The following is a 57,671-nucleotide window of genomic DNA, read 5'->3' on the forward strand; positions in this document are numbered from 1 at the left end:
TCTGTTCGCTCGACTTGCATGTATTAGGCACGCCGCCAGCGTTCGTCCTGAGCCAGGATCAAACTCTCCATAAAAAGAAATTTGATTAGCTCAAATTGTTTTGCTGGCATCATGTTTGATGTCCAAATTTTTGTTTCGTTCACTAACTCAAGGTTAGTTACTAAAAACTTTATTGATTACGTTTTGCTTGTTCAGTTTTCAAGGTTCATATCGTTGTTACTTTCTTAGCAGCAACTCTTATATAATATCACGTCGCAAAATCAATGTCAACAACTAATTTATTTAACTTAATTGTTTTTCAGTAGATGTCTTAGCGACTTGTATAATAATATACTCTTAATCTAAGATGGTCAACACTTTTTCTGAAAAAAATTGATAATTTTTTATTTCATCGAGAAACTTCCTATATAAATGATTAAGAAAACAATTTAATATCAGACCCACAATCTGAAGTTAGTTTAATGTTTTATTGTAATCTAAAACATAATTTTATCATAATCCCTATAAAAATATTAATTGTTTTTCACTAAAACAAAAAACTCGGTATAGAAACCGAGTTTATCAATTATGCCTCGGCATAATTCCGTCCCGAATCGGCTTTGCGCTTGCACAAAGCACTCCTTTCCGATTCCGTGACATCCGCCGGAGGCTTTAGGCCAACAAATGTTTTTTGCGCGAAAGCGAAGCGACAGCAACACAGCACGATGTTAGTCACTCAGTCGTTGCCACAGGACGTGGCGTTCTTAGACTGAGTTCCTCTATTTCAGCGGATGTTTGGACACCCGCTGAAAATAGTTAAAACGGGAAGAAAAATGGAATTACCAGCATCATGACGATAAACATAATAATCTGTAACGGGATTCCGATTTTCACAAAGTCCATAAATTTATAACCGCCAGCTGTCATCACAAGCGCATTTGTCGGGGAAGCAATTGGTGTGACAAACGCCATACTTGCTGCTACAGCAACAGCAATCATAAATGTCGTTGGACTCGCTTCCATTGCAATCGCAGCATTCATAGCAATTGGTGCGAACAAGACAGCAGTCGCCGTATTACTAATAAATTGTCCAAAAATAACTGTTAAAATATATACACCAACTAATACTCCATACGGTCCATAATCTCCAAGCGCATGAATAATACCATCAGATAAAATAACCATACCACCTGTTTTCTCCAATGCAGTCGCCATCGGAAGCATTGCAGCTACAAGCACAATACTTTCAAAATTTATATTGCTGTATGCGTCTTCCATATTTCGCAAACAACCTGTTAAGATCATCAATACAGCACCAATCATAACGGAAATAACAGCAGGGAAAATTTCAAAAGCCATTAACACAATCATTAAAAGCATAATGACACCGGCAATACCTGCTTTGCCCGTTGCTGCTGCGACACTTGCATGCTCTTTCGGCTGACCGACAACAACGACATCCTGCGTTTCCCTTGCGAGTAATAGAATTTCATCCCATGCACCTTGCACTAAAATGGCATCTCCAAATTTCAATTTATGCGTCACCATATCTTGTAGTTTATAGCCGCCTCTACGATTAATGCCAATTATATTAAGATTATATTTTTCTCGGAAGCCTAGGTTGCTAACTGTCTTATTAATAAAGCTAGAATTTGGCGTTAATAATACTTCAGCAATACCAAGATGCTTCGATACTAATTCATCAGCCTCTCCTTCAGCTAGTTCCTGCATTTCTAAACTATAATCTGATGCAAAGCGACGAATATTCTCTTCCTCTCCTTGAACATACAATTCATCTTTGGCATGTATTACACTCGTCGGACCTGCCATTTCCTGATATGTCATCGGTAAAAAATTAATGCCTTCTTGAGATCGTCGGTGGATTTTCATCATACAAAGCGTATATTTGGCCGGGAGCTTTAATTCTGCTAATGTCGCATCAATAATCGGCGAACCCTCAGGCACAAACACTTTAAATAAACGATTGTTTAAATCATATTGCTTAATAATCTTCTTCGGTGATAGTTTATAGTCAGCTTTTGTTTGTGTACGGTTCTTTTCATTTGGTAAAAGAATATTGCGTACAAGTACTAAATAGATAATACCGACGATCATTCCTACAATACCGATGGGTGTCACCTCGAAAAACCCTAGCTTATTATAGCCACGATCTACTAATAACTGACTGACAATTAAATTTGTTGGTGAAGCAATTAATGTCATAAGCCCCGAAAGACTCGCAACATAAGACAGTGGTAGCAAGAATTTCGAAGGGCTTTCCTTCATACTAATAGCAATACTAACAACGATCGGCATCATTAAAGCTACAGTACCTGTATTACTCATAAAGGCACCTACCGTCCCTACAATAATGAGCAATAACACAAATAACTTTAACTCACTATCTCCTGACCATTTCAACAATAATCGGCCCGCCATCCCAGCAAGACCTGTGCGTAAAATTCCTGCGCCCACAACAAATAACCCTGCAATCATTAAAACTACAGAGTTCGAAAAGCCAGCAAGCGCCTCTGCTGGCGTTAAAATATCTGTAATGACAAAGGCAAGAAGTGACACAATCGCAACGAGGTCTGCTCGTACTTTATTTGTCACAAATGCAAAAATTGTTGCTCCTAAAATAAGAAATGTTAATGTAAGCTGCATTTCTAAGAATTCCTTTCTCTTTCTAACATTAATCATTGTGCTAGGTGATACATAAAACCTTTTGTAATTGCAACACCTTACACGTTTGCTATATCATTTAGATTTATTATATCTTACCCAAAACGGCATATGAGAAAGTTCACCATCTTTTCAAAATAACAGATTCATCACCATAGCGTGAGGTTGATTTCCGTTCCGGCTGGTTGCTTTCCTGGGGGCGTCCGATGAGCCGCTTGGGCCAACACGATGTTGGTCACGAAGGCGTTATCACAGGACGTGATAGTTTTAGCCTTCGTTCCCCTATCGCTGATCCCCAAGGAGTCACCCAGCCTTCACTCCAATCAACTTATATAAGTAGATTACGTTTTAACAATTGTTATCCCCAACTTTTGATGATAATCCCAATAAAAATAAGTATGGTATTGACCTACACCCCAACTTTTCGAAAAAGAAAACATATAAAATAATGTGTATTTAAACAAAGGTTGATTTTCACTCCGAGTTGGCGCTTTCCGCAAGCTTGGCTTCAATCTCCTCGTCACTACGTACCTACGGGGCTTTCAGGGCAAGCTGAACTAAAAGAGTATAGCTTTGATCAAAATAAAATCTCAACATAGATAAAAACGAAATCCTTTTGACGCTCCTCACAATACGATATATGACGGGGTCTACCGTTAAAATCATCGCCCATGCATAGATTATTTTTGATAAAGGTTATGCTCTTTAATATAGTCATAACAAGCGTTGGGCAGTAGATATTTTGGTTCACCGCCCATTGCGAATTCTTCTCGAATATAGGTAGAGCTAATTTCCATCGCTAAGCCTTTGTCGATCAAATGGAATCTTCCATCATCATGATTCCTCAATATCGGAGAGCGACTAATTGTTGATAACATATCAATTCCATGCCTTGCCATTATAATAAATTTATTCTCAGCTACTAACGCTTCTCCTTTTTTCCACAATCCTGCTCCAATATCCACTAATAAATCGGCTCCCATAATAAAATGAATTTCATCATTCGGGTGTTGTTCTCTAAAATATTTCATCGTATCATATGTGTAAATGTTCCAGCCTTCTTGCTCCATTTCATATGAATCTGCAATAAAACGCTCATCCTTAGCAATAGCTAGCTGTAACATATTCCATCGATGAGTATTCCCTGTCTTTATCTCCTTGTCCTTTCGTTTATTTGAACAAGGTAAAAAAATGACTTTATCTAATTTGCAACGATGTGCGACAGTGCTTGCAGTCCAAAGATGAACATTTGTAATTGGATCAAAGGACGATCCGTAAATTCCTATTCTCGCCAATATCTATCCCTCCATTCTTCTTTCCTATTAGTTTCTTCCACTCATCATCTTCGTGACTTTTTCTTTAATTTCTTTAATTCTTGTCATTTTGTTATCCCAGCACGCTTGACTTAAATCGACCGGATACTCTTCTGGATTCATTGTTCGTTTATACTCACTCCATAGTAGATGTAAATTTTCTTCTACATATGCTTGAATTTCTTGAAGTGTTGGTTCTTTGTAAAGAATAGAACCATTTACAACAATGTCTTGATGTAATTCTTTCGCTGTAAAATTCGTCACAAATTTACTGATATAAGTATGAACAGGGTGAAACATTTTCAAGCGTTTTTCCTCCTGTGGGTTTTCGTCGTCCAACGCAATATAATCTCCTTCAGCATGACCATTGTCTGTATTAATAATTCGATAGATACGCTTGCGGCCTGGGGTCGTTACTTTTTCAGGATTTCCGGAAATTTTGATGGTATCGACCATTTTCCCGGTTTCATCTTCAATAGATACTAATTTGTATACGCCCCCAAGAGCTGCTTGATCGTAGGCTGTAATAAGCTTAGTTCCGATTCCCCATGTATCAATTTTAGCCCCTTGTGACTTCAAATTTATAATCGTGTATTCATCCAAATCATTAGATGCTATAATTTTCGCTTCAGTGAAGCCAGCTTCATCTAGCATTTCCCTTGCTCTTTTTGACAGATACGCTAAGTCTCCACTGTCCAGCCGGATTCCTACAAAATTGATTTTATCTCCAAATTCCTTTGCGACTCGAATTGCGTTAGGAACACCTGAACGCAACGTATCATACGTATCTACTAAAAAAACGCAATCTTTATGCGTATTTGCATACTTTGTAAATGCAGTGTATTCGTCACGATATGCCTGTATCATGGCATGCGCATGAGTACCTGAGACAGGGATGCCAAATAATTTTCCAGCTCTGACATTGCTAGTTGCAGAAAATCCACCAATATAAGCTGCACGAGTTCCCCAAATCGCTGCATCAAATTCATGCGCTCGACGAGTACCAAATTCCATCGCTACATCCTTTCCAATCACTTGTTTAATGCGTGAAGCCTTCGTTGCAATAAGAGTTTGGTAATTAACGATATTCAATAAAGGTGTCTCCATTAATTGAGCTTCTGCCAACGGGGCTTCAATTCGTAAAATAGGTTCATTTGCAAATGCCAGTTCACCTTCCTTCATTGCAGAAATAGTGCCTGTAAATTTTAGACTTTGAAGGTATTTAAGAAATTCCTCTGAGTATTTTCCTTCCTCGCGTAAATATTGAATATCACTATTAGAAAAACCAAAGTTTTTGATAAACTCCATCATCTTTTTTAAGCCTGCAAATATCGCATAGCCATTACCGAATGGGAGTTGTCGAAAGTACAGTTCAAAAACCGCTGTTCTATTTTGAGCACCATCATTCCAGTAAGTTTCTACCATATTTATTTGATATAAGTCTGTGTGTAACATTAAACTATCATCAGCATATTTCATTTCATTTTCCTCCTTTTACATAATAGTAGCTCCGAGAGAATGCTCGAAATGTCCTAACGCCCACTCATGCCCTGCTTGATTAAAAGATGCCACTGCATTTTTATGAATAACTATGTTAAATCCTTTATTATAGGCATCTACCGCTGTATGAAGAATGCAAATATCCGTACATACACCTATTAAATGTAGTTCAGTAATGCCTCTTTCGCGCAATTTAATCTCTAAATCCGTACCTGCAAAAGCAGAATATCTTGTTTTATCCAAGTAGTAGACATGATCTAATTCTTTATTTTCTTCATATAGTTCTTTTAAGGAACCATATAGTTCCCTCCCCTTTGTACCTCTTATATTATGAGGAGGAAAAAGCTTTGCTTCCGGATGATAGCTATCATCTTTTTCATGAACATCAATGGCAAAAACTACAAAATCATCGTTTGAGATAAATTCCTTTGTTAATTGTATATTTACCTCTTCCAATATTTGCCCCGGTTTTCCGCAAGTTAGAGCTCCATCTGATGCTACAAAATCCACTGTATAATCAATATTAATCAATGCACGTTTTGACACATTTCCATCACTCCACTTTCTTTTTTAATTAGTAATTACATAATTACAAATTACTATAGTGAAAAATATCAGGAAAGACAGGTGCTTTCCTAATGATAAATTGACTCTACGATTTCGAAGTCATTAAAAGTATATAATTGCGACGGTCTAAACGAATTCCTTTTTGTTTTCTTCGGTTTACCTTCTTCATCTAATACTTTTTCAATAAAAGGTAACTTGGGTGCTTTTGTAAAGAACACGGAATCATTTGAAATGCGCGGATCATCTCCCACTGTCAATAAAACCCTCTGCAGTTCAGATAAAGTAAATTCTTTTGGTAAAAAGTTTTTAGCAACCGTCGTTTGTATCATATCTTTCTTAATAAACGCTAAAGCGTCTGAAATAATTTTTCGATGATCAAAGGCTAATTCTAGTTCGAACACTTCATTTATATCATATAGCTCTACTTCTGCTGCATCGTCATTGGCTTGACGCTGGTCAATGTACACTTCAGAAACTATTGCATAAAAAGCATTTGAAATCATCCAACCTCGAGGATCACGATCTATGTCATCGTAGACACCAAAGTGCTTAACGTGTAGACCATCTACATTCGTTTCCTCTTTCAATTCTCTTTTAGCAGCCATATAGGCCGTTTCCCTTTTTGTCGCATCTACAAATCCACCGGGAAGCGCCCATTTTCCACCTTCAATATTTGCATTTCCTTCATGATCTTTATCGGCTCGTTTTATCAACATGATTTTAAGCGTCATCATCGGAGGTGCTTTTTCCTCTACCTTTTCGGACGTTATTGTAAAAATTGCGATATCTGACGTATACCCATCAGGTGTTATATATTTAGAAGAATCATAATTCGCAAGAACTTCTTCTTGTGAACGATATTTTGTCATTTTAAGAAAACTCCTTTGATTCAATGTTTTGCAGGAAAGGTTTAGATAAAGCGCCATGCGACGACTATTTACGACTCATCTGGAGATGGAACACCTACTCCGCTATGTTTTCGATAAATCGCTATCAGTAATTTATAATTCAATAATTACTATTTAATTATATGATAACTTTTCCAGTTAACAATTTCAACTCTTTTTATAAAAAAAGAATAAGAAGAACAGCTTTCCATAAAAAAAGCATAAACAAAGCATTCCCGCCTTATTTATGCCTTTCATATTATTTAATTCACTAGTTGGTTTTTCAAAAGAATACCATCCTGTACGACAACTCGACCATTTTTAATTACAGTATTCGTATGATTCATGCCATAGAAATATTGTAACTGCTTGTAATTGGCAACATCCAATATAATGACGTCAGCTTGTTTGCCCGCTTCAAGAGAGCCAATTTGATGTCCACGGTTAAGTGCATATGCTGCATTAATAGTTGTCGCCGTTAGCACTTCCTCTAATGTCAACCCCATATGCATACAAGCTAAATTCATGATAAATGGCAGACTAATCGTCGGGGATGAGCCAGGGTTAAAGTCCGTTGATATAGCTACAGGTACCCCTTCATCAATCATTAGGCGTCCTCTTGCAAATGGCGCACGTAAGAAGAATGCTGTTCCAGGTAGCAACACCGCAATCGTGCCAGCTTCAGCCATTTTTTGTATACCCTCATCAGAAGCAACTAATAAATGCTCCGCCGAAATTGCTCCTACTTCCGCAGCAAGCTCCGCGCCCTTATAAGGCTCAATTTCATCTGCATGAATTTTCGGTGTTAACCCTAACGCTTTCCCTGCCTCTAAAATGCGTTGTGATTGCTCTGGCGTAAATACACCTTTTTCACAAAATACATCATTGAATTCAGCAAGGTTTAACTCAGCTACTTTCGGCAGCATGTCATAAATGACTATATCGACAAATTCATCCTCACGTCCCTTATAGTCACGTGGCACTGCGTGCGCCCCCATAAAGGTACTAACGACATCAATGTCATGTGTGGCTTGCAATTCCTTAGCTACCTCAAGCTGTTTCTTTTCAGTTTCCCAATCTAAACCATAGCCTGATTTCGCCTCCACCGTTGTGACACCATGCTTTAAAAACACATCTAAATGATTCATCGTTTTTCTATATAAATCACCATAACTAGTTTCTCGCGTCCGCTTTGTTGTAGCATGAATCCCGCCACCTGCATTCATAATGTCCATGTATGTGGCACCATTTAGTCGCATATTAAACTCCTGCTCACGTGTACCTCCATGAACTAAATGCGTATGACAATCGATGAGACCCGGCATAACAATCTTACCTGAGGCGTCAATAATCTCAGCCGCCTTTACAAGATCAGGAAAATCCGCTTCTAGCTGTGCAATTGAACCTACTGCTATAATGCTATTTCCTTTCATTAAAACACTGCCGTTTTCCACTACTGCGATGTCACGCATTTGTTCCTTTGTACGAGGACCTTGTACGGCACTTTTTAACGTAATCACTTCATTGGCGTTTTTGATTAAAATTGTCACTTCGCATCATCCTTTAACATTGGTATACGCACACCTTTGTTCTTTGCTGTATTAATAGCAATTTCATAGCCAGCATCTGCGTGACGCACAACGCCCATTCCTGGATCGGAAATTAACACTCGTGCAATCTTCTCTGCGGCTAGCTCAGAACCATCCGCTACTAGCACTTGACCAGCATGCTGAGAATAACCCATACCTACACCACCACCGTGATGCACACTTACCCAGCTAGCACCACTTGCTGTATTAACAAGTGCATTTAGAATTGGCCAATCTGATACTGCATCAGTACCATCAAGCATGCCCTCTGTTTCACGATTTGGCGATGCAACAGAGCCTGAGTCTAGATGATCTCGACCAAAGACAATCGGTGCTGATAGCTCACCATTGGCAACCATTTCATTAACCTTCAATGCAAAACGATGACGATCACCATAGCCTAACCAGCAAATTCGTGCCGGTAACCCTTGCCATTTCACCATTTTTTGCGCCATATCGATCCAATTCACAAGACCTTCATCTTCAGCAAACATTTCTTTGGCAAGCGCATCTGTTTTATAAATGTCCTCAGGATCACCTGAAAGTGCAGCCCAACGGAATGGCCCTTTCCCTTCGCAGAATAATGGACGAATATACGCTGGAACAAAACCAGGGAAATCAAAGGCATTCGTTACACCCATCTCTTTGGCATAAGCACGAATATTATTACCGTAATCAAATACTTCTGCACCTGCCTGTTGGAATTCAAGCATTGTACGAACATGCTCAGCCATCGTCTCTTTTGCTCTTCGCTCATATGTTTTTACATCACTTTTACGCAGTTCAAGTGCTTCCTCAAACGTCATACCATTTGGAACATAGCCATTGATCGGATCATGAGCAGATGTTTGGTCTGTTACAAAATCAGGGATAATTCCTCGGTTCAATAGCTCACGATTAACATCTGCACAGTTGCCAACAAGACCAATTGACGCAGGCTCTTTTTTGTCACGTAGTTTATTGACTAATTCAATAGCTTCATCTACCGTCTCCACAAGGTAATCACAGTAGCCCTCTTTTATTTTACGTTCAATTCGAGCACGCTCTACTTCGACTACTAAAATGACAGCGCCAGCCATTTTCCCAGCTAAAGGCTGAGCACCACTCATACCACCCATACCACCTGTAAGGATGAATTTACCGCGTAAATCTGCTGTGCCAAATACTTTTTTACCAGCCTCTACGAATGATAAATACGTTCCTTGTAAAATGCCTTGTGCGCCAATATAAATCCAGCTACCAGCCGTCATTTGACCGTACATCATTAAATCGCGGTCCTCTAACTCATAGAAATGCTCCCAATTTGCCCATGCTGGTACTAAATTAGAATTCGCAATTAGTACACGCGGCGCATGTTCATGTGTACGGAATACTGCTACCGGTTTTCCTGATTGAATAAGAAGTGTTTCATCATTCTCTAATTCTTTTAATGACGCAATAATTTGCTCATAACTTTCCCAATTACGCGCTGCCTTTCCGATACCACCATAAACGATTAGTTCATCTGGATTTTCAGCTACTTCAGGATCTAAATTGTTCATTAACATACGCATCGCAGCTTCTTGTGTCCAACCTTTACATGTTAATTCATTCCCACGTGATGCACGAATATTTGTTTTAACTACCATTAAAAACACTCCCCTTTAAAATAGTAAAAATGCTATTGGTGTTACGATGATTAACGTTAATACGACACGTTCAAACCAAATGATTATAATTTGGCGCAATGTCACTGGAATTTCAGTTGATAAAATGAGTGGTATCACAGCCGAAAAGAACAAAATTGCTGAAATTGATACAACTGCCACAATAAATTTCGTCACAAGTGCTGCTTGTGTGACAACAAGTGCTGGTAAAAATACTTCCGCTAACGATAATGACAGCGCTTTCGCAGTTAAAAATGGTTCTGGAATTTGTAGTACATATGTGAATGGTACAAAAATATACGAAAGCCAATCAAAAATTGGTGTATATGTTGCAAGTACAAGTCCTAAAAGACCAACTGATAGAATCGATGGCATAACCCCCATCGTCATAATGAAGCCATCTTTTAGATTCGCCCATAAAATTTTAGACATAGGTGGATTTTGTTCAACTGCCTCCATCGCTTGACGCCACGCCTCTTTAAAACGGCCCTTCTTCACAATCTTTTCTGGCTGCGGCGTTGCGCCCTCGTAGTATTCATCCTTCATTGTACGAATTGGATAAATGCGCACTGTTAAGGCTGTGACCAAAAATGTTACAACGAGCGACACCCAAAAAAATGCATTCCAATGCTGCATCATATCCAGCGTACCGGCAATGACAACCATAAACGTTACAGATACAGTCGAGAAGCCTGTTCCAATAATCACGGCCTCCTTCGCTGTGTAGCGACCTTCCATATAAAGACGGTTTGTTAAAAGCAAGCCAACCGAATAACTCCCGACAAATGAGGCTACTGCATCTACCGCTGAACGTCCTGATGTTTTAAAAACAGGTTTCATAAAGGGCTGTGCTAAAACACCGATGTATTCAAGCAACCCATAGCTAACTAGAAGTGCTAAAAACAAAGACCCGATCGGAATAAGTATTCCCACTGGCTTAACAAGCTTCTCCAGTAAATACGGGCCAATACTTTCATCCGCTAACCATGCAGGTGCTATATTGAAAATTAACAAAATCCCTGCAATCATACCGCCCACTTTAAGGATTGACATCACAATATTGACTGTCGACTTATTCCATTTCTTTGTCAGGAATGGAATAATCGCTCCACCTACAAGCATTATGAGTACATATGCAGTGACAAGTAGCGGCGCTTCGGTGCGAATAAAATTCACGATGTGATCAATTAAAATTGAATTCTTACCTCGCCATTCAAAAGATACAAAGAAACTGAATATTCCGACTACGCTACAGATAAACATCTTAATAGCGGAGGAGACTCGAAATTGTGAGTCTCGCTCCAGCTCTCGCTGATGAAATTCCATACTACTCCCTCCGATGTAAGTGCTTTTTCTGAAAGAAATCTCTAGGTCATCAAAACTAGTTAAAGGATTTTTTGGATTTTCTCTAGGAAGCTATTGCCTTAAAACTTACTTATACTCATTTAATAGAACATCACTCGTTAACAAATATTGTGCAAGCGCTTCAATTTCATCGCCGATTGGTTGATCTGCTAACAGTGGCGGACAAAATTCACGCACTTTTTCTAAAAACTTTCGAGTTGTTGGAGATAACTGCTCTTCTGCCTTATCTAAATGGATAGCCTGCGATGCACAAATCATTTCTATCGCAATAACACGAGCGGCATTATGTACGATTTGACGTACTTGGCGGGCCGATGTTGTACCCATGCTCACATGATCCTCTTGGTTCCCTGATGTCGGTATAGAATCCACGCTTGAAGGATGTGCCAATACTTTGTTTTCAGATACGATAGAGGCTGCTGTATATTGAGCGATCATTAGTCCACATTCAATACCAGGATTTGTCGCTAAAAATGGCGGCAAACCTTCGTTAAGCTGCGGATTAACCATACGTTCTGTACGTCTCTCCGAAATATTAGCCCACTCACATACACCGACTTTTAAAAAATCCATTGCTAATGCAATTGGTTGACCGTGGAAATGCCCCCCAGACAATACTTCTCCATTTTCTAAAACAATCGGATTATCTGTCGTTGCATTCATTTCAATTTGCACACGGTCTTCCGCATAGAAAAATGACTGCCATGAAGCACCATGTACTTGTGGAATGCAACGTAGTGAATAGGCATCCTGCATGCGGATTTCACCTTGCTTTGTCACACGTTTACTTCCATCAAGCCACTTACGGATTCGTCCACCAACAAGCTCTAATTCCGGGTGTGGTCTTACCGCCAAAAGCGCTGGATCAAATGCGGAAGTAATCCCCTTTAGTGTCTCAAGTGTTAAACTTGCTGCCATATCTGCCGCTAGCCCAATACGCTCTGCCTCGTTCACTGTTAAAACCCCGATACCTGTCATTGCTTGGGTACCATTTACAAGCGCTAGACCTTCCTTAGCTTGTAGTCGGACAGGCGTTAGCCCAGCTTGCTGTAACGCCGCACTGCCGCTCATAACCTCTCCATTAAACTCCGCCTTACCTTCGCCTACTAGTACTAAAGCCAAATGTGATAGCGGCGCTAAATCTCCACTTGCTCCAACTGAACCTTGAGAAGGTACAATCGGATGTACTCCCTTATTAATAAATTCCAATAGCAACTGCACTGTTTCCAGACGAATCCCTGAAAAACCACGAGCTAAAGCATTGGCACGTAAAACCATCATGACACGTACAACATCTGTAGGAAACGGCGCACCAACACCCGTTGCATCTGAGCGCAATAAATTTAACTGCAAAAGCTCAATGTCTTCTTCTTCAATCTTTATATTACTTAGCTTTCCAAAGCCTGTATTCACACCATATATCGTTTGCCCTTCAGCTAAACGCTTTTCAATTCGTTCCCTACTTATACGTATACGCTCCACACTGTCTAGAGAAAGCGCTACCGTAGCTCGACCATCTACAATTTCCCCTATTTGCTGTCTTGTTAATGTCTTGCCATCAAGCTCAATAATAGACTTCATAATAATGACATCCCCCTGTTCCCTTAAAGCTATGTAAAAATGCTTTTAATCAATTTCGCTATCGCTACAAAAGTTAAATAACAATTACACTAACTACATTGTACTAACTACTTTTTTCAGAAAATAGGGAATTTTAAAAGAGAAAACATGAATTATTTCAGAATTTTTGTTATTTTAATAATATAATAGTGTTTTTTTACGAAACTAGATAATTTTAAGGAGGTTTGCAGTTGTGAAATTGTTATTAATTGACAAGGATTCCACTGATCTTTCAGGCATTCGATGGTTTTTACATACATATTATCCTGGTGATGTAACTATAGAAATAGCTACAACTATTCATGATGCACTTCAAAGTATCCAGCAATTCGAGCCTGAGGTCATACTACTAAATATTGATCTATTCTCGAATAATCGTTTAACAGCACTTTATCGTGTTTTACGAAAACATTCAGGGACTATATTAGGTATGACGACAGAGCCATTGTTTAAAAATGCATTAAAAGCTATCGATTTACAGGTCGCGCATCTCTTCGTTAAACCAATTGATTTAGAAGTACTAAAGCAAAAGCTCACTACCATTTCTCTTCGAACACCAAAAGCCAAAGCAGTGTATCAAGAAGCTACAGATGAATCCTTTTACTACCAACTATTTTTAGATAGTAAAACTAGTTCCCTAGAGTCAAATATACATTTCGCAATGATTGAACCTGAGCATTCTGAAATGTTTAACAAGCTATATAACTGGCTTCAGCAAACTCCTATTTATTCTAGTATGAGGATATATCCTTTATCGGAAAAAATCGTATGTTTATTCCAAACAAATGATTTAGAGAAGGATGTTCGTACATTAATGAAGGAATGGCGATTAACGAATAATAGTTCTTTAAATATCGGGGTTTATGATGGGGAGCCTACCACCATGAAGAATATGTATACCTTAACAAAACGTGCACTTCATCAAAGCTTTTACGAAGGCTATGGACATATTTTTTATGCGAGCAAACAATTGGAGACACAGACCTTCGATCCATTGCTAACACCTGAAGAGCAACAATTACTAATAAGTAGTTTAGAGGACGGAAATATTGAAGCCGTCAAAGCGTTTTTATATCGACTATCTAATGAAGGAATTTATTACAAGCAAGATGACTTACGTATTCATCTAACGAGTGTTTTGGCACAAATTCGGCGCTTTATGTTGAAGTATAAATTACATGAGAAAGCTGCAATTGAGCAAAATTATCGTCAGCTTTTTCATTTAATTATTGAACATCCTATATTTTATACCATTCTAAATGGCATCATATCATTTACACAAAGGCTGGTTGAATTAGCTCGCGAGGCACGAATAGAAAAACGGGCTGACTATGTAGAACTGGCCATAGAAATTATCGATCAGCAATTTCAGGATAGCGGATTGTCTTTACCTTTCGTTGCTCATAAATTAGGGATTAGTCCCAATTATTTAAGTACGATTTTCTCAAAGAAACAAGGATTGCCATTGAAACGCTACTTACAGCAGGTCCGAATTCAAAATGCCACAAAAATGCTTGTAGAAACGGATTTTGCTATTAGTGAAATTGCCTATTTAAATGGGTTTGATGATTCGAATTATTTCATTAAGATTTTTAAACAGCACATCGGAATTACTCCCCATCGTTATCGTAAATCTTAAAAGGGCTTATCAACGTAACGTGGAGTTGATTTACGTTACGACTGAGAACTTGTGCGAAAACGTAGCGAGTAAATGCTCATCTTTTAGGGATCTCATTATCAAGTATTATTTTCAATTATCATATTCTATTTTCAATAAGAATAAATAAACAAAAGAGTTCATTTTAATTTCTTTTATTCTTGAGCTTCCTCTTCTTCACAGCTTATTTTTAAGCAATTCTCGAAAATGTTTAAAAAAACTAAATTAGTGGTAAAAGTTATTCATAACTCCTTTAAATCCAGCATATATTTATAGTTTGTATCTTACTATAAAAATTCTTTAACAATAATTATTATAATCTACTAGCAATTCTAATTTATATTTGTTATAGTTATTAATGAAGAGTTTGACTCACAATTTTCCTTAGGAGGTAAACTAATATGACAAATGAAAATAATCGTAGCCGTCGTTTTACAACAGCAGGTGGTGCTCCAGTAGTAAGCAACCACGATTCTATGTCAGCAGGTCCTCGTGGACCTCTATTACTTCAAGATGTATGGCTAGTTGAAAAACTAGCGAACTTCAACCGTGAAGTTATTCCTGAACGTCGTATGCACGCTAAAGGTTCAGGTGCATTCGGTACTTTCACTGTAACGCATGATATTACTAAATATACAAAAGCAAAAATCTTCTCAGAAGTTGGGAAAAAGACAGAGATGTTTGCACGCTTCTCCACAGTTGCAGGTGAGCGTGGTGCAGCGGATGCTGAGCGCGATATTCGTGGCTTTGCACTTAAGTTTTATACTGAAGAAGGTAACTGGGATTTAGTTGGTAACAACACACCTGTATTCTTCTTCCGTGATCCATTACACTTTACAGATTTAAACCACGTGGTAAAACGTGACCCACGTACAAATATGAAAAATGCTAATTCAAACTGGGACTTCTGGACTTTATTACCAGAGGCACTTCACCAAGTAACAATTGTTATGTCTGACCGTGGTATTCCGGCTGGATACCGCAATATGCATGGTTTCGGTTCTCACACTTATAGCTTTATTAATGCTGAAAATGAGCGCGTATGGGTTAAGTTCCACTTCCGTACAGAGCAAGACATTAAAAACTTAACTGGTGCTGAAGCTGCTGAAGTAATCAGTAATGACCGCGAATCTTCACAACGCGATCTATATGAGGCAATTGAAAAAGGCGATTTCCCTAAATGGAAAATGTACATTCAAGTAATGACAGAGGAACAAGCTCGTGAGTTACCATATAACCCATTTGATTTAACGAAGGTATGGTATAAAAAAGACTTCCCATTAATTCCTGTGGGTGAATTCGAGTTAAACAAAAATGCGGACAACTACTTTGCGGAGGTTGAGCAATCAGCATTTGCACCGTCAAACATTATTCCTGGTGTAAGCTTCTCACCAGACAAAATGTTACAGGCTCGTATCTTTGCTTATGCAGATGCACACCGCTACCGCTTAGGTGTAAACCACCACTCGCTTCCTGTAAACGCACCAAAATGCCCATTCCGTTCATTCCATCGCGATGGTGCTATGCGTTTCGATGGCAACCTTGGTTCAACTTTGGGCTATGAACCAAATAGCTACGGCGAATGGGAGCATAATTTAGACTATAAAGAACCTGAATTACGTATTGACGGTAATGCTGGTATCCACGACTTCCGTGAAGACGACAACAACTACTTCGAGCAGCCAGGTAAATTATTCCGTCTAATGACTGCCGAAGAGCAACAACGCCTATTCGAAAATACGGCTAATGATATGGCGCCAGTTGAAGAATTCATCAAACGTCGTCACATCCTTCACTGCTATTTAGCTGATCCAGCATATGGTGAAGGTGTAGCAAAAGCTATGGGTCTTTCATTAGAAGGTATGGATCTTTCAAACCCATACGTAAAACAACCTACTAACGTTTAATTCTCCACATATTCCAACTATTATTGATATCCAAATCCAACTTTTTACTCCATGTGAAGGGCAACTTCACATGGAGCTTTTTTATCTTAATGACAAATTGAGGGCTCTTCACCATAATGTGTGGTTGATTTACGTTCCGGCAGGGCGCTTTGCCGCTGACACTTCGCTTTCGCGCAGAGCAGAGCTTCCTGGGGGCGTCCGATGAGCCGCTTCACTTCGCTGCAGGGTCTCGGGCCAACACGATGTTGGTCACGAAGGCGTTATCACAGGACGTGATGGTTTTAGCCTTCGTTCCCCTATCGCTGATCCCCAAGGAGTCGCCCAGCCTCCACTCCAATCAACTTAAATACAAGCGTAGGTTTTAACAAATGTCATCCACCACCTTTGGAGGTAAACCAAAATAAGGCTTGTGCCTATAGACACAAGCCCGCTTTACTAATTATTGATAAATTTGACTGCCTGCCTTTTTAAATTCCTCAGCCTTTTCCTGCATACCTTTGTGGATCGCTTCAGTCGTATTTAAATCTTGATCTTTTGCATAATTACGAATATCTTGTGAGATTCTCATACTACAAAACTTAGGTCCACACATTGAACAGAAGTGCGCAGTTTTCGCTCCTTCTGCAGGCAATGTTTCATCATGGTATTCGACTGCACGCTCTGGATCTAACGAAAGATTGAATTGATCGCGCCAGCGGAATTCAAATCGTGCCTTAGATAGTGCATCGTCACGCTGCTGTGCTCCCGGATGCCCTTTCGCTAAATCTGCCGCGTGTGCAGCAATTTTATACGTAATAACCCCTACACGAACATCCTCACGATTTGGTAAGCCGAGATGCTCTTTAGGCGTCACGTAACATAGCATTGCCGTACCATACCAACCTATCATCGCAGCACCAATAGCCGATGTAATATGGTCGTAGCCAGGAGCAATATCTGTTGTCAACGGCCCTAAAGTATAGAAAGGAGCTTCTTTACATACCTCTAACTGCTTATCCATATTTTCTTTAATAAGATGCATTGGCACATGCCCTGGTCCTTCTACCATCACCTGGACATCATGCTTCCAGGCAATTTGCGTTAATTCCCCTAGCGTTTCTAGCTCCGCAAACTGAGCCTCATCATTTGCATCTGCAATAGAACCAGGACGTAAACCATCACCTAAAGAGAAGGCAACATCATAGGTTTTCATAATTTCGCAGATTTCTTCAAAATGAGTATATAAGAAGCTCTCTTGATGGTGATATAAACACCATTGCGCCATAATCGAGCCTCCTCGAGACACTATGCCTGTTACGCGATTAGCCGTTAATGGCACATAGCGTAGCAATACCCCTGCATGAATCGTGAAGTAATCTACACCTTGCTCAGCCTGTTCGATTAACGTATCACGATACACTTCCCACGTTAAATCCTCTGCCACACCATTTACTTTTTCTAGCGCTTGATAAATCGGTACCGTTCCTACTGGCACCGCGGCGTTACGGATAATCCATTCACGTGTCGTATGAATATGCTTACCAGTAGATAAATCCATAATGTTATCGGCACCCCAGCGTGTAGCCCACGTCATTTTTTCTACCTCTTCTGCAATAGAAGATGACACCGCTGAATTTCCAATATTGGCGTTAATTTTTACGTGGAAGTTACGCCCAATAATCATCGGCTCTGCCTCAGGGTGATTAATATTAGATGGCAAAATAGCACGGCCTGCCGCGATCTCTGAGCGCACAAATTCTGGGTCCATATTTTCGCGTATCGCTACAAATTCCATTTCTGGAGTAATAATTCCCTTTCGTGCATAGTGAAGCTGTGTTACATTTTTACCTTTCTTTGCACGTAAAGGCTTTCTAGATAATTCCGGAAAAACATTTTCATTCATTCGTGGATCATCAGCTTTGCGGAATCCATTATCTTCTGGCTTAATAGTACGGCCTTCATATTCTTCAACGTCACCGCGTTCTTTGATCCATGCACTACATAAAGCTGGCAATCCTTTCGTAATATCCACCTTATACGCAGGATCGGTGTAAGGGCCACTCGTATCATAAACACGTACTGGTGCATTTTCCTCTTCACCAAAGCTTCCTGTCGTTGGACTTAGAGCAATTTCACGCATTGGCACTAAAATATCTGATCGAGATCCTTCTACGTAAACTTTTTTACTTCCTTCAAAACTAGACATAATCGTAATATTCTTGTCGCTAACTGTTGTCATAAACTACTTCGCTCCCTTTTTCATTTATACAAGGACCGAATCTAGCTCACCCCAACAGAAAATCAATTTCGCCTTGGCGTAATTGCGTCCGGATTTTGAATTGTGCCCGCACAATTCATTCCTTTGAAAATCCGTGACATCCGCCGGAGGCTTTGTCTTCATTCAGCAGGTGTTTGACGCCCACTGATAAGGAATCTTAACCGCATTCATCTCATCACCTTCAAAGATAGGACTTTTTCGCTGAATGAAGACAAAAGCCGAATCCAAAAAGTTTTGGATCCGGCTAAGAATGTAAAGGTTTAGTTATTGCAAATAACATTGAGTGCAATAATGGTTAACTTTCCCACGCTGGTATGAGCCAGATCAGGTCCAAAGGGTCAAGAAACTTCTATGCGTCTCCCTCTCAGCCTGACTCATCAGACTCCCCTAGTTAATACTATTAAGTTTGATGCTAGTGTAGCAGATATTGTTAAGAGATGGAAGCTTCATTTGATTATTTTTGGCTTATTCACCAAGAGTCAGCGTCAGATGAGACTCTGGAGCGCACGCATGCGAAGCAGCTCAACATTTGATGAATTCATTTTTATATGAATCCATTGAAGATTTATCGGAACAAAATCTTGTTTTATCGGAACAATTTCAGTTTTTATCAACTATGGGCAATCAAATGAGCGCCCAACCGTTAGGTAAACAACAGCTCCGCTACGTAAATCACAATCGTCACTGTAATACAGCTCACCATCGTTGAAAATAAAACTGTTTGTGCAGCAGTTGCCGATTCGACGTCATATTCTAATGCCAAACTAGAGCTATTTCGCGATGTCGGGAACGAACTAGCTATAAAAAGTGATTGTGCCACGACACCGTCAAGACCAAGCGCAAAAATGATAAGCAATGCTACGGCTGGTCCTATGACTAGTCGTGTAAAACAGCTAATGAATACCATCTTATTGAACATGGATTTGATTTCAAGCTGTGATAGTTGTGCCCCTAAAGTTATTAATGCTACAGCGATAAAGCCATCTGCCACATGGTCTATCGGAATTCTTACAAACTGCGGAATAGAGATATTAAAATAGTTCATTGCAACACCAATAATAAGTGCATGAATAATAGGCATTTTGAGGAAGTCTTTCACAATAGACATGCCCGATTTTGTTGAAGAAATTAAATTGTACAAGCCGTAAGTATAGGTCGTCATATTTTGAAATATAACGAGAATGACCTGAATCGCTACTCCAATCGGCTGGGTCACAAAAATCATTTGTGCAACTGGAATTCCATAGTTACCCGAATTAATTAGGACAACACTATTTTTAAACACCGCAGCCTCTGTTTTTACTAAGCCGAGTCCCTTTGCTAGAAAGTGACTAAGCACCATTTGGCTTCCGATAAAGAGTAGAATAAATAATGCAACTTCCCCAAGCACAGACAGCTCTATACTCGTTTCATATATATTCACAAAAACTGCTGCTGGCATGAAGCAATATGTAATAAGTTGAGATAACGCCTTTAAATTAAAGCGAAATTTCTTTTGTAAAACTGCACCAAGTACTAGAAGCACTAAAATTGGAGCTACAATTTTAAAAAAAATCATACCGAGATACACCATAGTGATGTCCCCCTTCCCTCTCCTATAGTAGTGCTGTTTTTATGCTTGGTCAATGTACTTCAAAGTTAACTCACCACTCATATCAAGGCATTTTTTCTGAACATATGGAACAATGCAGTGTCTTTAACAAGATGGTCAAAGTTATCTTTTGGAAAGTTATAGCGCTTGAAAAGAGCGCGATTTCCGCACCAAACTACCTAGTTTCGTACAAAAAAAACTGTCACTTCGCTTTCAGATTTTCTGAAATAATTAAGGATTCTTAAAAACGAACGATACAGAAAAAGGGACTACCTTTCATTTAAGTAAAATAAATAGTAAAATATACCCTTTATGTACTAAATCAGAGAAATATATGATATATTATCCATTAAATACGATGATCGGAGTGACTAAAATGAAGAATAAAGTATTAACGACTTTTATGGCAACTGCTATTACAGCAACCCTAGTATCGCCAATGTCAACTGCAGATGCTGCTTCAAATCATTCATCTTTAAACCACTCAATTCAACTTGATGGGCAGGTAGCTGCAGCCAAAGCAAAGGGACAAACGGTTACCATTAACAACGTCACTAAAGAGAAAGTACTTACATCCAATGGCCAATTTAAAATTAGTCAATCGCTGCAACCTCTCTTTAAAACAGCAAATAGCACTGCATTGAAGAATGCCCAAGCTACAATTGTGGTAAAAAACGGCGAAATTACGAGCATTACAGAACTAACATTAACTAAAGCTGGCACTGACAAAAAAGCGGTATATTTTGATGGTGGTGACGCACAGATTGAAGGAAGCCTAACTGTAAATGCGGATTATGTAAAAGTTCAAAATGTAAATATTAAAGATGAGCTTATTGTAACTAATCGTGTAAAGAAGGCCATTACATTTGATAACGTTGTTATTGGGGATACAATTACTTTTAAGCCTTTATTGACTAGAAATATTAATTGGTTAAATGTTTCCCTAAAAGATATTAAATCTCCAAACATTAACTTGGAGCGCACAAAAGTAAATGTGACTTCTGACAAAGCTATTTCAAAAATCGATGTAGTTGGTAAAGTTACAGCATTTGAAGTTAAAGCCAATATTGATAAGCTTACAATCGATGTTGAGAAAGATTTTAGCCTTTACGGAGAAGGTAAAATTGAGCAAGTGATTGTCAAGCACGGGGCAAAAGTGGCATTAGATTCAGGACATCTAATTAACAAGGTGCAGGTGGATGATAAAAAAGCCTCCGTGATATTACCTGTGGTGAATAAAACTGAGCTTAGTAATTTAGTAGCTATACCTCCATACGTTGCCGTATCTGTTAATGGATATGACGTTTTAACAACTGAAAAATGGACGACGCAGGCTGAACGTACAGCATTCGAATCTGCCGTAAGCAGTGCAAGAGTAGTAGCTAATAATTCCAACGCCTCTCAAGAACAAGTAAACAATGCTATTACACAATACAGGATTGCATTAACCGTTTATCAAGCTGTGCAAAAAAGCGGAACAAAATATGTTTATGGCGATAAGTCTTCATTACAATCGACGATTAATTCTATACAGTATGTAACGGTTTCTTGGAACAATGGTAATGATGTAGCATCATATGTACCTTGGACGACGCAAAGTGAGAAGGATGCTCTTACCTCTGCCGTTTCATCGGCTCAGTACGTTGTAAACAATACCTATGCAACGCAGTCTGATATCACAAATGCTATTAGCAATTTAAATTACGCTATCACAGTTTATAAGAACGCGCAAAAATATGGTACTTATCAATACAATGCCGACCGATCTGACCTTTTATCACTTATTAACTCTGTTCAGTATGTAACCGTTTCTGTGAATGGATCTGAACTGGCCTCCAATGTAATTTGGACGACACAAAGTGAAAAAGACGCTCTAGTTTCTGCTGTTTCATACGCACAAAATACTGCAAATAATAGCTCTTCGTCTCAATCAGATATTTCGTATGCCTATACTCACTTATATAGTGCCATTTCAACATATAGAGGTAATTATAAATCAGGTGCGAATTATTGGAATTACGTTGATAAATCTTGGCTAAAGTCACTCATTAATTCTGTTCAGTATGTAAAAATTTCTGCGAATGGAGATGGCTCTGATATCCCCTATTATGAATGGTGGACAACAGAACGAGAAAAACGGGACCTAGAAAAAGCAGTTGAACACGCCCAATCTGTTGTTAATAACTCCTATGCTTCTTCGTACGAGGTAACAGATGCTATTAACAGTTTAGACAAGGCCATCAAAATCTATAAAGATGTCCAAAGTCCAGGTAAACAACGATAAATATTCTTCTATTATAATTCAAAAACAACAGGCTAGAAAATCTCTATAGCCTGTTGTTTCTTTTATATAAGCAATATCGCCTCTGCATAGGTTTTAAAATCACTTAAATGCTTCTCGATAATTGCTTGGAGTATAGTTAATTCAAGAGCTTGATAATCGTGCACAGCGATATTTCGGAATCCTACCATATTTATTAATGTTTTTGCTATGCATGGTCAATAATGGCGTTTTCCTCAAGAAACTTAAATGCTTCTCTACTCGTTTTAGATAAACCAAGCTTTAAATCACTAACAAAATGTATGACCAAATCAATACTAGCTTCACACGCACGTTGTTCATTTAATGTCAGATACATTGATAGAGCTTTCATTCGTTCTTTAACAAAGGCGTTTTCATCTTGGCAATCAATAACCATACCACTTGAAAAAATTTGCGCTGCAAACACTGTATCAACCGTCCTCATATCGATTAAATCAACATCAATATTACAAGCCTGTGCAATTTCTCCGGCTAATAGAAAACGTTCATAACCTGAGAGCGGTTTATTTGCAAAATACGCAATATCTAAATCACTATCTTCACGTGCCGAACCCCGCGCATAAGAACCAAAAACAATAACAAAGGCTGGATTAACAGCTGTTGCTAACTTTTCAACAACTACCTTCTGCCAGTTTCGTTGCAAATTAAACACCCCGCTCCTTCTTAGGATCATTATAACAAACTCTATCCTTTATGAGGTTTCTAACCGTTTGTTTCGGGATTCTATCTTGCAGTTTTGCAGTTCTATCCATCACTTTGCAGGCTCTATCCATCATTCTTACAGTTCTATCCGTCATTTTGCAGGTTCTATCCATCTCTATTGAAAAGCGACCTCTTACCTTTCATATTCTCATAAGTACATAAGACACAAAATGTTTTAAAAAAACGCACAACCTATCTACCTATTCACTCAAAATATACATAAAAAAATCCTAATATATGATAAAATTGGTTTATCATATTCAGCAGAAGTCCCTACCTCAAAAGTTGTGGTATGAATCGAATGTAGTTCCATGTCAATAAATGCCCAAACACCTGCTGAATGAAGATAAAGCCTCCGGCGGATGTCACGGATTTTGAAAGGAGTGAATTGTGTGAGCACAATTCAAAATCCAGACTCAATTAAGCCAAGGCGAAATTGATCAACATATATTAGGATATTCTCAAGGCAATCAAAGATTTCATCTAGGACAAAAATCCCGATGAATTACTATGACACTTATCAAAAAACCAATTAGGAGGTTTCCCATATTATGAAAAACAAAAGAAAACTAGCCTTCCTCGCCCTAGTTGCGGCCCCTTCACTAATCTATGCTGCACCTACTACGTCAGCATCGGCTGCTGATATTACAGGACAGGTAAAAACTGCTTACATATACGATAATACTTATTACTACAACTATAAGGTTTCGAATGTTGTTCGACTTATTTCGAATATTAATGATACAGCCGCTTCATTCCAAGCGACTTTAGAGACAGCTAGCAAGGCATACGATGAGTTGACTGCAACGGAACAACAGTACGTCACGAATTATTCAACGCTGTCAAATCATAAACAGACGAAAGTAGCGTATCGTAAGCTTGCTGATCAAATTGAAGAGAAATTAGCTTCAGTGGAATCGACTTCTGTTAATTACTACCAAAACGTTATGGAAACAAAAGATTGGTACAATACGTTAAATGCAGCGCAAAAGACCTTTGTAAGTGCGGAATCACAAAGAATACTGACATCCTATATCTCACCAAACACATCTATCGATAAAGTGGTCAATAAAATCCAATTATTAAACTCTTCTCGCATTACCTTTCATCAAGATGTAGCTGATGCTAGAGCTGAGCTTAATGCACTACGCAGACATACAAACGTCTCATTACCTGCTGGTGTCGAAAAGATGTTGTTAGATGCTGAACAGCTTGTTGTAAAGGATAAGGCGGCGGCTAAGGAAGTAGAAAATGCCATTGCAGATTTATCGCCTAAAACATCCACTGCCCAAGATGTACAGGCAGTGAAAACAGCCTTCGAAGCTTTAACGCCTGTGCAACAGCAGCTTGTGCCAAACGTCTGGACTTTAGTAGACTTTGTAGATGGAAAATATGATCTACCGACTAAAGGGAACGGGACTAAAACTCCAGTTTTATCGGATACTGCAGCTGTACCTGGTAAAATCACAGCTATGACTAGAAACAAAAATACCTATACAGCAAAAATAAACGTTGCAGATTCGGAAAATAGTACAGAGCGCTTCGTTTTAACAACAAAATCCAATATGACTGTTATTATTCCACCGCTAGGAACTCTTCTTAATGAGGATACTGGTATTATGGAAATTCAAATTACACGAAATTTGAATCGTATCACATTCGAGGCAACATTAAATAAAAAACCAGTTGAATTTGAGGCTGATATGGAAATAATCATCAATAATCTATCGCCGAATGCCTCCATCGTTCGTACCTATGACTTTGGCGAACAAGAACCTGCTGATTACACAATAGAAGGAAATCGTCATTTCATTCAAACAAAGACATCTGGTTCATTCCAAATTATTAGATAGTAATCCACTTTTAATTTCCAGTAAAGAAAAAACCATAACCCTCTGCTAATTTCGCAAAAGGTTATGGTTTTTTTGCTCTGCTATTGCTTCTTCACAGTGAACCTCTTCTTTCAAAAATTCAATGGGCACCTGTAACGAAATCCCACTTACATTAATACATCATAAAGAGGACCTTTTCATATCATTTCATCAACAACTTTGCACTACTTAGTATTCCAATCAGCCCCCTTTATTAACATTTCTTGGTCCAACAACTGATTAGACAATGCATCTTTCTTCCCTTCATCAGAACGTTCTTTTCTTGCGTTCTTTCAAAAAAATCCAGGTAACTATTGACAATTGTCATAAAACAGGGATAATCAATAATAAAGTTTCCTCAGAGAAACATTATGAAGTTAAGGAAATATTATTATGGAAAGGAACAAAAAATTCGTATGAGAAAAATATTGAAACCACTTTCTGAATGCTCATTTGGAGATTGCTTTTTAATAAAAGAAATTAATATTAAGGGTCCTCTTAGAAGAAGATTATTAGATTTAGGCTTTGTGAAAGAAGCAGAAATCTCTGTTCTTCGCAAAAGTCCTTTAGGCGACCCTGTTGCTTATCGCGTAAGCAATACGACGATTGCATTACGCAATGATGAAAGCTCTATGATTTTGGGCGAAATTGTTAGGGGGAATACAGAGTGAGAGTTAATAGAATAGCTTTAGCGGGAAATCCAAATACCGGTAAAAGTACATTATTTAATACATTAACAGGATTGAAACAGCATACTGGGAACTGGCCAGGAAAAACAGTTGTTCATGCAGAAGGATCTTTTGAACACAAAGGAGACCAATATGTACTCGTGGATTTACCCGGGACCTATTCTCTATTTTCCAATTCAGCAGATGAAGAAGTCGCAAGAGACCATATTGTTTTTGACCAACCGGATGCAACGATTGTTGTGCTTGATGCAACATCATTAGAGAGAAATTTAAATCTTGCGCTCCAAGTTTTAGAAATGACAAATAACGTCATCATTTGTATCAATTTAATTGATGAAGCGGAGAAAAAGGGTATTCGAATTGATGACAGGAGATTAGCTCGTGAACTAGGAGTCCCAGTCGTAAAAATATCGGCAAGAAATAAAAAAGGTATCAATCGACTGTTGGATACATTAAGTCAACTGGTGAATGGGACAATTGTGACAACTCCGTATCGCATGAAATATTCGAAAGAAATAGAGGAAGCCATTACAAAGATAGAATCGAAATTAGAAGGTTATTTTGATGAAAAATATCCATCAAGATGGGTCGCCCTTCGCTTACTTGACGGTGATGAGGAATTGATCTTAAAACTGCAAAATCATAAGAATAATAAACAGCACGAGGTGAGAACGAATGGAGTCCCAGTCAGTGTTAAATCATAATTCACTTAAGGGTATTTTAGCTGAAGTGAACGAGGTTTCGAATGAGGATATTCGAGATGAAATCGTTAGTGATATTTATACTAAAAGCAAATCTTTGTGTAAAAAAGTAGTATCGCAGCAACCTGCAATGTACCGATCTGATAAATTAGATGAAATTTTCACATCCCGCATTTGGGGATTCCCTATTATGCTTATCTTGCTTGGGACTGTCTTTTACATTACTATTGCTGGCGCAAACGTACCATCTAATATGTTAGCGAGCTTATTTGGCTATTTAGAGGGCCAGCTTACGAGTCTTTTTGAGACAATGCGCGCACCGGAATGGCTACACGGTATTTTAGTTCTTGGGCTATTTAGAGGAACAGGTTGGGTTATCAGTGTTATGCTACCGCCAATGGCTATATTCTTCCCTATGTTCGCTCTATTAGAAAACTACGGTTATCTACCACGTGTAGCATTTAATATGGACCGTTTATTCAAACGAGCAGGTGGGCATGGTAAGCAGTCATTAACAATGGCAATGGGCTTTGGCTGTAATGCCGCTGCTATTCTGTCAACGAGAATTATAGAATCTCCTCGTGAACGAATGTTAGCCATTTTAACGAACAATTTTGTTCCTTGTAACGGGAGATGGCCAACACTTATTTTATTAGCATCTTTATTTATGGTAACTGGCTTTTCCGGTGCAACAAGTACACTTGTAACATCGGCCATTTTAATAGGATTTGTTATGTTAGGCGTCGTTGTGACATTATCCGTTTCCTGGGTTCTTTCTAAAACAGCTTTAAAGGGTGTACCAACCCATTACACATTAGAGCTTCCACCATTCCGAAAACCTAAGTTTTGGGATACAATTTTAAGAGCAAGTATTGATAAAGCATGGAATGTATTAAAAAGAGCGGTTATTGTTGCAGCGCCTGCCTCTATTTTAACTTGGGTATTCGCCAATATTTACGTTGGTGATACGAGCATTCTAATGCATTTTGTTAACTTTTTAGAGCCGTTTGGTCACGCTCTTGGTATGGATGGCTTTATTATGGCTGCATTTATTCTTGGGCTACCAGCCAATGAAATTGTTATCCCTATCCTAATTATGGCGTATTTATCTCAAGGGGCTATGCTAGAAATTGAAGATCTATCAAAGCTAAAACAAGTGTTTATCGACCAAGGCTGGACTTGGCTAACAGCTTTAAATATGATGTTATTTTCACTTCTACACTTCCCTTGCGGAACAACTTTAGTCAATATTTATAAAGAAACAAAAAGTGCAAAATGGACATTTATGTCGTTTTTAATTCCAACTGTTATTGCTATTGGCGTAACATGGCTAACAGCAACAATTGCTCGAGCGTTTGGTTGGGTGTGATGGTGGAGGGCTGGTCTTAAACCAGATATCCCTTATTTGGTATCACATATGTATTTACACCGCATAATGGCTTAATTGTTCATAAAGCGATAGAGCAAGAAACTGTAAATGGAAAGGCACTTACTAGTTATCTTTTGATACTCCCATAATAAACACCTTAAATTGATTTACTCAATTTAAGGTGTTTTTATAATCTAGGACTCTACATTCGATTAAGGTCTCTTAATATTTTTCTAGGATTAATTCCAAATCTCTCCTTAAAAATTTCCGCGAAATAACTAGGATTAGAATATCCCACTGCATTTGCAATGTCAGTTACATTCATAGTCCCTTCTTGTAATAAAAGGAATGCCTTCTCTAACCTTTTTTCTCGTAAATATCCAAACACTGTTGTTCCGAACATCTCTTTAAATCCCTTTTTTAATTTGTAATCGTTTAAACCAACTAAACGTGATAGTTCAATAAGTGTAGGAGGATTAGACATATGTTCTGTAATAATTGATTGAGCTTGCTGTATTTTGATTCTATCACTTTTTGAAAACATAACAGGACTAAGAGAATTATCAAATAGTTGAGATCGAAATGTCATTGATAATAGCTGTAATGCTCGACATTCTAGCTCTAAATTGGTCATTTTCTTACTTGCTATAGCATCTAACATTTGCTGAACAATAATTAAGGAAGATGCGTTAATTCTCTCTTGAAATAGCCTATATCGTTTTCCATCAAGAATTTTAGAGAAACTTAGGGATTCCTCACTAGTTTTACTAATTTCACTCATAAAATGATTGAAAGTTGAAACCGGAATACCAATCCCAACCATTTTATAGGATTGATTTTTATGAAACATAAAATTTGCCCCCACCTGCTCTATAAATTGAAGCGAGCATGTTCCTGAAGAAATTTCATATTCTGAGCCTGAGATGTAAACACCTCTATTACCTTGTAGACAAAGACTAAGCTCAACCATAGGCTGTTTTGTAACTATTTGCATTTGGTGCTCTCGATAAAATGAGTAATCAGATATAACCACTTCTAAATCTCGGCGAGGAATAAAACGATGTATAGCTCCTTCCTGCATATTTGGTTGGAATACAAACGGACATTCATGTACCTTTGATATTTCCAATGCATGAAAAAATTCATTAAAATTATCATGGAAATTAGTATCCAACGTGTTCATCACCATCCTTCAGTTTATTGAGAACGATTATCAATTATAACCAAAGTATAGCAAACGAACTGCGATTTAGCTATTCTTCTTTAGTAGTAAGTACCATCGATAGCAGTAAACACAAAAAGAAGATAGTAGCTCCAAAACCATACGCAGTAGCATATCCCCCAGCATATTCTATAAGCCATCCTACAAGTCCTGGCCCAATCATTTGACCGATAGCATAAAAGATAGAAATAAAACTGATCGCTGATGCCACATATTTTGCCGATACCTCCTGGCTTGCCTTCATTTGAATGAGTATAAGGACACCTCCAAGAGACGAGCCCCATATAATAGCAGACACGATAAATCCAACTACATTAGGAAATAGTATTGGAAAGATATCTCCAACAATTGACAAAAGCAACGCTGCTATTAATGCTTTTTTTACGCCTATCTTATCCGCTAGCATTCCCCATAATGGCGCACCTCCAATGGAAACGATCCCTGCAACAGCATAAATTGAGCCTGCCACTGCATTAGAAATCCCGATGTCCTTCATATAGCTTGTTTGATATAAATTCGGAATAAGATAAACAAGTCCAACGGCAAAATAAATTCCAGCTAGGAGGTATAGCTCTTTACTTCTCCAGACTTTAGTTTTTTCTTGTACAGAACCCTTTTCTGCCGAGTGTGGTGTCTTTATCACAAAAAATGCCACTAATACGACTATAATTGTGATTACCTCAAATACTAACCAAACTCCTCGCCAGCCAAACTCAGGAAAATGCTGAAGCATAAAGGGCACGATTAATCCAGACAATAGCATCCCAACTCCTGCACCACTCATTAGTAGCCCCATCACCGTCCCTCTTTTCTTTGGAAATGAGCTAACTGCTATTGATAGTAGTGGTGTATAGACGAGAGCACTACCAGCACCAGCTAAAAATAAAGAAATAGCAGCCCACCAAAAGTTCGGGATAAATATAAGACCTCCTAAACCCGCAATAACAAAGCCTCCGCCTGCCAACAGCACGTTTTTCGCTCCAATACGCATCGTCAGCATCCCAGACAGACCTACTGTAAGTAAATAACCTAAAAAGAGCATCGTACCTAATAAACCTGACTGTGATGTAGTTAATGACAGCCCTTCCTGCATAAAAGGTAATACAATCCCGTAAGCCATACGGGCAAATCCTGTAGTTGTAACGATTAATAGCATTCCGGTCATAACAAATACCCAAAAATTTTTCACTTTTCATTCCCCTTTCATTAATGAATGCCTATGATTCTTAAAATAAAGAAACTATTCAATATGTTTATTTAAGATCTCCTTTTTGATAATTTTTCTCATTTAGAAATATAGTTATCTTAATTTTTTTAGTCCAACTTCTCTACCAATAGACGGATAATAATGCGGTTTAACGGATTTTATTTTCTTTTAAACATAAAAAGAGACATCTCAATAGATTTTGAGATGTCTCTTCTGGGTACTATTTGTTCTATCAGTAATTATATACAAAGCAATAGACCTGCTTCTTATTGAACAATGGAGAGCAGGACAGGCACTACAAAAATATACTGGCCAACTAGATGACGAAAGGAAAATTAAATTCTGACGCTAGTGATTCAACAAATTAGTTGGACATTATTTGTTTTAAGTCTCTCGATCCATTCTGCAGGGTTTTTTGTCTGCTACAACAACATCGATATCGCTATATCAAATAGTTTTAAAATACTGTTTTATCAAATTTAGTGTGATTAACTAGTAAAAGATATCCTCTATGTCTGGTGTCATTGCTAATACCTCACAATGCCAATCTTCCTATAACGCATCAAAAGCTGGTGTGATTATGCTTACGAAGAGTTTAGCAATGGAATGGGCAAAGCATCATATAAAAGTGAATACAATTGCTCCAGGATACATGAAAACAGAGCTGACAAAGCCATATTTTGAACAAAGAGGAGACATGATGGATACTTGGATGAACCTAACCCCTATGGGCAGACCTGGGACACCGGATGAACTAGGTGGTATAGCGTTATACCTAGCTTCTGGGGCTTCTTCTTTTGTTACAGGAGGCGTGTTTACTGTGGATGGTGGGTATACAGCGTTGTAGTTAGAGGTAACTATATGCCTATTAAATATATATAACAGCCCTTCTGCTAAGATTTTAGCTAGGAGGGTTTTTCATTCTAAAAGATTGGAGAATTTTTAGGAAATAAGCAATTTAATATCTTTCATCAAAGTAAAAACCAAGTAGTCTTTATATGACCACTTGGTTTTTGTATGCTTATGGCGTTGTTTGGATGGCAGGGTCCTTATAGCCAACCTTCGCATAAAACTTATGGAAATTACCATACTTATCTTCCAATACAATTGTCACCCAGTCACCGTTAAAGAATTTGGCTGGATGCGTCAGCTCTTTTGTAATACGAGCAACATTTGTCGCAATTGTTCCTGTTCCTTTAGCTAATGAACTATTTGAACCATGCACAACTGTATCAATTACCTCCGCTGGTAATCTATCTTTAATAACATTAGGATCTGTTCCTGCTGTATCTGATAAGTAGTAGTACTTCAGTAACTCGCCATTTTCATAGAATTGTTGAGCAGAGCCCAGCAAATCGAAAGTCGCTTGAACTTTTCTATCGTCACCTGACGATTCAAGGTAGCTAAGTTTAATTTCCATAAACTTCGCATCCAATGTTCTGTATAGATATTGACCAGTATTAATGAACTTATGTCCTTCAAAGCCTGGAATAACAAAATCTCGAGTTTTATCATTCATTGTAACAGTAATTGTTTTATTAGCGTCACTTGGTAATTTCGGTTTAATAATGAGTTTACTATCTTTTGTAGTATCTGCTCCTACTGTATAAGACACAGGTTCGTATTTGTCTGTAACATCAATATCATTACCATTCGTGTCTTTTGTAGTAATCTTCAAGATATCTGCCAAACCAACAACAACTTTATCATCTGTACCTACAAGGCTTGATTTACCATTTTCATCACGCATAATCGTTTCACTAAACGTGATAGTAAATGTATCATCATCATTGCGGTAGATAAGTCCTGGATACTTTTTATTGTCCATAGGGGACGTCATGCCAATGCTTGGTGGTGTACCATCCGAGTAGAAATCTTGTTTCATCAAGCCTGTTGCTGATCTATCATGGTCATTATATGGATCATTCGCCTTATAAATCGTGAAATTACCATACGTATCCTCTGCTCCAACGTAAACAACATATTCAGTATGTGGCTTTAATGATACTCCTACCGCATCTACTTTTCCAGAAATACCTTTACCTATTTTAGATACAGATGGACTTGCTTTCAGTTTCGCTTCTAAATACTTCTCATCAGCTGGTGCCGTTAATTTAGCGTCTGGATTATCAATTAAATTGCCATCTTTATCTTTAATTCTCTTTTCTACAAACCAGTAATTAACTTTTGCTGTTTCGTTCGTTTCAAAACTAATCGTTGCTTTTTTATCATCATTTTCTTTTGGTTTAATATCCAAATCTCGAATTAACGGTGCTTTAACATCTCCAAATACTTCTTTAGGACCTGCTATTTTAGAAAGTTCACCACCACGATCTTTTAGTACCATGTAAACAGAATAGCTGCTAAACGGATCCAGGTTTTTTTGTTCAACAGATACAGGGAACTTTTGTGTAGCCGTTTCTAAATCTGCCGTGCCTGAGCCACGTTGAATATAAATATTTTCTCCACCAATTTGGAAGTAACCAGATTTATTAGAATCACCTGCAAATTCATTAGTAAAATCACGTTCTGTAATATTACGATCTGTTAAATACTGTTGGAAAGTCTTCGTTTCGCCATTATCGACTACTGTATCTGGTAATATCATATAGTAATACGTACCGGCCTTGTTCGGCTTGAATTCAATTTCTGCTCGACGGAAACCATCAGATTCATCAGCTTTATTCACCGTATTTTCTATTTTTATAACTGGCATTACAGTATCATCATGTTTATACTCCGCAGAGTTACGGATAGAGTTTCCTGGCTTCACGTTATTCGCGTTTTCAAATGCATTATCCGCTAAATCTTTAACACCAGGTAACACCGTCACACGCAATGTATCACCATTAACGAACCCTGTATCAGATGGAATTGTTAATAATACTTTTTTATCTCCAGGCTTATACTCTACAGCTGATGGTTTAATCCCTTTTTCTCCAGTTACATTAACAATAACTGTACCTGTTAACAAATAATTATTAACGTCGTTAGCACTTTTGGGATCCAATGCTTCGCTCACAGTTAGCTCAAACTGATTGTTGCTCTTTCTTACTAGCTTTCCTTGTTCCACATATGGAGGAACATTATCAAGCTCGCTCGTTTTAAATTCTTTCGCCACAGCGGGATCTTTTGAATAATTACCTGAATCATCCTTCATCACTACATAAAGTTGATACTCTGTTTCAGCCTCTAAACCTGTTAGTATTTCAGTAATTCCAAGTTTCCCTGCAACTGCCTTGCCCTTACCTGTTGGTTTAGCAACAATATCTGCAGTTGTTGGATCAGCTTGAGTCGTCTTTTTACGTACGTAGTAGTAATAGTCTCCTGGTTCACTTGCTGTAAATGTAAACTCTGCACGTGTACCGCCATGTAGAGGTGTAACTGTTAAAGATTTAACAACTGGTGGTGTTCCATCTTTCATTTGGAATGATTGTGATTTAATATCCGAAACATTTTTCGCCCCGTCAACAACCATCACATAAACAACATATTCTTTTTTCTCACCTAAATTAGTGATTTTAATAGTGTTTTTGCCCTTCACCGCTGCGCCTGTTCCACTTGCCGCATTGTCAGTGGAAATACGATTTACCATTTCCTTTTTCGTTGGTACATCGGCGCCTTTTTCACGAACAATATAGTAGTACGTTCCAACTTTATCTGAAGTAAAGTCTACCTGAACATCACTACCATTTAGAACTGCCACATTCGTAATGTCGATTAAAGGTTTTGTTTTATCAGCTGGTTTTTGATTATCAATATCGTCTTTATCGACTGGTTTACCGTCTGGATCGGTAATAGTGCCAATATTATCTTTATCCTCTAGGAAGTCGTCGAAGATATTATTCGGTGACTCGCCCTTCGGTATAATAACTTTGTCAACATACGTGTAATCTCCAAGATCCACCCAACCATATACATTATCAACGTACAGAATCCCTACGCGACCGTCTATATATAGCTCTAAATCAGTAAAGCTATTGTAGTTAATCCTGTCGATATTGCCAGTTCCGTAAATTGTTAGCTTTGTTTCTGTATCAAGATTCAGTGTGCCGATATTTCCTTGAATCTCAAATTCGCGGACATTCCTGATGATGTCTACACGTGGTAGCTTCATATTTGTTTCGATTTTTGTACCACTTTGAGAGACAACTAGGCGTGATACAGTGCTGTTATAAAATTCAATATGTTTTTCAACATTTTTCATCGTCACTTTATCTTTAGACCAGTTCACAAATGGCTTGTTTTTATCAGGATTCTTGTCGGGATTCTGATCTGTCCAATTTTGAAGATCTGTTGTCGGACCGTTATTGGACGAGGACGAACCTTCATCATTTGGATTATCTGGATTAGACCAGTTAATAAATGCCGTATTGGTGCTTGCTATCGGGCCTAGCGATAATGGCTTGTAGTAGGAAACGCCTAATTGTAAAGGTGGACGTACCGTTTCATTAACAAACATTGTGCCAGTCAATGTAACATTTGAAAATTCAATATAGTTCCCATTGACAACTATTGTCGCGCCGAAGGACTTATGATCGCCATCAAACTCTAGAAATCTTGAGCTTGTCCCGCTAGCGTTCAATGTTAGCTTCGAAACAGAGCGAATGGTTTTACCTGAAAGGTCCCCTTCAATAAGTGCACCTTTTAATACCGGGGCGTTATCTTCGTTAAAAATATGTGCGAGACTTTCCGGTACTGAGTAAGGCTCACCATTTATGTAGACATTATCGTCTTCAACACCTGTAATTTTGAAAGATGTGGCATTGCCCTTATTCTCTTGTGAACGCACAATAAAAGATGCAATTTGTCCACGTGTTACCGCATTATATGGTGAGAAAGTGACGGGTGTTGTCCCTTCTGTAATCTTTAAATCTACTAAAGTTTGAATATAGATGGCGTTGCTTGTTTGGCTAGTTACATCTTTGAAACTATTGTTGTAATTAGATGCGACCTCAAATTTAAAGCCAAGCACTAAAATTTTCGCTAATTGCCCACGTGTAATCACTTCATTGGGCATAAATGTTCCATTTGAATACCCAGCCATGATTCCTGCATTTTGTAATGCGGCTATATACTTGTAGTATTCACTGCTTTTTGGGACATCTTTAAAGTATGGATCTTGTACATTTTTTAAATCTAAGTTTAAAACAGTTGCCAGCATTTTTGCTGCTTGACCACGTGTTACATTTTGATCTGGCCGAAAGGTTCTATCTGCATACCCACTAATCGCACCTTGTGAGTATAATTTTAAAATATTGTCGTAATGGCTTGAATATTGGTCAATATCCGTGAATGGTGAATTAGCCGCAGCAGCTGCTTTTTGTGGTGGTGGTACTACAACAGCCATCCCACTAGTAGCAAAAACAGTTGCTATAAGTGCTTTATTCACTTTTTGGACTTTTGTTTTATCCATTCCACTCTTCCTTTCATCTATGTATTTGATACGTTCAAAATATCATTTTCATCATACCCTTTATATCGACAGGTAGATAGTGAACCTTCATAGATAATTTTAAAATACTGGAAGAAAATCGTTAACAAAAATAAGAAGTAAACATAAAAAAGATCCACCGGCATAACGTGAGGTTGATTTCCGTTCCGACTGGGCGACTCCTTGGGGATTAGCGTCACAGATGAGACCTTGGGTTGGGCTCTGTGGGAAAGCGTAGTGCTAACGTAGCGGCAGCAAATGTTTTATCTGTGCGAAAGCGTAGCGACAGCAACAACGAAGCGACTTGGTCGGAACATTATTGTGATGAATTCATTATTATATGTATACTTTGAAGATTTATCGGAACAAAATTTCATTTTATCGGAACAATTTTAACTTTTATCGGAACATTTTCTCGTTTTATCGGAACAATTTCAGTTTTTATCCCCATATAAAAAAGCCAAGGAGCATCGGTGCTTACTTGGCTTTAACGATATATAGGCGTACATCTAGTCGTACTTGCGATGTCATAAGGGAAAGGGGGATAACCTTACATCTTGTCAAGTCGATCGAGAGATGTGTCCCGAGTTTACGTATCATTTGAACATAATTAATTTACAAGTCATATGGGGAATGACTTAAAAGTAGTTTGCCCAAATGATCGTTCCATTAATCATGTACCCTAAAATTAGAAATGTATGCTTATTTTAAAACATTTTTTATTTATTTTCTTGCTCTGCTACCATGACTCGATTTCGTCCAGCTTGTTTTGCACGATACAGCGCATCATCCGCTGCTTCAATTAACTTTTCTGTCGTGTCAGCCATTTGTGGATACACTGCAACACCTGCTGATAATGTAACTGGGCGACCACAAGGACTTGTAGTATGTGCCAACACATCGCGGAGTTGTTCAGCCACCTGTGCCGCCTCCTCAGCAGTAGTAGTTGGCAATAACATCACAAATTCCTCTCCACCGTAGCGACAGCAAACATCCCCCTCACGAGCGACTGCTTTCATATTTTGAGCTAAAAATTGTAAAACCTTATCACCTACAGCATGACCATACGTATCATTAACACTTTTAAAATGATCTAAATCCAGTAAAATGAGGGCATGTGGCAAATCGTTCTCAAGCCACTCAGCTAGCATCGCATCCATTGTGCGACGATTCGTTACACCTGTTAACGGATCTGTTGTAGATTGATCTTTAAAATAGGACACCTGGCCCTGTAAAAATGTTAAACTCCGAATGAGTGCACTTTTTAAATAGTGCGCTTCGAAATACCAACTACGTACAGATTTCAAGCCTTCTACATTTTTCGATTCCATGCTCTCCTCTGTTAAAGTAGCTAATTGCTGTAATGGTTTAGCTATACGTGCTGCCATCCAAAGGACAATAAAAATCGAAATTAGCATAAGCGGAATGGATTTTATAGCTACATCTTGTACTCTATCAAACGAAGGAGCCAATGCTACATTTAACGGTCTTTGAGCAACTACTCCCCAGCTTGTTAAAGGTACGTTGCTATAACCAGCAAGCATTTCTACTCCTCTAGTATTCCTTACTTGCTGAGCCCCGCTTTTTTCAGAAACCACTGCTTGCACAACTTCATTATCAATAGCGATATCATTGATCCGACTATGGTCCTGATGATAGATAACGCGCCCATCTGAATCAACTACGTACACATATGAACCATCATGATAATAATGCTCTCCGAGTAATTCATTAAAAACATTTCGTTCCTTTAAATAAATTGTCCCAGCTACCATTCCTAAATACTCATTTGTCTCTGAAAATATGGGATACGATATAAAAATAAGGAGTCGCCCTGTAATCCCCTTATAAGGCTTTGAGACAAGAGGTTCCCTTTTAGATAAAGCTTCTTTCGCTCCAACTGAAGTTAATACTTTACCTTGTACCTCTTCAGATGGTGGTGAAATAGATAATACATGACCTTCTGCATTTGTAATAAGAACAGAGTTAAACATGTTATTTTGCTTTTCCAAACGCTCCGTTTCCTGAAGCAATGCATTGCTATCATGCATTTTCGTCTTTATCGTGCTGGCACTATACCCTAAAATCTGAAATGATTCTTCAAGATAAGAACTTGCGGTTGTTGCTAATTTTTGTGCATATACTCGATTCGTTTCAAGTGTATTTTCTTTAATCGAAGCAACATTCATTCGGTAACCACTCCAAATACTACCAATTCCTGTTAAGAAAAAAGCAGCCATGGCAACACCCATGATTAAATACTTTAACTTGATCTGTTTTGATTTCATTTTCTATCTTTTACCCCTAGTTTATAATTTCTTCTATTATTCTATTAAAACACAAAAAAATTCCTTATTAAGAAAATTTCTTTTAAGGAGAGAAAAGTATTTGTAAAAATAGTACTTTCATGGCCCCCTTATAACAAAAGCAATATAGTAGACTCAGCATTAAAATTCGAGATAAAAATTTACCTTGTATATAAGTTGATTGGAGTGTAGGCTGGGCGATTCCTTGGGGATCTGCGATAGAGGAACGACAGCAACAAATGTTTTCTGTGCGAAAGTGAAGCGACAGCAACAAATGTTTTCTGTGCGAAAGTGAAGCGACAGCAACAAATGTTTTCTGTGCGAAAGTGAAGCGACAGCAACAACAAAGCGCCCAGCCGGAACAGAAATCAACCCGGGAAGCCATATAGTAACGAAAGTTCCAAAATTTTAGCATCGTTAACGAGACAAAAATATAGTAGTTTATATCTATGGAACTTTTATTTTTTTGATAGATTTTTATTATAAACTTATTATTAGAAGAGGGTTTTAATATGTTGTTACGTAAAGTAGCTCCAATAATGGTTGGTTTTAGCATGGCTTTATGGACGAATAAGTCAGCTCGTACAAAAATAACAAATACACAAAAAGCTTTGTCACTATCTAGCTTTCAAAGTGAATATAAAATGAAATGGCATCAGGTAGAGAAGGACTACTCCCAATTTTCCCTCGTAGGAAGGCATAATTCCAACGAGGTCGGAGGATATGAAACACGCACTGGGCATAGTGTATTTGGTATTCCTATCGGTGCTAATCGAATAGATGTGAATAGAAAATACGGTCTTCCACTTAGAGCTATTCGCTATCAAAATACAAGCTATTTGCTCGATTACAACGATTGTGAAGGTAATACTACACACGGGACCTATTTGATTGATGATTGCTATGTTACTTTTTTCTATGATTTACACAAAAACAATATGGTTCGTTCTATTAGTTGGATTAATGCCAAAACTGAATTAAGTAAACGTAGTTATTATGGTAAGCCTTCCAATGAACTACGAACAGGCCTTGAAGATTTAATGGCTGTACTTATTAACCATGAGCGGGTTATAGAAGGATTGCAACCACTCATTTATGACAAAAGATGTAATCCTATTGCTCGGCAGCATAGTAGCAATATGATCACACACCAATTTTTTAGTCATAAAGATCATAATGGTTATCATTCCAATGACCGCCTCACTGCTGGTAGAGTTGATCACTATTGGTATGGCGAAAATATAGCACAAGGTCAACCCAATAGTATATTTGCCCATGAAGCACTGATGAATTCAAAAGGACATCGTATAAATATTTTAAGAAATGAATTTACACATATTTTTGTTGGTGTCTGCTTTAAAGATAACGGTGCGCCCTATTATACAGTTAACTTTTATTCTAAATAATTTGAATGGTTGAAGTTGATCGGCGATGACCAATATACACAAAAATCTCTATGCAGGCATCTATTGCATAGAGATTTTTGCGTACCCTTTCTGCAATCTGAAATTTGGCAGAAAGTAAACGGTCCCCGAAAACATCCCCTTGTTATGAAGATGATCATAGATTCTGAATTTTTTTACTTTTATTGTTATTCTGACATATAATTTTTCAACTAAATATTTTATAATAAAATTTAACATAGTCAAGCCATCATTTCTTTTGTTATAATACTGGTAATTTATTACCACTCTGTATTAATACAGAGGTGATACATGCTTTTCACAAAATGGGGATTATGAGAAAAGCGCTACAATGCATTCTTGAATACAATATAGCCTACACAAAAAGGGGTTGGGAGATTTGGGTATTTTAAAGGGGTTAAAAATTCTCGATTTTTCTGCATTACTACCGGGACCAATGGCGACAATGATATTTGCTGATCTTGGCGCCGAGGTTATTCACGTTGAATCATCAAAGCGCGTAGATTTAACACGTATTATGCCTCCTTACGACGATGATCATGAGGCGTATATTCATCAACATTTGAATCGGTCTAAAAAGTCATTAACATTAAATTTAAAATCGCCTGAAGCTATAGAAATTGTTAAATCACTTGTGAAAGAATACGACATCATTATCGAAGGATTTCGACCTGGTGTCATGCAACGACTTGGCATCGGCTATGAAGCTCTAAAAGAAGTAAATCCTAAGGTTATTTATTGCTCTATTACAGGCTATGGACAAACTGGACCATATAGCAATCGGCCAGGACATGATAATAACTATTTATCATTAGCTGGCATACTTGATTATTCACGTCATAAAGATAAAAAACCTGTCTCAATGGGTATTCAGCTTGCTGATATGGCTGGGGGCACGATGCATTCAGCAATCGGAGTACTCGCAGCTGCTTTACATCGTGAAAAAACAGGTGAAGGACAATATATTGATATAAGTATGACCGATGCTGTATTTTCACTCAATGCTATGTATGGCTCTGCCTATATTGGCGGTGGTCGTATACCTCAACCTGAGCAAGAAATTTTAAATGGTGGTAGCTACTATGACTTTTACAAAACGAAGGATGGCCGATTTTTCTCGGTAGGAAGTCTTGAGCCTCAATTCCGCAGATTACTCTGTGAAGCGCTTGATATTCCTGAGCTCATTGATAATACGTTTAATGATTCCTACTATACACAAATTCGTTTTAAAGAAGCTGTCCATGATGCGTTTTTATCGAAGACTTACGAAGAATGGCTTGAAGTATTTAACGAGGATTTCGAGGGATGCGTCGAACCAGTATTAACTTTCCCAGAAGCATGCGAGCATCCTCAGCTTAGGGCTCGTGATATGATTGTTGATATTCCAAAAAGCGACGGTACTACGCAAAAACAAATTGCATCTGCTTTTAAGTTTGACGGTGTTAAGCCTCAGTATAAGCATGTCGGTGCCAAGCTTGGAGAGCATAATGAAGAAGTATTGTCTTCACTTGGCTATAGCGTCGAGCAAATTGCTGATTTAAAGGACAAAGGGGTTTTAGAATAATATCGTAGACCAACTACACAAAATAAAAAAGAGTGTCTAATGCTGAAAAAAACACATTAGACACTTTTTGTATTTCTAATCAATTATGCCTCGGCATAATTGTAGCTGTCGCACAGATAATTTGCCACAGGACGTGGCGTTCTTATGCCTGAGTTCCTCTATTTCAGCGGATGTTTTTGTACACCCGCTGAAATAAGTTAAACATATGCACTTATAAAGACTCGTAGCTTTTCAAAATGATCATCAATGAGTAAATATTTTTTATAAATTTCCATTAGTTTTTCAAACAGCTCATACTGTTCCGTCACAAATAAAACTTTTAAAATATTGAGCATATGCAAGGATGCGCTCTGTGCTACCAAATAGCAAGGCGTTTCTAGCTGACGATAATGTCGGCGCCATTCTTCCACAGACAAGCCAATATGCTGTAATGAATTATTCACATGAAGAGCAATATCCTGCTGAACTGATGCCTCAATCGCAATAAATTGCTCATTACTATAGTTACCCTGTACTAAAGAGGCATGTATTTTTTTATTGGAGGCTAGTACATGTTCCTTTAAAAGCAGGAGCCCCTCTTGATAACGCCCCATGTTTACATAATGATCAAGCAATATTGCATACAAGTTTTCTAAAAAATTAAGTTCATAATTTTTAATAATGGCCGGAGGTGTTGGCTTACGATTCGGCAATAAATCCTTATATTCCAACAATATCTCTATCGCGTAATTATTAAGTCGTTCATCTTCTAATAAATACTCTCCGTAGTGAATAACAGTTTCAGGATTCTGTTCCTGATGTGCTATATGAAACAGAAGATAGGCAATCAGAACTTTTTCTTTCTCTGTCAGTGCATACATCGAATAACGCCAATCCGCTTCAAAGGAAGTAATTAGCGCTTTAACACACCGATAATCCCCTTTCGATAAACGATAGTGCGTTACAATTTGGTAAAGATGTAACTGTTTTTTAGCCAAACAAGTAGAATTACGGTTATCCACATAAGTTATACACTTATCAAGAGTTTCTCTATAATTATTCACAAAGTTATCCACATGTACACAGGTTTTTCTTGTGGACTGCTCAATATGACTCATCATTTCATGGATAAATGTGAATTGTTCTAATGGTTTGTGGATAAATAGTGAATAAACTTTTTTTATGAAAAGCCCATGCCAAAATTGAGCTTCTTCTTTATAAATCATATGCACAAAATATTCATTTTCAAATTTATATAAAAATATAGTTTGTAGTTCGTTAACGGGCATTGTAATTTGCATTCGCTTACCGAAAATTAGCCAAATTAATCGCTCTAAGTCCATTGTATGCTGTGCAAAAAGCTGCTCAAAAAAGGTCTCCTTACCTTTTTGCGTATAAAAAAAGGCATTGAGACGTTCATTAACAAATTTAGTATCCAAACCATGGTTATTAAAAAAAGTTTGCATATCTGTCGTTACACGACCCCAATATTTTCGTGCAGTTGAAAACGCAATATTCATCGCTGTTTCCTCATTCACTAAAAATAAACTCGGTGAAAGTGCAGTACCTAGAATTTTCGGGTCTGCTGGTGAATCAATCTCTGCTTCTAACCATTTTGAAAGTAGCTTTTCAGCACCCTCTTCACCACTTTGTTTATATGTCATGAATAACTGCTCATCACAATCCAACAACATGCAAATGGAGCCCCCCATCAAATTCAACCAACAACGATCTTCCCCTATCATGTAAAATACTTGCCAAAAAGTTTGATCACTCTTTCTTCAATATAACAAATCTTATCCAACATATGCTAAAGAAATCGTGATATGGATAAAAGAAATGACAACAAAAGTATTCGTGTAATATCGACAACTTTAACTCAACGCATAAAAAAAGCCATCTAAAGGTCAAATACCTCATAGATGGGGAAAGATTATTTGCTGTTTAAAAGATGAGTGGCAAATGAGCTCATTGGACAATCACTCATAAGTTGGTAGCCCATTCGTATTGTCACAAATAGCTCATTGCCTACGTCAGCTCAAAGCTAGCGCCATAGTACGCACAACTAAAAAAGCTATGCATCATTCACCAATACAATCGAGAAAAAGCATTCTCACAACAGTAGACGAGTGACCAACAAAATAGTTACAAAAAAATACGTCAAATTTTTGACGTATTTTCTCTGCCCCGAAAGCGCAGCGGCAGATGCAAAAATAGTTTTTTCACCTATAACACAAAAAAGCAAACTATGAAATTTTCTAGATGCTTTCTTTTCGGACTTTTGGGCTTACATTTAATCATATTGTTTTTTCACTGGTTTATAAATTCTCGCTTTTTTTAGTACTGTTTTAGGTACTTGGAAAGTTGCTGTTACGACTCCTGGATGACGGCCGATTTCAATCGAGCCTGTAATCGTCGCTCGATTCATAACCTCTGGCTCGCTCATTTCAAAAAGCCTTGCAGCACGGCTTATAGCATTAGTTGTTGCTTCATTTAATGATGTTCCAGAGCCAACAATTGATACAGGGAATACTTCTTCCACTTGTTTCACGCCGAATTCCTCAGCAAGCTCACGTGCACGGCGTTTTTCTTCCTTTGTAAAAGGTTTAGCCGTATAAGGTAAATCCTCTGTATTTGGCAATAAAACAGGGCCATCCAAAGCTACTTTTTTCAACACACTTACCTGAAGTTGAACAATACCAGCAACATCCGTTGTATGTCCTGCAATTTCTCCGTCCCCTTGCATTGCGTGCATATCACCAATATACACACCACCGCCCGGAACCTTTACTGGACAAATAATTGTTGCCCCTTCACGAACACGGCTTATATCCATATGTCCATCTGTACGATGTGTATCTAATTCCGTCTGCGTAAATGCATATTCATGTGGCGCACCGATTAAAAACGAACCAAAATCACCAGCATTATGGGAGTCTGGCATCGCCTTTGAAGGTGTCGTTCCAAGCTGCCCTAAAAAAGGTCGCATTCTTGCCATAACACCAATCAAATCACTTGGTGCTAATGCAACCACAGGATTTTGCACAGAATTTTCAGGTGTACGCATATAATTTTTAGCATCAAGTGCAATTCGGCGAGCACCTTCTCGCCCAACAGTCACACCAATATTACCTTTATGATCTAACGCCATAGTGTAGCCATGCGTCATGTTAAAAGGTGATGTTTCTGTATCACATGTCGAACAGCGAATAGCCTGCCGACCTATTCCTTTGACAACTGTACTAGGATGAAGCTTACCACAACCCGGACATTTTACGGATACGAATGGATCCCCAATGAATCGGTCCAAAATTGCCTCATCGTGTCCAGATGCTGTTGCTACTGATGTTACCTGTACTGATTTAATCTGGATAACGATGGCGTCCCCTACCTCTGCCCCTTCTACATATACAGGCTTCGTTACTTCATGCCCACCACGAATCGTTGGTGTTAGCATCGGGCCCCAACATCCTGGCGTCGTATTAGCAATAATTGTGCCACCGTCTTTGACAGGTCCAAGCATTTTCTGTTGTGGATCTAAAATACCATCTATGAACTCATTTACGAATAACGTTTCGACGGCTTGCGGCTGCTGTACAAGATCTTCACTTTGTATTCCTTCTTTTTCTAGCATTTGCAATTCGCTTGTCATTTCTTTCGTCACGCTCCTAGTTTTTATTTTATGTATACGGATTTTTGTTAATGCTTTATATAAATTTTTATAGTGATTTGTCGATTGTAAAACTTAATTTCGACATCAAGTTTGATAGTTCCTGCCATTTCGAGGAAAATGTCACTAATCGTATGTATGGAAAAATTGAAATCCTTCTTTCTCATTGCATTTTTTATATGACCAAATGCATGATTTTTGTCCAATAGAATAATTATTGAGTACATGGAAAATTATGCCTTTCATTTTATGTATTTTCAACCATTTAACATAAAAAAGCACAGACTCGTACAAATGTATTGTAAAGGTCTTCACTTAGCGTCTTAATATTTTTTAATCAAGTAATGTCTCAATTCCTTTTTCAAGCAAGTTTCATTTATAATGAGTCACATAAAGTGAAATTTCAATCGGTAACTTTAATAAGGAATTGCTTATCGTGTTATCACTAACTTATTAGCTATACACTATTTTTAAAATTCTAATGACGATTTACAATAATAGAAAAGAAAGGACGTGTGAACAATGCAAGAACCAACTATTTTAGTGGTGGATGATGAGGCAGATTTAGCAAACCTTCTAAAAGTCAGTCTACAAAAAGAAGGTTATAAGCAAATTCATACAGCTGGCTCCATTCAAGAAGCTTGGACGAGCTTTCAACAGACACAACCCGATATTATACTTCTTGATGTGATGCTTCCTGATGGCGAGGGTTATGATTTATGTCGACGTATTCGAGAAGTGTCGCATGTGCCGGTGCTTTTCATGTCAGCGAAAAATGAGGAAATTGATAAAATTTTAGGACTTGCGATCGGAGGAGACGATTATATTACGAAACCTTTTAGTCCTAAAGAGGTCGCCTATCGTGTGAAGGCACAGCTTCGCAGAGCTGGTTATCAGACACAGGAATCAGCGCCAGTAACTTCCGCGAAATCGATTCAAGTTGGTCCATTCTTGCTTAATGGGGATGAAACGGAGGTACATAAGGACGGCCTTTTATTGGAGCTAACGGCGAAGGAAATCGGCTTGATGGCTTGCTTTATGAACAATCCTAATCGAATTTTAAGTAAAGAAACGCTGTTTGAACGTGTATGGGGAGAGGACTTTTTCGGCTCAGACAATACCGTGATGGTGCATATTCGACGTCTGCGTGAAAAGGTTGAAAATGATGCATCAAAACCTGTATATATTACAACTGTAAAAGGGCTTGGCTATAAATTTGTCGTTCCAAAAGAGGAGCAAGTATGAAATGGAAATTAACAGCTAGATTCCTTCTGTCTGTGCTGTCCATTGTTATTATTGTTATTTTCGTCAATACGGCCATTCTAATCGGGCTCCTCTTTTATCAGCTAGATCGGGGAATTGCATATACAGAAGAAATCTTTGTCCGGGACTTCCAGAAGTATATTGAAATCAGTAATGGTACGCCATCAGTAAGTGAAGAGGGACTTCAACGCTTACATCAGCGAAATGCTTGGATTCAATTGCTTGATGTTAATGGTCAGGTCCTTGAATCGCATTATGCACCAGATAAGGCTCAGTCGCATTATGCACCCATCGACTTAATTCAAGTATATAAATATAAAGAATTTGATGCTGATACTACGGTGTATGTAGGCAGTAAGGATGCTGTTAGTTATCTCGTTGGTATTAAGGGTAGCGATACTGCAAGATTAGTCATGCATTTTTCTGGCTCATCAGTATTACAGTTTATTGGCAAGTTTGGGTTATTCATTGTTATTGCCGACTTATTAGTAGCTACACTAGTTGGATGGCTTTTCGGTCGTACGTTGACCAAACCTCTACATGCAATAATCGAACGGATTCGTCATTTAAAAAATCATGAGCATATGCCTAATAAAATGCCTGGTGGTGTGTACAAACCAGTTTTTGAAAATTTAAATGAAGTATCAAGAGAACTAGCTGCACATGAGCAGGAACGTAGAAGATTAGAAATGATGCGCGAGGAATGGATCAGTAATGTCTCACACGATATGAAAACACCTCTTGCCTCGATTCGTGGTTATGCGGAGCTACTAAATGATGAAAAATCGACTCCTTATGAACAAACAGAATATGCTCAGATTATCGAAAAACAATCATTGCATATGCACGATTTATTGGATGATTTAAATTTGACTATGCGATTAAGACATCAGCAGCTTCCGCTCAGCTTAACCGAGGTAAATATGGTGCAATTTGTTCGTGAAATCGTTATTGATACACTCAATACACCACAATATGAGCAGGCCAATATTGAATTTAATGCAACTAAAGATGTCATCAAGCATCACATTGACGAGCACTTTATGCGACGAGCCGTGATGAATTTTTTACACAATGCATTGCTTCATAACCCCTCTGATGTTTCAGTTAATATTCTTGTTGATGATACTTCTATTACAATTTCTGATAACGGTAACGGCATTTCTGCAGAAGACCTTGAACATATTTTTGAGCGCTATTATCGAGGGACAAATACTGAGCAAACACATGGTACTGGGTTAGGGACTGCTATTGCTAGAGATATTATTGAAGCGCATGGAGGAACTGTAACGATTACCTCTGAAGAACAACAAGGTACAACTGTCAGCATTCAATTACAAGAAGAAAAAAAGGAGTAGCCCGATACTAGGGACTACTCCTTCTTCTTATTTCTTCATTAGCTCCTGTACTTTTTTAGGTAGCTCGTGGAATTTTACTTCATCATAAGATGTAACTTCCGTTTCTTTTTTTACATAAAGCTTCATGTATGCATCGTGGCGTAAATTTTTCTGAGCTGAAAATTTTAATGTTTGCTCTTTACCGTTTTCGTCATAAGCAGGTATCTCGTACCAATACATCTTCATAATTTTTCCACTATCTAGCTTATATTCCTCTACATCACCATCAGTAGTGATATGAACATAGTACGCTTCTTTATTTAAACGGTTAAAATCTACGGTCATCAGAACAACAAGACCTGCTACGAACAATAAGAACAATGCTCCTATACCTAAGAAAACCTTTTTCATATTAATTCCCCTGTCTAATAATTTTATAGAATGAACGAACTGTAAAGATATAATATACGCCGTAAATGGCTGAATACGCAATCATCCACAGTATTACTGGTTTAGTTATATCCATACTAAATAGCTGTGAAAAGGCTAGTAACGCAAATGCACTATGGACGATGCCGACAACGAGTGGTGCACTAAAGATAACAGCAACCTGTCCTGCAACTGTTTTTAATATTTGTTTTTTGTTAACACCGATTTTATTTAAAATTGCATATTTAGGCTGATCTTCCTCTGCCTCGGTTAAAACTTTAAAGTAAATAATACTTCCTGTTGCTGCTAAAAATACTAATCCTAAAAAGCTTCCTACAAACAATAGTGATCCTACAGTAGCTAAACCATCCTCATAACTTTGCGGAACACTTGAAAACCCTTCCTGCTGTTCAGTAGATAGTTGATTGTAAATTTCCTTTGAAATAGCCTGTTGCTTTAAGTCATTATCCATACCAACTACCTGCATTTTAACACCTTCTGCATTTGTTGCAGCGAACACTTTATCATTAACAACGAGTACTGTCCCAGCTGGAATAAAGTTTAATACACTCTCTTTGTACATTTTATCAACATGGAATGCTTCCCCGTTCGCCAATTTAAACTCTTCACCCGTAAAATCATGTGAAAAACGTTCATCGAAGCTTGCATCAAGTAAAACTGTTGAACCATTAGCAATGTGCAGTTCTTCATCTTCCCCCTGGAATTTTGCTAGACGATTATAGTCAGATTCCTTTAATAATGTATATTCAAAAAACGAAAATTCATTATCCACGCGTAAATTTTTTACAGAAAGCGATTCGTTGTATATGACATCTTCTTGAGAGAATTTTACTGTATCGCCCTTCCACATAAATGTATTAGGTAGCGCTTGACGTACACTGGCTTCCGCATTGTAGTACATTCCGAAAACGCCGCCACCTGCTGTAATCGTTGTCGCACTTAAAATAGCGATGATTGAAAGAGATTTAGCATTTGCTCGTATACGGTACAATAATTGTGATACACCAATTAGATTCAAGCCTTTCCATGACCAAGAAGTTGCTTTTTTCAACGCCGTTAATACAAATACGCTAACACTATGGAATAATAGATATGTCCCTGCAATTGTTACACCTATAACCATTAGTGGAGTTCCTAGTACAGTGAAAAATCTCCAAATATTACTCGTAAAGATATCTGAAGACGCTGTATAATAACCAAATGCAAGTAACGCTGTCCCAAGAATAGCTGTTAAAATCGATGCACGTGGAATATTCTCTCCTTGCTTCTCTGCATGGAACAGGTCAATCAATTTAAATTGATAGATAACACGATAGCCCTGTAAAGATGTGAATAAAAATAGTAGCGTAAAAATTCCTGCTGTATTTACTAGAGCCTCCGTGGAAAATGTTAAACTCCCTACAACCTCATAGCCCATCAAACGTACTAAAATCATTAATAAACCTTGAGACATAAAGAATCCAAGAACAATTCCTAGTATTAGAGAAACAAAACCGATTACTAAATTCTCAAAAAAGAGCATTAAGCCAATTTTCTGCTTACGCACGCCTAATAGCGAGTACAGTGCTACTTCCTTTTTGCGTTTTTTCATAAAAAACGAATTGGAATACGCCATAAAGATGACGATAAAGAATAATAACACAACAGATGATCCACTCATCAATCCTTTAATTTGCCGTGAAAATTGTTGTGAGGCTAAAATATCATCATTATATTTTAATGTCACAAACGTAAAGTAGATGACAATACTAAAGACCATCGAAGCGATATATAAAAAGTAGTTCGACAAATTACGTTGAATATTTTTACGCGCTAAACTAAATAACGTCATTTACTCCACCTCCGATGCCAGCAAGCACCTGTAAAATCTCTTGGAAGAATTGCTTTCTCGTTTGAGTACCACGATGAATTTCCATAGAAAGCTGTCCATCCTGAATGAATAAAATACGCTGGCAGAAGCTTGCTGCGAATGCATCATGCGTAACCATCATAATAGTGGCCGCTTGAGAATTATTCAGATCACTTAAACTTTCAAGTAAGTCTGTTGCTGATTTTGAATCAAGAGCACCCGTTGGCTCATCCGCAAAAATTAATTTCGGCTCCGTAACTAATGCACGTGATGATGCTGTACGTTGCTTTTGCCCACCTGAAATTTGATATGGATATTTATCGAGTAACTCTTTTATCCCAAACAGTGTAGCTATGCGTTCTACCCTAGCGTTAATTGCCTTTGTTGGCACTTTTGCAATCGCAAGCGGCAGTACGATGTTTTCACGAACTGTCAATGAATCAAGTAAGTTATAGTCTTGGAAGATAAAGCCTAGATTGTCGCGACGAAAATCTGCTAACTCTGCATCCTTCATGCGTGCTAAGTTTGTATCTCCAATAATGATTTCACCAGTCGTTGGTGTATCAATTGTCGCTAACACATTTAGTAGCGTCGATTTCCCAGCCCCAGAAGGCCCCATTACACCAACAAACTCTCCTTTTTCTACTTCAAATGATATATTCGATAGCGCTGTAAATGTATTTGCGCCTTTGCCGTAAGTCTTTTCAACATTTTGTACCTTTAATAATGGCGTCATAAACGCTCACCTCTTCTTTCTGACTTTAGTATACGACCCCAAACTTACAACAAAATTGTCGCAAGCTTACAACAACCTTAAATCGTCATCAAAGCGAGGGGTTGATTTCCGTTCCGACTGAGCGCTTTCCTGGGGGCGTCCGATGAGCCGCTTCACTCGCTTTGCTCGCTCCAGGGTCTCATCTGTGACGCTAATCCCCAAGGAGTCGCCCAGTCTCTACTCCAATCAACCTATCCACATGACATACGTTTTAACAAAATGCCATCCAACTTTTGAGTCTTATCGGAACACTTTTAGGATTTATCCCCCAACTTTTTAATTTTATCTACCAACTTTCACGTTTTATCTACCAACTTTTGAATTTTATCGACTAACTTTCATGTTTTATCCCCCAACTTCTGAATTTTATCGACATCTACCTTTCAAAGAGCAAAAAAAAGATTCACACACACGAAACTGTGCGTGAATCCTCTTACTTTTCTCTACTCCAATCAATTGATCCACATGACATACGTTTTAACAAAATGCCATACAACTTTTGAGTCTTATCGGAACACTTTTAGGATTTATCACCCAACTTTCACGTTTTATCTACCAACTTTTGAATTTTATCGACTAACTTTCATGTTTTATCCCCCAACTTCTGAATTTTATCGACATCTACCTTTCAAAGAGAGCAAAAAAAGGATTCATACACAAACTTGTGCGTGAATCCTTCCTTTATCTTTATTATGCTAATACTTTTTTAATATCATCCTCAAAGCTACTTGGCTTATCAGCTGATCCATAGCGTCCAACGACCTCACCATTACGATTCACAAGGAATTTTGTGAAATTCCACTTTATACTGTTACCGAGAAAACCTTTTGAATGGGATGTCAAATGCTCAAAAATAGGGTGTGCATCTTTACCATTGACCTTTACTATTTCATGCATCGGGAATGTCACCCCATATGTCAAACGACATTGTGATGCCGCTTCCTCAGCAGTTGCAACTTCTTGCTTAAACTGATTTGATGGGAAGCCAAGAATAACAAGACCTTCATCCTGATATTTTTTATATAGATCTTCTAATTCTTCAAACTGCGGTGTAAAACCACATTTGGAAGCCGTATTAACAATTAACATGGCCTTACCCTTATAACGATCTAAGCTATATTCAGTACCATCTTCTAGAGCAACTTGAATGTCGTAAATGCTCATTTCTAATTACCCCCTATGTTATAAACGCCCATTTTTTCTGGCAATCTGCTGTAGAGGATCCCAAACACCATTGAAGGGAGGCGCGTAGGCTAAATCTAAATCTAGTAAATCTGGTAATGTCATTTTATTGTATAAGGCAGTCGCAAACACATCGATCCGTTTATCAACACCTGCTGGTCCAACAATTTGTGCCCCTAAAAGTTTTTGATCTCGTTTACGAACAACAATTTTAATAAACATCCGTTGAGCACCCGGGTAATAACCTGCAATATGACGGGCAGATAATTTAAAGGCCTCATATTCAAAGCCTAGCTCTTTAGCATTGCGCTCATTAATACCTGTCGTGGCGATCGTTAAATTGAAAAACTTTAAGATTGAAGTACCTACAATACCACTAAACGGCGCAGATTTGCCTGACATGTTGAGTCCTGCTAAACGACCTTGCTTATTAGCTGTCGTGCCAAGAGGTACATAATCTAAGCGTTCTTTCACAATATTAAAATGCGTTGCACAGTCTCCCGCAGCATATATATTTTCAACAGATGTCTCTAAATGTCGATTGACGATGACCGCACCATTTTTAGCTAGCGCTATGCCTGTTCCCTCTAAAAATTGTGTATTCGGTTTAATCCCCACGGCCATAATGACTAAATCTGTATCAAAGGCGCCATTGTCCGTTATAACACGTTCTACACGGTGATTGCCCTCAAACGCCTCTACTTTTGTATTTAGCACAAGCTCGATGTCGTTCTTTTTTGCTTCCTCATGAACATGTTGCGCAAGCTCTTCGTCTAAAATTCTTGCAACATAGCTACCTCGTTGAATCAATCTTACTTTTTTACCGCAAGCATGTATCGTCTCGGCCATCTCTAGCCCAATATAGCCTGCACCTATAATTGTTACATTTTCTATATCCGGCGTTAAATCGGCTAGTAAATCCTCTAGCTGAGGTATTGTTTTCACCGTGTGTATACCCGCTAAATCTGAACCCTTCTCCACCGGCATAATAGGATCTGCACCTGTTGCAATAAGTAGCTTATCATAAGGAATTTCAAATGATTCCCCAGATGACTGCGTCCCAAAAACAAGCTTCTGATCGACATCAATACTGTTAACCTCATGACCAACACGGGCATCAATACGATACTTATCACGAAAAGTTTCTACATCTCTTGCTATAAGACGCTTTGTCGATGAAATACGCCCATCTACCACATAGGGCAAGCCACACTGCCCATATGAATAAATAAAGCCACGTTCTACAGATGTAATCTCTGCTCCCGGTACATTCCTATATATTTCCATTGCTGCTGACATTCCGGCAGCATCTCCCCCAATGATTACGTATTTCATCCAACAATCCCCCTTATTTTTTTCTCGTTGCTAATAAGTCTGCGTAATAGTCCATAAATAAACGGCGTCTGCCTCCACTTACGATGACGCGTATTACATGAATAGCAATTACCATCGTTAGAACAAAATTCGCAATAAAGGCTAGCAACGTAATGACAATTTGCAGTACATAAAATGGTGAATCCATATCTAATTTAATTTGGCCTAAAGTTGTTATCATTTTCGAAGTACATACTACCACGAGAATAGCAACACAACGGCGCCAAGATTGACTTACAATACTTTTGCCGTTTTCACTGACCATTGTAAAGCGCATAAACTTCATCCCTAATGTTGCCCCATTTGTAAAGCTTGGAACAATACCAAACAGCAACATATACAAAGCAATTTTCACTAAAAATTCGAACATACCACTATAGCCCGTTACGCCACCAACGAAGAACAAAATGAACTGTGCGATAATTAAATCTATTGCTAGTGCTAACAAAATAGATAATGGCTTGACGATATCTTTTTCGACCATTTCTGCTGCTTTAGCCGCCACCTCCTCATGAGAAGGAAACAGCGCCCACACAACAGGGGCTAAAAAGAATCCTAATAGTGCACCAACACTGTTAAGCATTAAATCATCCACATCAAAAATTCGATACGCACAATTAAAGATCCCATAAATCCCTGTAAACTGGGTTACCTCATAAAACAATGTTAGCAAAAAGCTAAATACAAATGCACGCTTCCAGTACTCTCTTTTTTTAAGAAAATAACGCAAATATACACCAAAAGGCATAAGCAGTAAGAAATTATAGAATGCCTGATAAAAAGCAGGTTGCTTTGGTATATACATCCACGTTGATGGATTCGTCAGAACAATCCCACTATCCTTTAAAATGTCCGTGACAAATTGAAAAGGATGTAAATTATAATGGACTGTATCTGGGGCTTGCAAAGAGCAAGTATCACGTGTTTCTGGGAAAGGCAGTAAAACTAAGCATAATGCCGATAAAAAGTAAAAAATAAATGAGAACATAATAATGGTTTTGGATACAGATAAGTAGCCATATTTACGATACGTATAAATAAGCCAAGGTACAAATAGTACAAAGGATGAGAAAATTGTTATTAAAAAAGCTACCATAATAGAATGTGTATAAACTGACATAGAACACCTCTTCGTTTAAAAATCGGCTCTTCACCTTAACGTGTGGTTGATTTACGTTCCGGCTGGGCGCTTTTTCGCTGACGCTTCGCTTTCGGGCAGAGCAAAGCTTCCTGGGGGCGGTGCGTCCGCTGAGCCGCTTCAGTGATAAACTTCAAAATAATCTTAAACTTAGTTTAGCACTTGAACACAACACAAATGTTTCACCAATCTTAAATAATTCTTAATTAATGATGTAAAGTTAAAATTCCGCGTAGACTCCCAGGAGACAAACAAGAGTACACCAATGTAGCTCGTACCTGTCCACAGAAAGAAAAGCGGAATTTTATCAAATAAAAAAATATTTATTTTTGTTGGAAAGGCTTTTACGCGAGCATACTATGCTTTTGCGATTTCCTCTTTGCAGAATGTTAAAATCTCTTCTAGCTCATCATCCTCTAATGCAAAATCTAAATACTCACCTTCTGCTTTTTCCATGATGAAGTAATTTAAAATAAATGATTCTTCACCTTTTTCAGCGATTAGTACACGAATTTCAATTCCTGCCTCATGATAAAGCTCATCTTCTTCATCAATATCTACATCTAAAATAAATTCGTAACGCTTACCTTCAATAATGTTTGTTGGATCTAAAATTTCTTCCACTGAGAATTGTGTAATTTCCATTGTACGATCTCCTTTAAGTTAACCTATTCTTATATATATTAAATCAAATTCAGCATGGGTCAAATAGAAAACTCATATACACTTGAAAGTAATTATGCCACAATGAAATGGAACTAATTGAGAGACGTGATTCTCATATGAATACTCTACATAATGGAGGAGGGTTTTTCTTGAAGGAACTACTATATTATCAAGATGTTATGCTGCGTGAATTTAATGCAACAATTGTCAATAAAGGAATCGATATAAATGACCGTAACTACGTGGTGCTATCAAATACTGCATTTTATCCAACTGGAGGTGGTCAACCTCATGACACGGGTACTTTAAATGATATCGAGGTCATCGATGTTGAGAAAATTAATGATGAAATTCGTCATTATATTCAAGGCGACTCTTCAAATTTAGCTGGAAAAGTGCATGGTAAATTGAATTGGCAACGACGCTTTGATCATATGCAGCAGCATGCAGGTCAGCATATTTTAACAGCGGCTTTTGTCGAGCTTTTTGATGCACCTACCGTTAGCTTCCACTTGGGCACTGAGCAGGTCACAATTGATATTGCCGTGGATACCCTAACGGAAGAGCAGCTTGTGGCAGCGGAGGCTCGTGCCAATGAAATTATTCTAGAGAATCTTCCAATTGAAACGAAATGGATTACAGAAAAAGAACTTGAGAACTATAACCTTCGTAAAGAGGTAGCCGTCACGGGAGATATTCGACTTGTTATTATTCCTGATTTTGATTACAACGGTTGCGGTGGTACCCATCCAACATCCACAGGACAAGTAAGTGCGATAAAAATCCTTGGCACAGAAAAAATGAAGGGCAATATTCGTGTCTCCTTTGTCTGTGGTCACAGAGTTTTAGCGGAGCTTGCCATGCGAAAGAAAGTTCTAGCTGACGTTGCAAGACAATTAAGTGTACCTGAAGTTGAAGCAGCTACAGCACTTACAAAAATCTTAACAACACAGAAAAATACAGAAAAAGCACTCGTAGCAGCAAAAGAGGAGCTACTAAATTATGAAGCAAAAGCGCTAGTTTCTAGTAAAGAACGTATTATTACTGCAGCCTTTACTCAGCGTACGATGCAAGAGCTGCAAAAATTAGCTAGAACTATTGTCTCTGAGCAAACCGAAGCTATCGTATTACTCGCTTCAGAAAATGAAGAGAAGCTTCAGTTTGTCGCAGCACGTGGTGCAAAAGTTGAGAAAAGTATGAAGGATATTGCTGCAAAAGCACTGCCACTCGTTAATGGCAAAGGCGGCGGCAGTGATCAGATGGTACAAGGCGGTGGCGAGCGTATTATTTCTACCGAGCAACTATTGGAAGCTATGCAAGAAGTACTAAACTAAACTTTCCGATGATAACTTATAGCAAAGGAGCTCCCCCATTACTAGGGTAGCTCCTTTATTGTTAAAAACTATTTATGTTAATGAATATTTATTTAAATAAAGTATGACCTTCAGCAAAGTGAGGAGTTGATTTCCGTTTCGGCTGGGCGCTTTCCTGGGGGCGTGCGATGAGCCGTTTGGGCCAACAGGATGTTGGTCACGAAGGCGTTAGCACAGGTTGTGATGATTTTAGCCTTCGTTCCTCTATCGCTGATCCCCAAGGAGTCGCCCAGCCTCCACCCCAATCAACTATCTCACTTAGCGTGTATCTTTTGGCATGTCACTCTAATTTATAGTGATAAAGCGAAGCGACAGTAGTAAAAATGTCTATCTACCGAAAACGAAGTGTTAGCACACCGTAAGTGGAAAAAGTTGCTCAACTATTGCCCACAAGAAAACGATCACTTACGTTACAAAAAACATCTATACCTGTCGCTACATAAAACATCTGCTGAAAGAAGTTAAAAATCCCACAACATCTCAAGGATTTCCTCGATCATTTTGTTTTTCACCCTATGAGAATTCATTCACTTCATTTGGTTCTGGTGTTTTAGGCTTGTATTTTTGGCAAGTGCAGTCCCCCCTCTCTATCCTTTTTTAACGATTAAATTATGAAGAATTTCATTTTTCCCTATTGTCGAAAAAAGGCACTTAAATTTTATCACCTTTGATTTAATTCGACATTTATATTATGATATATTTATCAGAATATTTTGAAAAAAGAAGGTGATTTTATGAAGATTAAAATTTAGTTGTGATTTTTTGCTTAACAGTACTATTTTGCTTTCTGAAAAAGGACAAGCTTCAAACGGCAAAAAATTTAGAATTCCAAAAGACGCATTTTTTGAAGTAGGCACCTTTTGATAATTACAGTTTAGGTGACGAAGTTAGAAAAGAAATTCTAGCACTGAAATCGAGTTTCTACGAAAAGTTCCTAGTGCCTGTAGTAAAACAAGTGTTCAATACTACCTCAAATCATATTGAAATTTATTCATTGGATTAAATTATAAATTTTCCCAAAGATACCTGATTATAATTTACTTTTTTTGCTGATTATAAAAAATAGAATAGTTTCTATACATTTTGAGGGGAGGATTTCTATGAGTCCTGAAAAAGATATTTCACGTCGTAATTTTTTAAAAACAACAGGGATCGCGGCAGGTACATTAGTCGGCGGTGGATTAATTGGAGGTCTTGTAGGCTATAACATGCCTGGTAAAGGAACTGCCACGCTAGAGCATGG

General features: G+C 38.1%; 44 protein-coding genes, 1 rRNA gene, 1 pseudogene and 1 riboswitch (1 of these 47 running past the window's edge). Of the genes and pseudogenes, 19 read left to right on the plus strand and 27 right to left on the minus strand.

Translation table 11 applies throughout. From position 1 onward, the window contains the following. A 16S ribosomal RNA gene (locus ACYQ73_RS24965) occupies nt 1-74 on the minus strand; the annotation flags it as partial. Nucleotides 75-670: 596 nt separating this feature from the next. Here ACYQ73_RS24965 and ACYQ73_RS24970 point away from each other — a divergent pair. Then, on the plus strand, nt 671-799 hold the full coding sequence (locus ACYQ73_RS24970; protein ID WP_460014919.1) for a hypothetical protein: 129 nt from the start codon (nt 671-673) through the stop codon (nt 797-799). Here the strand turns inward: ACYQ73_RS24970 and ACYQ73_RS24975 are convergent. Further along, nucleotides 796-2,643, minus strand: coding sequence for an SLC13 family permease (locus ACYQ73_RS24975; RefSeq protein WP_460015000.1), 1,848 nt, complete (start codon nt 2,641-2,643; stop codon nt 796-798). The two genes, ACYQ73_RS24970 and ACYQ73_RS24975, sit on opposite strands and share 4 nt — an antisense overlap. A 224-nt stretch (nt 2,644-2,867) precedes the next feature. Between ACYQ73_RS24975 and ACYQ73_RS24980 the strand changes: the two genes are divergently transcribed. Continuing rightward, nucleotides 2,868-3,110 carry a hypothetical protein gene (locus tag ACYQ73_RS24980; protein WP_460014920.1) on the plus strand — a complete coding sequence of 81 codons (243 nt, stop codon included), beginning with the start codon at nt 2,868-2,870 and terminating at the stop codon, nt 3,108-3,110. A 231-nt stretch (nt 3,111-3,341) separates the two neighbouring features. On the opposite strand, the gene nadD is transcribed toward ACYQ73_RS24980, so the two are convergent. From nadD to hutH, 8 genes are all read right to left on the minus strand, one after another. After that, nucleotides 3,342-3,956, minus strand: coding sequence for a nicotinate (nicotinamide) nucleotide adenylyltransferase (gene nadD / locus ACYQ73_RS24985; protein WP_460014921.1), 615 nt, complete (start codon nt 3,954-3,956; stop codon nt 3,342-3,344). A 27-nt stretch (nt 3,957-3,983) separates the two neighbouring features. Then, the gene (locus tag ACYQ73_RS24990) at nt 3,984-5,453 is read right to left on the minus strand and encodes a nicotinate phosphoribosyltransferase (RefSeq protein WP_460014922.1); all 1,470 of its coding nucleotides are present in this window, start codon (nt 5,451-5,453) and stop codon (nt 3,984-3,986) included. A 15-nt stretch (nt 5,454-5,468) separates the two neighbouring features. Next, nucleotides 5,469-6,020 carry a cysteine hydrolase family protein gene (locus ACYQ73_RS24995; RefSeq protein ID WP_460014923.1) on the minus strand — a complete coding sequence of 184 codons (552 nt, stop codon included), beginning with the start codon at nt 6,018-6,020 and terminating at the stop codon, nt 5,469-5,471. 89 nt (nt 6,021-6,109) lie between these two features. Beyond that, on the minus strand, nt 6,110-6,910 hold the full coding sequence (locus ACYQ73_RS25000) for an NUDIX domain-containing protein (protein WP_460014924.1): 801 nt from the start codon (nt 6,908-6,910) through the stop codon (nt 6,110-6,112). Nucleotides 6,911-7,191: 281 nt separating this feature from the next. Next, on the minus strand, nt 7,192-8,478 hold the full coding sequence (gene hutI, locus ACYQ73_RS25005; protein WP_460014925.1) for an imidazolonepropionase: 1,287 nt from the start codon (nt 8,476-8,478) through the stop codon (nt 7,192-7,194). Next, a complete protein-coding gene (gene hutU, locus ACYQ73_RS25010) occupies nt 8,475-10,145 on the minus strand; it encodes a urocanate hydratase (RefSeq protein WP_460014926.1) in 1,671 nt (556 codons plus the stop codon). The genes hutI and hutU overlap by 4 nt, the downstream gene beginning before the upstream one ends. A gap of 15 nt (nt 10,146-10,160) precedes the next feature. Next, nucleotides 10,161-11,489: a YjiH family protein gene (locus tag ACYQ73_RS25015; protein ID WP_460014927.1), complete on the minus strand. Its 1,329-nt coding sequence runs from the start codon at nt 11,487-11,489 to the stop codon at nt 10,161-10,163. A gap of 105 nt (nt 11,490-11,594) precedes the next feature. Further along, entirely contained in the window at nt 11,595-13,109 is a 1,515-nt protein-coding gene (gene hutH / locus ACYQ73_RS25020; RefSeq protein ID WP_460014928.1) for a histidine ammonia-lyase, read from the minus strand. A gap of 232 nt (nt 13,110-13,341) precedes the next feature. On the opposite strand from hutH, the gene ACYQ73_RS25025 reads away from it, so the two are divergent. Both ACYQ73_RS25025 and ACYQ73_RS25030 read left to right on the plus strand, forming a co-directional pair. Then, entirely contained in the window at nt 13,342-14,787 is a 1,446-nt protein-coding gene (locus ACYQ73_RS25025; RefSeq protein ID WP_460014929.1) for a helix-turn-helix domain-containing protein, read from the plus strand. Nucleotides 14,788-15,206: 419 nt separating this feature from the next. Beyond that, a complete protein-coding gene (locus ACYQ73_RS25030; protein WP_460014930.1) occupies nt 15,207-16,712 on the plus strand; it encodes a catalase in 1,506 nt (501 codons plus the stop codon). 439 nt (nt 16,713-17,151) lie between these two features. Here the strand turns inward: ACYQ73_RS25030 and thiC are convergent, their stop codons facing one another. Together thiC and ACYQ73_RS25040 are read right to left on the minus strand one after the other, a co-directional pair. Next, a complete protein-coding gene (gene thiC / locus ACYQ73_RS25035) occupies nt 17,152-18,930 on the minus strand; it encodes a phosphomethylpyrimidine synthase ThiC (RefSeq protein ID WP_460014931.1) in 1,779 nt (592 codons plus the stop codon). Between the two features lie 323 nt (nt 18,931-19,253). Continuing rightward, a riboswitch (TPP riboswitch) is annotated at nt 19,254-19,368 on the minus strand. A gap of 244 nt (nt 19,369-19,612) precedes the next feature. After that, nucleotides 19,613-20,542: an AEC family transporter gene (locus tag ACYQ73_RS25040; RefSeq protein ID WP_460014932.1), complete on the minus strand. Its 930-nt coding sequence runs from the start codon at nt 20,540-20,542 to the stop codon at nt 19,613-19,615. A 394-nt stretch (nt 20,543-20,936) separates the two neighbouring features. Between ACYQ73_RS25040 and ACYQ73_RS25045 the strand changes: the two genes are divergently transcribed. After that, a complete protein-coding gene (locus ACYQ73_RS25045) occupies nt 20,937-22,844 on the plus strand; it encodes an S-layer protein (RefSeq protein ID WP_460014933.1) in 1,908 nt (635 codons plus the stop codon). A 62-nt stretch (nt 22,845-22,906) separates the two neighbouring features. Here ACYQ73_RS25045 and ACYQ73_RS25050 read toward each other — a convergent pair whose 3' ends face one another. Beyond that, nucleotides 22,907-23,032 carry a HepT-like ribonuclease domain-containing protein gene (locus tag ACYQ73_RS25050; RefSeq protein ID WP_460014934.1) on the minus strand — a complete coding sequence of 42 codons (126 nt, stop codon included), beginning with the start codon at nt 23,030-23,032 and terminating at the stop codon, nt 22,907-22,909. A 17-nt stretch (nt 23,033-23,049) separates the two neighbouring features. After that, complete coding sequence (gene mntA, locus ACYQ73_RS25055) at nt 23,050-23,535, minus strand: type VII toxin-antitoxin system MntA family adenylyltransferase antitoxin (RefSeq protein ID WP_460014935.1); 486 nt, start codon at nt 23,533-23,535, stop codon at nt 23,050-23,052. 601 nt (nt 23,536-24,136) lie between these two features. Between mntA and ACYQ73_RS25060 the strand changes: the two genes are divergently transcribed. The 4 genes from ACYQ73_RS25060 to ACYQ73_RS25075 all read left to right on the plus strand — a co-directional run bounded on the left by ACYQ73_RS25060 (nt 24,137) and on the right by ACYQ73_RS25075 (nt 28,215). Beyond that, nucleotides 24,137-25,438, plus strand: coding sequence for a hypothetical protein (locus tag ACYQ73_RS25060; protein ID WP_460014936.1), 1,302 nt, complete (start codon nt 24,137-24,139; stop codon nt 25,436-25,438). A 434-nt stretch (nt 25,439-25,872) separates the two neighbouring features. Beyond that, nucleotides 25,873-26,127: a FeoA family protein gene (locus ACYQ73_RS25065; RefSeq protein WP_460015001.1), complete on the plus strand. Its 255-nt coding sequence runs from the start codon at nt 25,873-25,875 to the stop codon at nt 26,125-26,127. Next, complete coding sequence (locus ACYQ73_RS25070) at nt 26,124-26,849, plus strand: FeoB small GTPase domain-containing protein (protein WP_460014937.1); 726 nt, start codon at nt 26,124-26,126, stop codon at nt 26,847-26,849. Before ACYQ73_RS25065 ends, ACYQ73_RS25070 begins: the two co-directional genes overlap by 4 nt. Beyond that, on the plus strand, nt 26,821-28,215 hold the full coding sequence (locus ACYQ73_RS25075; RefSeq protein WP_460014938.1) for a nucleoside recognition domain-containing protein: 1,395 nt from the start codon (nt 26,821-26,823) through the stop codon (nt 28,213-28,215). The genes ACYQ73_RS25070 and ACYQ73_RS25075 overlap by 29 nt, the downstream gene beginning before the upstream one ends. Before the next feature lie 202 nt (nt 28,216-28,417). On the opposite strand, the gene ACYQ73_RS25080 is transcribed toward ACYQ73_RS25075, so the two are convergent. Both ACYQ73_RS25080 and ACYQ73_RS25085 read right to left on the minus strand, forming a co-directional pair. Further along, on the minus strand, nt 28,418-29,398 hold the full coding sequence (locus ACYQ73_RS25080) for a helix-turn-helix transcriptional regulator (RefSeq protein ID WP_460014939.1): 981 nt from the start codon (nt 29,396-29,398) through the stop codon (nt 28,418-28,420). Nucleotides 29,399-29,468: 70 nt separating this feature from the next. Next, complete coding sequence (locus tag ACYQ73_RS25085; protein WP_460015002.1) at nt 29,469-30,602, minus strand: MFS transporter; 1,134 nt, start codon at nt 30,600-30,602, stop codon at nt 29,469-29,471. A gap of 547 nt (nt 30,603-31,149) precedes the next feature. Here ACYQ73_RS25085 and ACYQ73_RS25090 point away from each other — a divergent pair. Continuing rightward, a pseudogene (locus ACYQ73_RS25090) lies at nt 31,150-31,491 on the plus strand (SDR family oxidoreductase); the annotation flags it as partial. Between the two features lie 174 nt (nt 31,492-31,665). On the opposite strand, the gene ACYQ73_RS25095 reads toward ACYQ73_RS25090, so the two are convergent. Further along, on the minus strand, nt 31,666-36,060 hold the full coding sequence (locus tag ACYQ73_RS25095; protein ID WP_460014940.1) for an S-layer homology domain-containing protein: 4,395 nt from the start codon (nt 36,058-36,060) through the stop codon (nt 31,666-31,668). A gap of 276 nt (nt 36,061-36,336) precedes the next feature. Between ACYQ73_RS25095 and ACYQ73_RS25100 the strand changes: the two genes are divergently transcribed. After that, a complete protein-coding gene (locus tag ACYQ73_RS25100) occupies nt 36,337-36,474 on the plus strand; it encodes a hypothetical protein (RefSeq protein WP_460014941.1) in 138 nt (45 codons plus the stop codon). Nucleotides 36,475-36,797: 323 nt separating this feature from the next. Here the strand turns inward: ACYQ73_RS25100 and ACYQ73_RS25105 are convergent, their stop codons facing one another. Beyond that, the gene (locus tag ACYQ73_RS25105; protein ID WP_460014942.1) at nt 36,798-38,366 is read right to left on the minus strand and encodes a diguanylate cyclase; all 1,569 of its coding nucleotides are present in this window, start codon (nt 38,364-38,366) and stop codon (nt 36,798-36,800) included. Between the two features lie 530 nt (nt 38,367-38,896). Between ACYQ73_RS25105 and ACYQ73_RS25110 the strand changes: the two genes are divergently transcribed. Further along, nucleotides 38,897-39,790 (plus strand): CAP domain-containing protein, encoded by an 894-nt coding sequence (locus ACYQ73_RS25110; protein WP_460014943.1) that lies wholly within the window; start codon nt 38,897-38,899, stop codon nt 39,788-39,790. Between the two features lie 397 nt (nt 39,791-40,187). After that, the gene (locus ACYQ73_RS25115) at nt 40,188-41,372 is read left to right on the plus strand and encodes a CaiB/BaiF CoA transferase family protein (protein ID WP_460014944.1); all 1,185 of its coding nucleotides are present in this window, start codon (nt 40,188-40,190) and stop codon (nt 41,370-41,372) included. 197 nt (nt 41,373-41,569) lie between these two features. Here the strand turns inward: ACYQ73_RS25115 and ACYQ73_RS25120 are convergent, their stop codons facing one another. Both ACYQ73_RS25120 and ACYQ73_RS25125 read right to left on the minus strand, forming a co-directional pair. Beyond that, complete coding sequence (locus tag ACYQ73_RS25120) at nt 41,570-43,045, minus strand: hypothetical protein (RefSeq protein ID WP_460014945.1); 1,476 nt, start codon at nt 43,043-43,045, stop codon at nt 41,570-41,572. Nucleotides 43,046-43,644: 599 nt separating this feature from the next. Then, nucleotides 43,645-44,985 carry an acetamidase/formamidase family protein gene (locus ACYQ73_RS25125; protein ID WP_460015003.1) on the minus strand — a complete coding sequence of 447 codons (1,341 nt, stop codon included), beginning with the start codon at nt 44,983-44,985 and terminating at the stop codon, nt 43,645-43,647. A 558-nt stretch (nt 44,986-45,543) separates the two neighbouring features. Here ACYQ73_RS25125 and ACYQ73_RS25130 point away from each other — a divergent pair. Then, complete coding sequence (locus ACYQ73_RS25130) at nt 45,544-46,266, plus strand: response regulator transcription factor (protein WP_460014946.1); 723 nt, start codon at nt 45,544-45,546, stop codon at nt 46,264-46,266. Continuing rightward, complete coding sequence (locus ACYQ73_RS25135; protein WP_460014947.1) at nt 46,263-47,642, plus strand: sensor histidine kinase; 1,380 nt, start codon at nt 46,263-46,265, stop codon at nt 47,640-47,642. Before ACYQ73_RS25130 ends, ACYQ73_RS25135 begins: the two co-directional genes overlap by 4 nt. Before the next feature lie 27 nt (nt 47,643-47,669). On the opposite strand, the gene ACYQ73_RS25140 is transcribed toward ACYQ73_RS25135, so the two are convergent. The 3 genes from ACYQ73_RS25140 to ACYQ73_RS25150 are packed head-to-tail and all read right to left on the minus strand — an operon-like array spanning nt 47,670 to nt 50,656. Next, entirely contained in the window at nt 47,670-48,032 is a 363-nt protein-coding gene (locus ACYQ73_RS25140) for a YxeA family protein (RefSeq protein WP_460014948.1), read from the minus strand. 1 nt (nt 48,033) lies between these two features. Then, entirely contained in the window at nt 48,034-49,902 is a 1,869-nt protein-coding gene (locus ACYQ73_RS25145) for an ABC transporter permease (protein ID WP_460014949.1), read from the minus strand. Then, complete coding sequence (locus ACYQ73_RS25150) at nt 49,889-50,656, minus strand: ABC transporter ATP-binding protein (RefSeq protein ID WP_460014950.1); 768 nt, start codon at nt 50,654-50,656, stop codon at nt 49,889-49,891. Before ACYQ73_RS25150 ends, ACYQ73_RS25145 begins: the two co-directional genes overlap by 14 nt. A 142-nt stretch (nt 50,657-50,798) precedes the next feature. Between ACYQ73_RS25150 and ACYQ73_RS25155 the strand changes: the two genes are divergently transcribed. Beyond that, nucleotides 50,799-50,975, plus strand: a complete 177-nt coding sequence (locus tag ACYQ73_RS25155; RefSeq protein ID WP_460014951.1) for a hypothetical protein — start codon at nt 50,799-50,801, stop codon at nt 50,973-50,975. Between the two features lie 410 nt (nt 50,976-51,385). On the opposite strand, the gene ACYQ73_RS25160 is transcribed toward ACYQ73_RS25155, so the two are convergent. The 4 genes from ACYQ73_RS25160 to ACYQ73_RS25175 form a co-directional block, all read right to left on the minus strand. After that, a complete protein-coding gene (locus ACYQ73_RS25160) occupies nt 51,386-51,859 on the minus strand; it encodes a glutathione peroxidase (RefSeq protein WP_460014952.1) in 474 nt (157 codons plus the stop codon). An 18-nt stretch (nt 51,860-51,877) separates the two neighbouring features. Continuing rightward, the gene (locus ACYQ73_RS25165; RefSeq protein WP_460014953.1) at nt 51,878-53,212 is read right to left on the minus strand and encodes an FAD-dependent oxidoreductase; all 1,335 of its coding nucleotides are present in this window, start codon (nt 53,210-53,212) and stop codon (nt 51,878-51,880) included. Nucleotides 53,213-53,225: 13 nt separating this feature from the next. Further along, complete coding sequence (locus ACYQ73_RS25170) at nt 53,226-54,371, minus strand: VanZ family protein (protein WP_460014954.1); 1,146 nt, start codon at nt 54,369-54,371, stop codon at nt 53,226-53,228. A gap of 375 nt (nt 54,372-54,746) precedes the next feature. Further along, complete coding sequence (locus ACYQ73_RS25175; protein WP_460014955.1) at nt 54,747-55,034, minus strand: DUF6509 family protein; 288 nt, start codon at nt 55,032-55,034, stop codon at nt 54,747-54,749. A gap of 170 nt (nt 55,035-55,204) precedes the next feature. Here ACYQ73_RS25175 and ACYQ73_RS25180 point away from each other — a divergent pair, with 170 nt between their 5' ends. The 3 genes from ACYQ73_RS25180 to ACYQ73_RS25190 all read left to right on the plus strand — a co-directional run. Further along, a complete protein-coding gene (locus ACYQ73_RS25180) occupies nt 55,205-56,389 on the plus strand; it encodes an alanyl-tRNA editing protein (protein ID WP_460014956.1) in 1,185 nt (394 codons plus the stop codon). A 167-nt stretch (nt 56,390-56,556) separates the two neighbouring features. Beyond that, nucleotides 56,557-56,724, plus strand: coding sequence for a hypothetical protein (locus ACYQ73_RS25185; RefSeq protein ID WP_460014957.1), 168 nt, complete (start codon nt 56,557-56,559; stop codon nt 56,722-56,724). A gap of 804 nt (nt 56,725-57,528) precedes the next feature. After that, nucleotides 57,529-57,671, plus strand: partial view of a gluconate 2-dehydrogenase subunit 3 family protein gene (locus ACYQ73_RS25190; RefSeq protein ID WP_460014958.1) — the start only. Its footprint extends 604 nt past the window's final position; only the first 143 of its 747 coding nucleotides appear in the window; its start codon is at nt 57,529-57,531; its stop codon lies off the right edge, out of view.

It is taken from the genome of Lysinibacillus sp. CTST325 (assembly GCF_054665055.1).

Bases quoted from the DNA above. Each gene is read 5' to 3' on its own strand.
- ACYQ73_RS24975 (WP_460015000.1), bottom strand. From the start codon at position 2,643: ATGCAGCTTACATTAACATTTCTTATTTTAGGAGCAACAATTTTTGCA.
- ACYQ73_RS24980 (WP_460014920.1), top strand. From the start codon at position 2,868: ATGAGCCGCTTGGGCCAACACGATGTTGGTCACGAAGGCGTTATCACA.
- ACYQ73_RS24990 (WP_460014922.1), bottom strand. From the start codon at position 5,453: ATGAAATATGCTGATGATAGTTTAATGTTACACACAGACTTATATCAA.
- ACYQ73_RS25000 (WP_460014924.1), bottom strand. From the start codon at position 6,910: ATGACAAAATATCGTTCACAAGAAGAAGTTCTTGCGAATTATGATTCT.
- hutU (WP_460014926.1), bottom strand. From the start codon at position 10,145: ATGGTAGTTAAAACAAATATTCGTGCATCACGTGGGAATGAATTAACA.
- ACYQ73_RS25015 (WP_460014927.1), bottom strand. From the start codon at position 11,489: ATGGAATTTCATCAGCGAGAGCTGGAGCGAGACTCACAATTTCGAGTC.
- hutH (WP_460014928.1), bottom strand. From the start codon at position 13,109: ATGAAGTCTATTATTGAGCTTGATGGCAAGACATTAACAAGACAGCAA.
- ACYQ73_RS25030 (WP_460014930.1), top strand. From the start codon at position 15,207: ATGACAAATGAAAATAATCGTAGCCGTCGTTTTACAACAGCAGGTGGT.
- thiC (WP_460014931.1), bottom strand. From the start codon at position 18,930: ATGACAACAGTTAGCGACAAGAATATTACGATTATGTCTAGTTTTGAA.
- ACYQ73_RS25040 (WP_460014932.1), bottom strand. From the start codon at position 20,542: ATGGTGTATCTCGGTATGATTTTTTTTAAAATTGTAGCTCCAATTTTA.
- ACYQ73_RS25045 (WP_460014933.1), top strand. From the start codon at position 20,937: ATGAAGAATAAAGTATTAACGACTTTTATGGCAACTGCTATTACAGCA.
- ACYQ73_RS25050 (WP_460014934.1), bottom strand. From the start codon at position 23,032: ATGGTAGGATTCCGAAATATCGCTGTGCACGATTATCAAGCTCTTGAA.
- ACYQ73_RS25060 (WP_460014936.1), top strand. From the start codon at position 24,137: ATGAAAAACAAAAGAAAACTAGCCTTCCTCGCCCTAGTTGCGGCCCCT.
- ACYQ73_RS25065 (WP_460015001.1), top strand. From the start codon at position 25,873: ATGAGAAAAATATTGAAACCACTTTCTGAATGCTCATTTGGAGATTGC.
- ACYQ73_RS25075 (WP_460014938.1), top strand. From the start codon at position 26,821: ATGGAGTCCCAGTCAGTGTTAAATCATAATTCACTTAAGGGTATTTTA.
- ACYQ73_RS25080 (WP_460014939.1), bottom strand. From the start codon at position 29,398: ATGAACACGTTGGATACTAATTTCCATGATAATTTTAATGAATTTTTT.
- ACYQ73_RS25085 (WP_460015002.1), bottom strand. From the start codon at position 30,602: ATGACCGGAATGCTATTAATCGTTACAACTACAGGATTTGCCCGTATG.
- ACYQ73_RS25095 (WP_460014940.1), bottom strand. From the start codon at position 36,060: ATGGATAAAACAAAAGTCCAAAAAGTGAATAAAGCACTTATAGCAACT.
- ACYQ73_RS25100 (WP_460014941.1), top strand. From the start codon at position 36,337: ATGTTTTATCTGTGCGAAAGCGTAGCGACAGCAACAACGAAGCGACTT.
- ACYQ73_RS25105 (WP_460014942.1), bottom strand. From the start codon at position 38,366: ATGAAATCAAAACAGATCAAGTTAAAGTATTTAATCATGGGTGTTGCC.
- ACYQ73_RS25110 (WP_460014943.1), top strand. From the start codon at position 38,897: ATGTTGTTACGTAAAGTAGCTCCAATAATGGTTGGTTTTAGCATGGCT.
- ACYQ73_RS25120 (WP_460014945.1), bottom strand. From the start codon at position 43,045: ATGTTGTTGGATTGTGATGAGCAGTTATTCATGACATATAAACAAAGT.
- ACYQ73_RS25125 (WP_460015003.1), bottom strand. From the start codon at position 44,985: ATGCTAGAAAAAGAAGGAATACAAAGTGAAGATCTTGTACAGCAGCCG.
- ACYQ73_RS25130 (WP_460014946.1), top strand. From the start codon at position 45,544: ATGCAAGAACCAACTATTTTAGTGGTGGATGATGAGGCAGATTTAGCA.
- ACYQ73_RS25135 (WP_460014947.1), top strand. From the start codon at position 46,263: ATGAAATGGAAATTAACAGCTAGATTCCTTCTGTCTGTGCTGTCCATT.
- ACYQ73_RS25140 (WP_460014948.1), bottom strand. From the start codon at position 48,032: ATGAAAAAGGTTTTCTTAGGTATAGGAGCATTGTTCTTATTGTTCGTA.
- ACYQ73_RS25145 (WP_460014949.1), bottom strand. From the start codon at position 49,902: ATGACGTTATTTAGTTTAGCGCGTAAAAATATTCAACGTAATTTGTCG.
- ACYQ73_RS25150 (WP_460014950.1), bottom strand. From the start codon at position 50,656: ATGACGCCATTATTAAAGGTACAAAATGTTGAAAAGACTTACGGCAAA.
- ACYQ73_RS25155 (WP_460014951.1), top strand. From the start codon at position 50,799: ATGAGCCGCTTCACTCGCTTTGCTCGCTCCAGGGTCTCATCTGTGACG.
- ACYQ73_RS25160 (WP_460014952.1), bottom strand. From the start codon at position 51,859: ATGAGCATTTACGACATTCAAGTTGCTCTAGAAGATGGTACTGAATAT.
- ACYQ73_RS25165 (WP_460014953.1), bottom strand. From the start codon at position 53,212: ATGAAATACGTAATCATTGGGGGAGATGCTGCCGGAATGTCAGCAGCA.
- ACYQ73_RS25170 (WP_460014954.1), bottom strand. From the start codon at position 54,371: ATGTCAGTTTATACACATTCTATTATGGTAGCTTTTTTAATAACAATT.
- ACYQ73_RS25175 (WP_460014955.1), bottom strand. From the start codon at position 55,034: ATGGAAATTACACAATTCTCAGTGGAAGAAATTTTAGATCCAACAAAC.
- ACYQ73_RS25185 (WP_460014957.1), top strand. From the start codon at position 56,557: ATGAGCCGTTTGGGCCAACAGGATGTTGGTCACGAAGGCGTTAGCACA.